Origin of the sequence: Microcoleus sp. S36a_B3 (assembly GCF_036700745.1) — a bacterium.
In the GTDB taxonomy this organism is placed as follows: Bacteria; Cyanobacteriota; Cyanobacteriia; order Cyanobacteriales; family Microcoleaceae; genus Microcoleus.
Genome location: NZ_JAUBPN010000006.1, coordinates 100,343 through 158,013, shown reverse-complemented (window position 1 = coordinate 158,013; position 57,671 = coordinate 100,343). Strand labels below are relative to the sequence as shown.

37 protein-coding genes (2 of these 37 running past the window's edge) are annotated in these 57,671 nt (G+C 46.1%); 19 read left to right on the top strand and 18 right to left on the bottom strand.

What is annotated here, in order from left to right; genetic code table 11:
- On the top strand, nucleotides 1-1,540 hold the 3' portion of the coding sequence (locus QUA01_RS09335) for a B12-binding domain-containing radical SAM protein (protein ID WP_333089388.1). 53 nt of this gene lie to the left of the window's left edge; the window shows 1,540 of its 1,593 coding nt (coding positions 54-1,593); its start codon lies beyond the left edge, outside the window; it ends in the stop codon at nucleotides 1,538-1,540.
- A gap of 210 nt (nucleotides 1,541-1,750) precedes the next feature.
- Here the strand turns inward: QUA01_RS09335 and QUA01_RS09330 are convergent, their stop codons facing one another.
- On the bottom strand, nucleotides 1,751-2,056 hold the full coding sequence (locus tag QUA01_RS09330; protein WP_333089390.1) for a type II toxin-antitoxin system VapC family toxin: 306 nt from the start codon (nucleotides 2,054-2,056) through the stop codon (nucleotides 1,751-1,753).
- 1 nt (nucleotide 2,057) lies between these two features.
- Entirely contained in the window at nucleotides 2,058-2,279 is a 222-nt protein-coding gene (gene vapB / locus QUA01_RS09325; RefSeq protein WP_333089392.1) for a type II toxin-antitoxin system VapB family antitoxin, read from the bottom strand.
- 278 nt (nucleotides 2,280-2,557) lie between these two features.
- Here vapB and QUA01_RS09320 point away from each other — a divergent pair, with 278 nt between their 5' ends.
- The 4 genes from QUA01_RS09320 to QUA01_RS09305 all read left to right on the top strand — a co-directional run bounded on the left by QUA01_RS09320 (nucleotide 2,558) and on the right by QUA01_RS09305 (nucleotide 4,732).
- Nucleotides 2,558-3,454: a M48 family metalloprotease gene (locus QUA01_RS09320; RefSeq protein WP_333089393.1), complete on the top strand. Its 897-nt coding sequence runs from the start codon at nucleotides 2,558-2,560 to the stop codon at nucleotides 3,452-3,454.
- Between the two features lie 214 nt (nucleotides 3,455-3,668).
- A complete protein-coding gene (locus tag QUA01_RS09315) occupies nucleotides 3,669-3,914 on the top strand; it encodes a type II toxin-antitoxin system Phd/YefM family antitoxin (protein WP_333089394.1) in 246 nt (81 codons plus the stop codon).
- Nucleotides 3,911-4,300, top strand: coding sequence for a type II toxin-antitoxin system VapC family toxin (locus QUA01_RS09310; protein WP_333089396.1), 390 nt, complete (start codon nucleotides 3,911-3,913; stop codon nucleotides 4,298-4,300). Before QUA01_RS09315 ends, QUA01_RS09310 begins: the two co-directional genes overlap by 4 nt.
- 345 nt (nucleotides 4,301-4,645) lie before the next feature.
- Complete coding sequence (locus QUA01_RS09305; RefSeq protein WP_333089521.1) at nucleotides 4,646-4,732, top strand: DUF4160 domain-containing protein; 87 nt, start codon at nucleotides 4,646-4,648, stop codon at nucleotides 4,730-4,732.
- 513 nt (nucleotides 4,733-5,245) lie between these two features.
- On the opposite strand, the gene QUA01_RS09300 is transcribed toward QUA01_RS09305, so the two are convergent.
- The 4 genes from QUA01_RS09300 to QUA01_RS09285 all read right to left on the bottom strand — a co-directional run bounded on the left by QUA01_RS09300 (nucleotide 5,246) and on the right by QUA01_RS09285 (nucleotide 13,030).
- Nucleotides 5,246-6,667 carry a DUF7017 domain-containing protein gene (locus tag QUA01_RS09300; RefSeq protein ID WP_333089397.1) on the bottom strand — a complete coding sequence of 474 codons (1,422 nt, stop codon included), beginning with the start codon at nucleotides 6,665-6,667 and terminating at the stop codon, nucleotides 5,246-5,248.
- Nucleotides 6,668-6,669: 2 nt separating this feature from the next.
- Complete coding sequence (locus QUA01_RS09295; RefSeq protein ID WP_333089398.1) at nucleotides 6,670-9,336, bottom strand: NERD domain-containing protein; 2,667 nt, start codon at nucleotides 9,334-9,336, stop codon at nucleotides 6,670-6,672.
- Nucleotides 9,337-9,824: 488 nt separating this feature from the next.
- Complete coding sequence (ftsH4, locus tag QUA01_RS09290; RefSeq protein ID WP_333089399.1) at nucleotides 9,825-11,699, bottom strand: ATP-dependent zinc metalloprotease FtsH4; 1,875 nt, start codon at nucleotides 11,697-11,699, stop codon at nucleotides 9,825-9,827.
- A 485-nt stretch (nucleotides 11,700-12,184) separates the two neighbouring features.
- Entirely contained in the window at nucleotides 12,185-13,030 is an 846-nt protein-coding gene (locus tag QUA01_RS09285; protein ID WP_194066649.1) for a M48 family metalloprotease, read from the bottom strand.
- A 545-nt stretch (nucleotides 13,031-13,575) separates the two neighbouring features.
- Here QUA01_RS09285 and QUA01_RS09280 point away from each other — a divergent pair.
- Both QUA01_RS09280 and QUA01_RS09275 read left to right on the top strand, forming a co-directional pair.
- A complete protein-coding gene (locus tag QUA01_RS09280) occupies nucleotides 13,576-14,934 on the top strand; it encodes a sensor histidine kinase (RefSeq protein WP_333089403.1) in 1,359 nt (452 codons plus the stop codon).
- A gap of 193 nt (nucleotides 14,935-15,127) precedes the next feature.
- Complete coding sequence (locus QUA01_RS09275; RefSeq protein WP_194066647.1) at nucleotides 15,128-15,685, top strand: hypothetical protein; 558 nt, start codon at nucleotides 15,128-15,130, stop codon at nucleotides 15,683-15,685.
- Between the two features lie 261 nt (nucleotides 15,686-15,946).
- On the opposite strand, the gene QUA01_RS09270 is transcribed toward QUA01_RS09275, so the two are convergent.
- From QUA01_RS09270 to QUA01_RS09255, 4 genes are all read right to left on the bottom strand, one after another.
- A complete protein-coding gene (locus QUA01_RS09270) occupies nucleotides 15,947-17,119 on the bottom strand; it encodes a GNAT family N-acetyltransferase (RefSeq protein ID WP_194011491.1) in 1,173 nt (390 codons plus the stop codon).
- A 155-nt stretch (nucleotides 17,120-17,274) separates the two neighbouring features.
- Nucleotides 17,275-18,174, bottom strand: coding sequence for a RibD family protein (locus QUA01_RS09265; protein WP_333089405.1), 900 nt, complete (start codon nucleotides 18,172-18,174; stop codon nucleotides 17,275-17,277).
- A gap of 456 nt (nucleotides 18,175-18,630) precedes the next feature.
- Nucleotides 18,631-18,768, bottom strand: a complete 138-nt coding sequence (locus QUA01_RS09260; protein ID WP_333089406.1) for a hypothetical protein — start codon at nucleotides 18,766-18,768, stop codon at nucleotides 18,631-18,633.
- A complete protein-coding gene (locus tag QUA01_RS09255; protein WP_333089408.1) occupies nucleotides 18,769-23,910 on the bottom strand; it encodes a CHAT domain-containing protein in 5,142 nt (1,713 codons plus the stop codon). It abuts the gene before it with no gap.
- A 210-nt stretch (nucleotides 23,911-24,120) separates the two neighbouring features.
- Between QUA01_RS09255 and coaE the strand changes: the two genes are divergently transcribed.
- Both coaE and patX read left to right on the top strand, forming a co-directional pair.
- Complete coding sequence (coaE, locus tag QUA01_RS09250) at nucleotides 24,121-24,756, top strand: dephospho-CoA kinase (RefSeq protein ID WP_333089409.1); 636 nt, start codon at nucleotides 24,121-24,123, stop codon at nucleotides 24,754-24,756.
- 572 nt (nucleotides 24,757-25,328) lie between these two features.
- Nucleotides 25,329-25,571 carry a heterocyst-inhibiting protein PatX gene (gene patX, locus QUA01_RS09245; RefSeq protein ID WP_333133067.1) on the top strand — a complete coding sequence of 81 codons (243 nt, stop codon included), beginning with the start codon at nucleotides 25,329-25,331 and terminating at the stop codon, nucleotides 25,569-25,571.
- Nucleotides 25,572-25,685: 114 nt separating this feature from the next.
- Here the strand turns inward: patX and QUA01_RS09240 are convergent, their stop codons facing one another.
- A complete protein-coding gene (locus QUA01_RS09240; protein ID WP_333089523.1) occupies nucleotides 25,686-27,089 on the bottom strand; it encodes a TldD/PmbA family protein in 1,404 nt (467 codons plus the stop codon).
- Nucleotides 27,090-27,360: 271 nt separating this feature from the next.
- Here QUA01_RS09240 and QUA01_RS09235 point away from each other — a divergent pair, with 271 nt between their 5' ends.
- Nucleotides 27,361-28,929, top strand: coding sequence for a sensor histidine kinase (locus tag QUA01_RS09235; RefSeq protein WP_333089413.1), 1,569 nt, complete (start codon nucleotides 27,361-27,363; stop codon nucleotides 28,927-28,929).
- Between the two features lie 211 nt (nucleotides 28,930-29,140).
- On the opposite strand, the gene QUA01_RS09230 is transcribed toward QUA01_RS09235, so the two are convergent.
- The 5 genes from QUA01_RS09230 to QUA01_RS09210 form a co-directional block, all read right to left on the bottom strand.
- On the bottom strand, nucleotides 29,141-30,424 hold the full coding sequence (locus QUA01_RS09230; RefSeq protein WP_333089414.1) for a hybrid sensor histidine kinase/response regulator: 1,284 nt from the start codon (nucleotides 30,422-30,424) through the stop codon (nucleotides 29,141-29,143).
- A gap of 18 nt (nucleotides 30,425-30,442) precedes the next feature.
- Nucleotides 30,443-33,190 (bottom strand): hybrid sensor histidine kinase/response regulator, encoded by a 2,748-nt coding sequence (locus QUA01_RS09225; protein WP_333089415.1) that lies wholly within the window; start codon nucleotides 33,188-33,190, stop codon nucleotides 30,443-30,445.
- A gap of 614 nt (nucleotides 33,191-33,804) precedes the next feature.
- Nucleotides 33,805-39,288 (bottom strand): trifunctional serine/threonine-protein kinase/ATP-binding protein/sensor histidine kinase, encoded by a 5,484-nt coding sequence (locus QUA01_RS09220; RefSeq protein ID WP_333089416.1) that lies wholly within the window; start codon nucleotides 39,286-39,288, stop codon nucleotides 33,805-33,807.
- A gap of 259 nt (nucleotides 39,289-39,547) precedes the next feature.
- Entirely contained in the window at nucleotides 39,548-41,041 is a 1,494-nt protein-coding gene (locus tag QUA01_RS09215; protein WP_333089417.1) for a UDP-N-acetylmuramoyl-L-alanyl-D-glutamate--2,6-diaminopimelate ligase, read from the bottom strand.
- A 276-nt stretch (nucleotides 41,042-41,317) separates the two neighbouring features.
- The gene (locus QUA01_RS09210; protein ID WP_333089525.1) at nucleotides 41,318-41,623 is read right to left on the bottom strand and encodes a glutaredoxin family protein; all 306 of its coding nucleotides are present in this window, start codon (nucleotides 41,621-41,623) and stop codon (nucleotides 41,318-41,320) included.
- 355 nt (nucleotides 41,624-41,978) lie between these two features.
- Between QUA01_RS09210 and QUA01_RS09205 the strand changes: the two genes are divergently transcribed.
- The 3 genes from QUA01_RS09205 (at nucleotide 41,979) to sbcD (ending at nucleotide 45,595) form a co-directional block, all read left to right on the top strand.
- The gene (locus QUA01_RS09205) at nucleotides 41,979-43,253 is read left to right on the top strand and encodes an ATP-dependent DNA ligase (RefSeq protein WP_333133065.1); all 1,275 of its coding nucleotides are present in this window, start codon (nucleotides 41,979-41,981) and stop codon (nucleotides 43,251-43,253) included.
- Between the two features lie 377 nt (nucleotides 43,254-43,630).
- Nucleotides 43,631-44,275: an SMI1/KNR4 family protein gene (locus QUA01_RS09200; protein ID WP_333089421.1), complete on the top strand. Its 645-nt coding sequence runs from the start codon at nucleotides 43,631-43,633 to the stop codon at nucleotides 44,273-44,275.
- Nucleotides 44,276-44,341: 66 nt separating this feature from the next.
- A complete protein-coding gene (gene sbcD / locus QUA01_RS09195) occupies nucleotides 44,342-45,595 on the top strand; it encodes an exonuclease subunit SbcD (RefSeq protein WP_333089422.1) in 1,254 nt (417 codons plus the stop codon).
- 89 nt (nucleotides 45,596-45,684) lie between these two features.
- Here sbcD and fmt read toward each other — a convergent pair whose 3' ends face one another.
- Together fmt and QUA01_RS09185 are read right to left on the bottom strand one after the other, a co-directional pair.
- The gene (gene fmt, locus QUA01_RS09190) at nucleotides 45,685-46,695 is read right to left on the bottom strand and encodes a methionyl-tRNA formyltransferase (protein WP_333089424.1); all 1,011 of its coding nucleotides are present in this window, start codon (nucleotides 46,693-46,695) and stop codon (nucleotides 45,685-45,687) included.
- Between the two features lie 37 nt (nucleotides 46,696-46,732).
- Nucleotides 46,733-47,311, bottom strand: a complete 579-nt coding sequence (locus QUA01_RS09185) for a Uma2 family endonuclease (protein ID WP_333089426.1) — start codon at nucleotides 47,309-47,311, stop codon at nucleotides 46,733-46,735.
- A 398-nt stretch (nucleotides 47,312-47,709) separates the two neighbouring features.
- On the opposite strand from QUA01_RS09185, the gene QUA01_RS09180 reads away from it, so the two are divergent.
- The 6 genes from QUA01_RS09180 to QUA01_RS09155 all read left to right on the top strand — a co-directional run.
- Nucleotides 47,710-49,026 (top strand): ABC transporter substrate-binding protein, encoded by a 1,317-nt coding sequence (locus QUA01_RS09180; protein ID WP_333089427.1) that lies wholly within the window; start codon nucleotides 47,710-47,712, stop codon nucleotides 49,024-49,026.
- 583 nt (nucleotides 49,027-49,609) lie between these two features.
- Nucleotides 49,610-52,123, top strand: coding sequence for an MASE1 domain-containing protein (locus QUA01_RS09175; RefSeq protein WP_333089428.1), 2,514 nt, complete (start codon nucleotides 49,610-49,612; stop codon nucleotides 52,121-52,123).
- Nucleotides 52,124-52,204: 81 nt separating this feature from the next.
- Nucleotides 52,205-52,681, top strand: coding sequence for a transposase (locus QUA01_RS09170; protein ID WP_333089430.1), 477 nt, complete (start codon nucleotides 52,205-52,207; stop codon nucleotides 52,679-52,681).
- Nucleotides 52,682-52,770: 89 nt separating this feature from the next.
- Nucleotides 52,771-56,451 carry a response regulator gene (locus tag QUA01_RS09165; RefSeq protein ID WP_333089431.1) on the top strand — a complete coding sequence of 1,227 codons (3,681 nt, stop codon included), beginning with the start codon at nucleotides 52,771-52,773 and terminating at the stop codon, nucleotides 56,449-56,451.
- Complete coding sequence (locus QUA01_RS09160) at nucleotides 56,444-56,818, top strand: response regulator (protein ID WP_333089432.1); 375 nt, start codon at nucleotides 56,444-56,446, stop codon at nucleotides 56,816-56,818. The genes QUA01_RS09165 and QUA01_RS09160 overlap by 8 nt, the downstream gene beginning before the upstream one ends.
- Nucleotides 56,815-57,671, top strand: partial view of an adenylate/guanylate cyclase domain-containing protein gene (locus tag QUA01_RS09155; protein WP_333089433.1) — the 5' portion only. 202 nt of this gene lie beyond the right edge of the window; 857 of the gene's 1,059 nt are visible here — the first part of the coding sequence; the start codon lies at nucleotides 56,815-56,817; its stop codon lies beyond the right edge, outside the window. The genes QUA01_RS09160 and QUA01_RS09155 overlap by 4 nt, the downstream gene beginning before the upstream one ends.

Sequence of the window (57,671 nt, the reverse complement as noted above, 5' to 3'; positions counted from 1 at the left end):
GAAAATCCTAGAATTAGTCGATCGTAAAGTGCTGCTGCCACCGCTGGGTTTGGTAACTGTAGCAGCTATTTTACCCCAAGAATGGGAATTTAAGTTAGTCGATCGCAACATCAGACAAATCACCGAAGCAGAATGGGAATGGGCAGAGCTCGTTATTCTGTCCGCCATGATTGTCCAAAAAGAAGATTTGCTAGACATCATTCGCGAAGCAAAACGGCGCGGTAAATCCGTAGCTTGCGGCGGCCCTTACCCGACTTCCGTACCCGAAGAACCCCAAGCAGCGGGCATCGATTACCTGATTCTCGACGAAGGCGAAATCACCTTGCCGATGTTCGTCGAAGCAATAGGGCGCGGCGAAAAAAGTGGAATGTATCGATCGGACGGCGTAAAACCCGATGTTACCACAACCCCAGTTCCCCGCTTCGATTTGCTGGAATTAGATGCCTACGATTCGATGTCAATTCAATTTTCGCGAGGCTGTCCCTTCCAGTGCGAATTTTGCGACATCATCGTCCTCTACGGCCGCAAACCCCGCACCAAAGATCCCCAACAATTGATCGCAGAACTAGACTGTCTGTACAACCTAGGTTGGCGACGCGGCGTGTTCATGGTAGACGACAACTTTATCGGCAACAAACGCAACGTCAAACTGTTGCTAAAAGAATTAGAAGTTTGGCAAATAGAACACAAATTCCCCTTCAACTTCAACACAGAAGCATCCATCGACTTAGCCCAAGACCAAGAATTGATGGACATGATGGTGAAATGTCATTTCAATGCAGTATTCCTAGGAATTGAAACCCCCGACGAAGAAAGCTTGCAAATGACCAAAAAATTTCAAAACACCCGCAATTCCCTAATCGAATCAGTTGAACTAATTGCCAAATCCGGCTTGCGAGTAATGGCCGGATTCATCATCGGATTCGACGGCGAAAAACCAGGCGCAGGTCAGCGGATTGTAGACTTTGCCGAAGCAGCCGCAATTCCGAGCACAACCTTTGGAATGCTGCAAGCTTTACCGCACACAGCATTGTCCCACCGACTAGCAAAAGAAGGCAGATTGCGCGAAAAATCTGGCAACCTCAACCAGACTACTTTGATGAACTTCATTCCGACGCGGCCGCTAGAAGACATCGCGCGGGAATATGTTCAAGCATTTTCTGATGTCTACGATGCTGAAAAATATTTAGACCGCACCTACCGCCACTTTTTGATGTTAGGTGCACCTACAGCAGATATACCATCAAGAATCCCCAGTTGGATAGACTTGCGAGCATTGCTAACCGTAGTGTGGCGACAAGGAGTCAAACGCAAAACTCGGTGGAAATTCTGGCATCATTTATTCAGCATTATCAGAAACAATCCGGCGGTTTGGGATCATTACTTAACTGTGTGCGCTCACAACGAGCATTTCCTAGAATACCGTCAAATTGTGCGGGATGAAATCGAAGAACAATTAGCTGACTTTTTGGCTAATGAGTCTCAAACAGTATATCAAGAACCTGTTGCTGTTGAGGAAAAGGAAGTGCAAGCGGTTTAGGGTTGGAGACTTCAACCGAATACCCAGATATCCGACTTATTTAAGAAGTCGGATATCTGGGTATTCTCTTTTTTTTAGGTGGGCTTACGTATAAAATTTTTGCCTTTTTCATCACCACACCCGCTGAATGGGATAAGCATCAAAAGCCTCATCGCGACTAATCAAAACAAGCGAATGATTCATAGTCTGTGCTACCAGAATTCGATTGCGCTAAGCGCACGCTACGCTAACGAACGGATCTCGATGATGCAGGGGAAGATTTGTGTAAATCTCAGTATCTTCAAATGTAATTGGTAGAATTTGAGCGTTAATGTATTGCAATTCATTAGGCAGGTCTTCAAATGGCCGATTCAGTTGAAGCTTACCTACATTAATTTTAATGGAGATTTCCCACAGGCTGGCAATACTAAAATACAAACCTGTTTTAGTATCGATCGTTTCTTTGGCTTTACTACCTAGATTGGAATCACCAAGCAAATACCACAGAAAGGTATGAGTATCTAAAAGGGATTCCATGTTACATATATTCCTTTAAATCTTCCAGCGGTGCATCGAAATCATCAGACATAACGATCAGACCAGCCCAACTACCATAACCATGAGGTTGTTCAATTTGTTCTGGAGATGATTCAGTTTTTGCGTGTTTCTCAAGTAAATATTTTGCATAATGCAATATCTCTTGTTTGAGAGATTCTGGCATCTTGACGACAGTTTGAAAAATTTGTAGATCGATAGTCATGATTTATGTGGAATTTTTACTATGTCATATTCACCAATTATACCGTAATTGCAGTCACAAGGTATTTAGAATGGTTATCTCGTTTAATCTCGTTTCCAGGAAGAGCCTGGAAATATCATATCCTGCGGTCCGGCCACCTTTTTTTTATGACTGAGGAGGCAAAATACTACTATTGGCGGCAGCAGTTATTTCGGCGGATAGAGGCGCGATCGCCCGAAACTATGAAAATCTAATAACAAGCTCAAAAATATCAAAATTCGCGATCGCCCCAACCCGCCATGCAAGGAACAAATCACATCAGAACAGCAGCTCTATTAGGGCTCCTCAGCGGCCTTCTAGTTTTAGGAAGCTATTATTTAATCGGCAACGAGCAAGGACTTTACATCGGTTTAGCATTAGCCGCCTTCACCAGTTTTAGCTCTTGGTACTATTCCGATACGGCAGCTTTGATGGCTTACCGCGCTCGCCCGATCGCCCGCAGCGAAGCTCCCGAAATCTACGATATAGTAGCATCGCTGAGCGCCAAAGCCGAAATTCCCGTGCCGAAAATCTTTGTAGTTCCCACCCAATCTCCCAACGCATTCGCCACAGGAAGAGACCCGGAACACGCCACAATAGCAGTTACTGAAGGCATCATCAAACTGCTTTCCCGCGAAGAATTGGAAGGCGTTTTAGCCCACGAACTGACGCACATCCGCAACCGCGACACTCTGACTCAAGCAGTTGCAGGGACGATCGCCGGCGCAATTACATTTATCGGGCGAATTCTGACTTTTGGAGCGCTTTACGGCCCGGTAACGCGGGACAGCAGACAAGGCCCGAATCCCTTTGGTTTGCTGTTTTTAATCATTTTAGCACCGCTATCAGCAACCGTAATTCAAATGGCGATTTCTCGAACCAGGGAATTTGCAGCCGACAGCGGTGCGGTGGAAATTACCAATAACCCGATCGGTTTAGCAAACGCGCTGCAGAAATTGGAGAAACTGGGTCATGAAATTCCCATGCACGGCAATCCGGCGATGTCGCCGCTGCTGATTGTGAATCCTTTTTCGACTAAAGGTTTGCAGTCACTTTTCCGCACTCACCCCTCTACAGAAGAACGGATTCAGCGGCTTTTGACACTCGCGCAGCAGCAGCAAAGTGCTCCTGTGATGGCTTACGTGCCTGGAATTTGAGCAGTTGAAAATGCAGCAAGAATATTTAGAAACCCGGTGTTTTGAAGCAGTCGGGTTTTTTTTGTTTGTAATGGTAACTCTGGTGCGATGGAAAGCGGTATAGCGGTTATCAAGCGTTGTGAGCTATGCCCGGTTTGGCCGATGCCCGACAGCACCTCATATGAGAGCTCAAAATGCTATAACTATTTATACATAGTAGAAATAGAATAAAATTGTGAGCGGTCAACAAAGGGCACAAATTACCACCACTGAATTACCCCAAACCGTCCAAACTCTATTGATAGAAGTGGAACGTACTAAAACCCCTCTCACTGTCATCCACGAAGGAAAAGCATTAGTAATTATTTATCCTGCGACTACCGAAACTCTACGGCGCAGCTTTGGCGCTATGAAAGGAAGCGGTGAAATATTAGGAGATTTAATTGCTCCTGTCGCCGAACCGTGGGAAGTTTTAGAATGAAACTTTTACTCGATACTCACATTTGGCTGTGGTATTTACTCGGCGACCAGCGCCTATCGCGATCGCTTCAAATGGCGATAGGGGATTCTAATACCGAACTTTGGCTGAGTCCAATTACTATTTTGGAGACACTCATGCTTGCAGAAAAAGGACGGATATCTTTACAGCCAGATCCCGTTACATGGGTTAATTTAGCTTTAAAAACCTTGGAAACTCGTGAAGCCCAAATGAATCACTCCATTGCAATTTTAAGTCGCGAAATTGCACTTCCTCATCAAGACCCCGCAGACAGATTCATTAGTGCCACAGCTATTTACTATGGCTTAACATTAGCCACACTTGATGCCAACCTTACAGGAAATACGGCACTACAAACACTCAATTAGGCAATGAAGTGCATTAAATTTCAAGGTACTGACTTGATACGATCTAGTGCAGTAAAATTAATAATTTCAAGAAGGTTTTTTAAGTTATTTAGGGCTTACTGAAAAAGTCCACAAATCGAATCTAGATGCCAAACAGCTTGAAAAATGGGAGATTCGGAGATTGGTTCCCAAATTTACTCTACAATTTTCCACCGAAATCCAAGGATTTTGAGCCGACAAAGGCCATAACCTTGCATTTTTTTGTTTGTTAAAAGCTTGAAACCCTTGGCAGTCATAGCTTCGAGTTCTATTCAGCAAGCCCTATTTAGTAATGCAAAAATTTATGTTTTCGTCTAATTGATTTAGATTCGCTTACAAGATGATTGCCGACTTTACTTTTACAGCCATGAGCGGAATCAACCACCTCATGTTCATATTGACAGAGATAAATAAATCATCGGTTAACTTTTTGTTGGAGCCAGTTATTTTGGAAAAAAACCTTATATTTAATGCTAAAAAGCTTCGTAAAACACAGTCGGTAGTACAATAAAATCCACAAACGTTATTGGATGCTGGGTATGGGTATTTTGGCGATTAGAGCGGACGAGAAAGTTAAGGAAATTTATTTTACATAAAAAACAATTAGCGTTGATTTGATGGATGGATGAATCATTGCCGCGCACTTAATTTGGTATTCCAAATTGTTTAATGCAGCGCCCGATCAAAGGATAAATGGAAACAATGTGGAGGAGGTTATGGCATTCACTGAAAAGAAATCGATGAAGACATCAGTACAGAGAGAATGCTGCGCGGGCACCGGCTCCGAAACCTACCTAAAATCACTGATTAATTTCGATTTTGCTATAGTCTGAGAAATCGGCATCAACGTTGCGACAATCGAGTTCCCCAGCCTTTTTTTTCTACTGCTGTCGATCGTGTAGGTTAATTAAAATTTCATTAATATCACTAATTAAGTATGGCGATCGCACTCAAACCCCATTGATTTTTCTTTTTGTCAAACTTTTTGACAACAGCAAGATTAACTGTGCGATCGTTTTGCAACTGACAAGCTAATTCATGAGGAACATAAACATCTTCTACAAACCCAAAACCATTTTGATTCAAACGAAACCGACCAGTTTTACAAGGCATAATATCAAAGAGTTTGCCCGATTCGCGTTTCTCAACCGCAACCACCGTTAGCCGATCGCCATTTCGATCGACAGTCACCGTCACGGGCGCGCCCACTAGCAGATTTAGACTGTTCAGCATTCCCCGATCGGGAGTAACAACTTCTTCAGATCCACTATGAGAATGCAATCCAAATCTGAGCATAATCTTGCCAGTTTTGGCTGTAAAGTTGCCGAGGTAGTTAGCATGAAATCGCGGGCAATTTTGCCAAATCACCTTTTCGGCATCAGCAGCTATATTTTTTAACACTTCCTCTGCGTTAGAGAGATTTCCTGTAGCAGCATACCAACTAGCAGTCAAGAGATTGCGAAGCGATTGGGGGACTTTCCATCCGTTATTGTTACGAATAGCAAAAGCTCGATCGGCAGCCCATTTAGCGACTTTCTCTTGGCCTCTATTTGCTGCGAGTCGGCTGAGATCCTCAAAAACGCTAACACCAAAATTTTCATCCCTGCAAGTCAAACACGCTTTTGCACAAAGTGCCAGCGCTAGTTGAGTATCGGAAGTTTCCACGACTTTCGCTAAAGCGTGCCACGCCCAATAATCGCTACGCTTCTGCTTCACAAAAGAAACCAGCAGTTTTTGAGATTCTGCCGATCGCCCCAAACGATTTAGCAATAAAGCCTTGCGATAATTTAGCCATTCCGGTTTTTGAACTTGGGCGCGATCGAGTGCAACATCTATCAATTTAATTGCAAAATCTTGTAATTCTCGTACATCAGAGTAATCTCGAACAGTCAATTCACAAGCAATCTTCCCCACTTCCCTTGCTGTTTTCTCAACCAATGACTCAAAAAAATTACCGTCATTAGCAGCAGAAGCCTGAAAATCTTCCGCTCTAAAACTGTCAATACCAGCCCATTTTATGAACTTCGGTAAAAACTTGATTTCCTTTTTTAATCTAACAATTTGGGACAGCAAACGACTAAACAGCAAATCTGGTCGAGTCAGCTTGAGTTTGTAATATTCTGCCAAGATTTCCCTAAGTTGGCTGACAGATATTTCTGGATCTATGGATTGAGATTGATTAGCCGTATCTATTAGTTTTTTTACTTTGTCATAGAGAACCCAACCCACACTGCTAGCCAAAAATTTGTCGTTTGGATGCTGTTTTAGCAGTTCGTACCCTCTCGAATAAGCTTCGTCTATGCGTCCAGATTTTCTCAAATTTTTGATTTCTTCCGTTAGATTTGACATTTTTATAACTCCAGTGCAAGGCGAACTAATTCGGCGATTTTTAGATTCGTGTAGGCGATCGGAAAAACTTGCGTCACAAAACCATCTCCATCGTAGAAAATTTGCATTTTGACATTGCCTACGTCTGATTTGAGATAGTAAAATTGGTGGTAATCGTGGTGTTCAATTCCCCAAATCGCTATTTTGTGTGAGTCTAATTTTGCTTTTATGATATCTCGAATAGTTTGCTGAAATTCATTTCCCGATCGCAGTTTTGATGTAATAAAATCGCGCACTAAATCTGCAAATTCAATCGGATCCGATTTTACTTTTTCAATTCGCGTTACCTGAAATTTTCCATTATAATGCAAGCGAAGAGAACAGGAAGCTTTACCATCTTCCGAACCAAATTCGTAGACTTCCTGATAACTATTATGCTTGTATGAATTTACTTGAATCCGATGGAATCTGAGAATTTCCACGAGATACAAGTAAAGATTTTTTAAAGATTTTTCGGGGATCGGAAAACCCGAAATATTTGTATTCCCTGCTGCGGAATCCGGATCGAATGCAATTAAATCCTTAAACACTACTGAATTGAGCTGGCATTTACTGTCGTTCCAAGTTGTTTTAAGAAATGGTGTAATCGAGGGGAAATTCAACAAAAAAAGTTTATTTTTAGTTACAAAAAACAAGGTATAAACCCATCGAAAATAAGCGGCATTTGTTTGTCCCTGGCCGGTATCCATATTCGCGATCGCCGTCTTAAACTGCTGTCCCTGGGCGCGATGCAGAGTCAGCGCGTAGCCAAACCTCAGACGGGCTGCGTTTAAGTGCGGATCGCTGCGTAGAAACTTTGCTAATTCGTTAGATTTATCCGATCCCTCTGATTCTATTACCTGTTTCTGTTGTTGTCTAAATCTGCTGATTGCTGAAACCTGCAGAGCGATAAGTGTGTCCTTATCAAGTTCTGGCTTTTCTGCATACAAATAATCTCTCAGACAGTAAAATTCGACCTCTTTCCCATTCTCAATTAACCGCACTCGAAGACGCATAAAAATCACCTTAATTGGCTGTTCGCGTCCTTTCAGCGGTTGGCTTAAGGGTGAAGTATTGGGATAAACTTCCAGGACTTCAGCAAAAGAGTTGTTTGATATATAAGTTGGCTCTTGCTGTTGTCTATCTAGTGCGACAGGGCTGTTGTGGATATGTACGATATCACCTGCAACAATGTCTTTACCTAAACCCAAATACTCTTGTCTAACCTGATTGTTGATGCGGTTAACCGATTCGTTGGTGAAAACTATAAATTTGGTGAACCGACAATCTTCCTGAAATACAGCCTTCGATACTTCCTGTTCGCGATCGCGATCGACTATTTGGATGCAATTCGAGTCATCGGCGATAGTTGCGAGCTGATTAAATCGGGCACAGTGTATACTTTGAGCAATTTGTTGACAATTTCTGACAAACAAATTTTGCTCTTGTCCTGGAAGTATAAAATCAAGATTGATTTGCTCTATCTCACCGCCGATCGCAGCCTGCAAACGCTCGTAAGACAGTGCAGATTCATCAATTTTACCTCTCGTTAGCTGGAACATATCGCCCATAAAAATCACCTGTCTTTTCGTCTTTTCGATCTCCGTATATTCCAAAAAATCTGTAAGGAGTTGTCCGCTACCGTAACGAAAAACATCATTTTCAAACGGTGAATTAGATATCAAATGGGCATCACCGACAATGTAGACTTGTTGCTCTGTATCCTGATTTTTGTTCAATCCATAGATCAGCAGATCCTTCTCTACTTTATAGTTTTTCGTGAAGATATGCGAGTAAATACTCTTTGATTCAACTGAATAAAGCGATGCAATCTTACTGTTAGGCGCAAGTACCGAGCAATTTCGCCTTAAGGATCTAGATTTATCTGCAATCGCTTTTTGCAGAAGATGCAAACCTGTTCCCATCATCCCAGTAATGATTAAAATCTTCTTTGAAGAACCTAAAAATTGCTCGATCCTAGAAACTACAGATTCTAAAGAATTAGGCAACTCAAATTTAGCAGTATCAACTGCTGATAAAGAGTCAGTAATTGCTTTATTACCCCATCCGGGAGGAACATAATCAGGAATAGAAAAATGTTGAACTATCTTTGCTAAATCTTGATAAGAAAGATTGATTTCTCGGCTAGTAATTTGAGATAACCGCTGTATAGTACCAGCGAAGTCAACAACATGAAACCACCTTTCAATATTAGGCGGTAGCTGTTCTTCGTCACAGGTAATAGGTTTGTGAAAAAGCACCAACCCAGATATATATCCTAAATTTGGTTGTCTATCTGACGAAAAGCTAATTCTTTTTAAACTGTTGAGTAGCGCAAATTTGTTATCTCTGACTTGAATAAATGGATTTGGCTTGCTTCCCCCTCTAACCTGAACTTCCCCCGCAAGCCACAGTCCATTTTCTGAAAAAGTAATATTTCCCCCATAGTCTTTGAACTCGATGACAGTAATGCTGTTTCTTTTCATAACTGCTGCATCAATTTCGCTTCCATCACAGTAGAAATTTCCTAACAGAATTATTAAATCATCCGAATCGGCCCATACCCGTTTCAATTCGTTTGCTAAAGCATCAAAAATCCGATTTTCATGGGTTGTCCCGTAAGCGTGCGTTCTATATACCTGAACAGTCATAGCTCGATCGCGATTAACTTTACTAGCCGAATATTCTCACAGGTTGAACACCGTTAGCAAGAGTTTTCAGGAAAAAGCAATTTTTCTCAGTAATTTCAGTAAGTAGCTCATTTATTTTGTAGCTTATGTTACTATTTAACAGCCGATTGCTTACAGATTCCAGGAGTGCAGAGACGATCGCAATCCTGGAATCTGTGAACCTTTGCCACAAGGCTAATCCGGGGTTTGGACTAGAATCGGCACGCCGGCAGACACGGGAGTCACCTCGGCGCGTGCAGTGCCTGTTGATACTGGTCGATCGGGCTAACAGCTTAACTCATCCGTACCACTAAAAAACGCAGATGATATGGCAATCACCTGCGTTAACCTGCGGTTGAATTAAACAGGATTTACGCACTCCGACAAAGAAGCCGAGTTTTTTCTGAATCTATCGCATACAGCAAAGTATTCTCGTAAAAACCCGGTTTCTAGGCCCCGTGCAAACCCTTTTAAACTGAAGCTGCAGCCTTCTCTAAAGGCAGCACTTGACTGAGGAATTTGTGCAGTTGCTCACCTTCCACCACCTCAGTTTCCAACAGTTTCTGCGTAATTGTTTCCAACAATTCCCGATTAGCTTTCAGAATATCCAAAGCTTGCTGATGTGCAGTTTCGACAATTTCCTTCACTTCTTGGTCGATCGCCTCCGCAGTTTGAGCACTTACCGCACGGCGGGCATTTCCCATACCATCATTGAGGAACATTGCTTGTTGACCTCGATCGTAAGCAAGAGGCCCCAAAACCTTACTCATCCCGTAAGTTGTCACCATCCGTTCAGCTAAATCCGTCGCCCTTTGCAAGTCGTTGGAAGCGCCAGTAGTAATGCTACCAAACACCACTTCCTCAGCCGATCGCCCGCCCAGCAAAGTTGCAATTTGACCCCGCAACTCCGATTCATCTAACAAGAAACGGTCTTCAGTCGGTACTTGCAACGTGTAACCCAATGCAGCCATACCGCGCGGGACGATCGAGATTTTTGACACTTCGCCGCCGCCCGTCATCGCAGCACCAACCATCGCGTGCCCGACTTCGTGGTAAGCTACAATCTTTTTCTCTTTTTCATTGAGCACCCGGCTCTTCTTTTCCAAGCCCGCCACAACGCGCTCAAATGCCTCTAAAAAGTCTTCCTGTGCCACAGCGAGGCGCTTGTTACGCGCCGCTAGCAAGGCAGCTTCATTGACCAAATTTGCCAAATCTGCGCCCGAAAAACCGGGGGTGCGAGTGGCGATCGCCTTCAAATCAATATCCGGGCCCAACTTCACTGTTTGAGAGTGAATGTTCAAAATTGCTTCGCGGCCAGATAAATCCGGGCGATCCACTAAAACTTGGCGATCGAAACGGCCAGGGCGTAACAAAGCAGCATCCAAACTTTCCGGGCGGTTAGTTGCAGCGAGAACAATTACCGTAGTATTGCCCGCCGCAAAACCGTCCATTTCAGTTAACAATTGATTGAGAGTTTGTTCGCGTTCATCATTCCCCCCGAAGCTAGCGTTACTGCTACGAGATTTGCCGATCGCGTCCAACTCATCAATGAAAATAATACAAGGAGCCTGCTTCTTAGCCTGCTCGAATAAATCTCTAACCCTTGCAGAACCAACACCAACAAACAGTTCCACAAACTCCGAACCCGAGATGCTAAAAAACGGCACTCCCGCTTCACCAGCCACTGCTTTTGCTAACAAAGTTTTGCCAGTTCCCGGAGGCCCGACTAACAGCACACCCTTCGGAATTCTCGCGCCAATTGCGGTATATTTGTCGGGAGTTTTCAGGAATTCCACAACTTCGACTAATTCAGTTTTAGCCTCTTCTACGCCGGCTACGTCAGCAAAAGTAATCTTCGCAGATTCACCTTCCACGTAGACCTTAGCTTTACTTTTGCCGATCGACAGCGCACCCTGTGGCCCACCACCGCCCCGGTTCATAAAAAATTGAAAAATCGCCACAAAAATCAGCGGCGGAATCACCCAGCTCAAAACACTGCCAATCCAGCCATTTTTAGAAGGAGGAGTTGCCGCAAATTCAACGCCTTTTTCTTGCAAAAGTTTAGGCAGATCCAAGTCAAAAATGGGCGTAGTTGACAACACTTGACCTGGTTTGTCGTTTTCGCCTTTGAGTTGGTAGCGAATTTCATTTTGTCCTACCGAAGCTCGCACTACATCTTGTTCTTGGACTTGATGCACGAACAAGCTGTAAGGAACTCGCGGAATTTGCTCCCCAAACAAGTTGGGCAAAAAGATATTTGCCAGCAGAAACACACTTGAGAGCAATAACAAAATATTGCTAATTAATCGAAAACGAGGTAGTTTGGGCTGGTCTTTAATTGCCATTGATAACGGTTATCCTTTTTTGATTGAAACCTGTTTTATTCATTTATTTTCTCATCAAATACGTACACAGTGCGTTGGCGGATTTCCTCACTCGATCGGGTGGGTTAACCGGACATCAGTGATTTAAGATTGAAAACGAACCGTGAAGACGCGAAGACACAAAGGAATAGAAAAAGAAAACAGACTTGTTATTGCCAATTATTAATAGTTAGGGTGATTGATTAGTTCACAATCCCTTGAACATTCTCTCTCTTTTCTTGCTTCGCGAGCTTTGCGTCTTCGCGGTTCGACCTAGCAGTGATTTAGGATTAAAAACAAATCGTGAAGACGCGAAGACACAAAGGAATAGAAGAAGAAAACAGACTTGTTATTGTCAATTATTAATAGTTATGGTGGTTTATTAGTTCACAAGCCCTTGAACATTCTATCTCTTTTCTTACTTCGCGAGCTTTGCGTCTTCGCCGTTCAATTTAGTAGAATTCTAGCTAACCGCCAGACACATTCTTAGCAAACTCTTCGCGTCCAGAAACCAAATTAGCCGGAACGCCGTTAGGGTAATTTTGGGCGATTAAAGCTTGCAACTTTTGAACTCGGTTTTCAGGGTTGGGGTGAGAACTTAAAAACTCTGGTGCTGCTTCGCCATTCCTAGCAGCACCGAGAATTTGCATCAACTCAACAATACCTCTAGGATCGTAACCCGCCTCGGTCATAAACCGAAAACCGAGCTGATCGCTCTCAAGTTCATCCGATCTACCGTAGCGCAAACTCACAACTTGATTGACAGCTTGAGCAATTAATGCCGCCTGCTGGCCGCCACCGCGTTCGTCGCTAGCAGCCACCCCAACCGCCGTTACCAAAGACCTGCCCAACTGCTGTTTTGCCAAGTGTTCCGCAGCGTGTCGCCCGATAACGTGACCGGCCTCGTGTCCCAGTACACCAGCCAACTGAGCCTCGGAATTCAGCCGCCGCAGGAGTCCGGCGGTAATGAAAACTTGTCCCCCCGGAAGAGCAAAAGCATTGACAGTTTTGGGGTCTCGCAGCAGGTAGAATTGAAACGGATAACCTGCTTTTTTGGCCTCCGAACCGTTGACAACTTTTTTTCCTACTCGATCGACATACTGCTGAATACTCTGGCTGGGATAAAGCCCCCCGTATTGAGCCGCCATTTTGTCTCGCGCCTGCAATCCCAAAACTACCTCTTGGCGCTGTGAAAGCTGCACCCGTTGTTTCTCTCCGGTAACAGGATTTTCTACGTTGCTGCTAAAATAGGTAATTGCGCCAAAAAATGCCATTAACAGCCCGATCGCAGCGCGGAATAAAAATTTGTTCACAGGCGTTTACCTAAAAAGTTTCGCCAGTAAGTTACCATACTGACAGCTACTTTTACATCTATCTGAAGTATTAATCATCGAAAGTTGTTAGATTTTTTTTTGATGATTTGCGAACAAGGCTTTTTTGAACGAACTAGACGCAGTACGCAAAGTGGCGCGTAAGCGCTAGGACATTAAGAAAGAGAAGAAGAGAAAAAGAGCAGAAGATAAGAACGTTATAGTTGTGAATAGTTAGTTAATAGTTACTTAATGGTTATTAGTTCAACATCGCTTGAAGATAATCTCGCTCTTTTTTCCCCTCTTCCCTCTTCCCTCTTCCCTCTTCCGACGGACTTACATCCGTTACATCCGTTACATCCGTTACATCCCGTACATTGCTCGTTGCCGAACTTCCCTCTTCCTTCTTCCGACGGACTTACATCCGTTATATCCGTTACATCTGTTACATCCGTTACATCCCATACATTGCTCGTTGCTGAACTTCCCTCTTCCTTCTTCCTTCTTCCCTCTTCCTTCTTCCTTCTTCCTTCGCAATGTAATGCAATATGTTTCAAGCTACTCGCCGCCGCCTTGCTATTTGGTACACTGCCGTTACTGCGGTGTTATTACTATTGTTCGCCACGGGTTTCTATTTCTACGTCCGCAATACTTTGATCGATCGCATTGACGATACTCTAAATCATGTTGTGGAAGTAGTAGAACGCACACTTGTGATCGAACCAATAATTTTTGGTACTGCTCCAACTAAGTCTCAAGTGAATATTCAAGCCAGTTTTCGAGACAGCAGCGATTCTGTAGAAGATGACCACATCGATTTAGAATGGTTCAGTCCTACGGGCGATTTGCTGTGGTCTACTTTGTCGGAACCGCTGAATATTCCGATTAACGCTAACCGCACCGGCGAAACAGTTTGGGTAATTAATAATAAGTTGAACTCAGAGCAAAACTATTCCCTCAGACAAGTCACGCAGCGAGTGGAAATCGGCCGCCAAGTTTTGGGATATTTGCGAGTCAGCCATCCTTGGTTTGAAGTGACAAAACCGATCCGCCAATTAATTTTTGATTTGATTTTGGGGACTGGTTTAACTTTAATTGGCGTGGCGGCTATTGGCTGGTTGCTGTCGGGATTGGCGATCGCACCGGTGCGGGAATCTTACGGCCGTCTCAAACAGTTTACCGCCGATGCTTCCCACGAACTCAGAAATCCGATCGCCACTATTCAAACTAACGTACAAGTAGCTTTGGCGGAACCGGATATCGAACCGCAGCAACACCAACAGCTACAGGTAATCGAACGCCTGACGCGCCGTTTGGGGCGGTTGGTTGACGATTTGCTGTTTTTAGCCAGACAAGACAGCGGTATCCTGCAGCAGCAGTGGGTTGAGGTTCCCCTCGACGCTTTGTTGATAGAAGTAATTGAGGAACAACAGGCCATCGCCCGACACCAAAATCTCTCTCTTTCCCTCGAAATTATCGATTCCCCCAAGCTTGAAGATAACTTTACAGTTGTGGGCGACTGGGATCAGCTAGCGCGAGTATTTACCAATCTCGTCAGTAACGCAGTGCAGTACACAGCCTTTGGTGGCGAAATTGAAGTAGAATTGCAGGTTCCAGTCAAAAACAAAAGAAATTCGTCCGCGCTCAATTCTGTACTGCAAATCAAAGTAACAGACACCGGCATCGGTATTTCCCCGGAAGCGCTACCGCATTTGTTCGATCGATTTTACCGCGCCGATCCCGCCCGCACCCACAGCAGCGCCGCCGGTTCCGGTTTGGGATTAGCCATCACCAAAGCAATTGTCGAAAACCACCGCGGCCAAATCCGCATAGACAGCCAAGTCGATCGAGGAACCGCTGTCACCGTCACCCTCCCCGCCCACCAATCAGCAGAAATCAGCCTCTAACAATCCTCTCTTACCCTCTTCCCATCTTCCCCTTCTGGGCGCCCTCAGCGCCCTCTGCAGTTAAAAAAAATCTACCCCTCAAACCTTGATTCTTCCTAACTCACACCCAAACACAACTATTAAAATTCATTTCCGGCATAGATTACCATGCTATTTGTTAGAAAATCTCGATCGAACTTGTGAGGAGTTACTTATGTTTCGCCACAATCTACCGTTCAAAAAAATCAGCCTGGTAGCAGCCACCTGCGGCGGTTTACTCGTCAGTCTCGCGACACTTACCCAAGCAGGCGGCCCCCCGCCCCAACAAGGAAAACCCGTTTCCGAACCAGAACCCGCGACTGGAAAGCCCGTCAGCGAACCGATGCGCGGTATGAATCCCGACCAGAGCCCGATGCCCTCAGCGCCAGCAGACGCGCCTCCCCGCTTCCCGATGCCCGCCGCGCGACTTACGCCAGCCGAAGGCATGGTAGTAATTAAACTCGTGAATACCACCAATGCCCTGATCAATTATCAAGTCCTAGGAGTCACCCAACCGCGCACTCTAGGCGAACAATCGGAAATTTTGCTTCAAAACCTCAAAGTACCGATCACCCTCACATACCAGCGCCCAGACGGTGGATTGTTGTTAGTTCGCCCCAAAGCCACCGCAATGCCGGGAATGTTGCAAGTAAGTTTTGGCGCTACAACAGACTTGAGCTCCGACACAAAATCGTTAGAAATTCAAGAAGACGGGAGAGTATTTTTGAATTAGTCATTGGTCAGTAGTCATTAGTCATTGGTCAGTAGTCATTAGTCATTAGTCAGTAGTCATTGGTCATTGGTCATTAGTTTAGGACTTACGCCAGCGCTGTCAGAAACCGGGGTTTTTACGATCGTCTTTTGTTGCAGCCCGCAAATTAGATAAAAAACCCGGTTTCTTGGGTTTCGATGCGTCCAGGACTGTAGTTATTGGATGGCAATTACCAATTACCAATGACCCCAGCTCAAATGCCCGCTGACTGCTGACTAATGACTACTTATTAAAAGGCAAACCCTCATTAACTAAATCAATTTCCTCCTGTTCCCTTTCATTAATTTGACCAATGTAAGACTTAAGAATTTGTGCCAGACGGTTGTTGTAAAATCTGTGCAAACTATAATTAGGCATCGCTGGAAAACCGCGCCGTTTTTTGTGCCGCCCGCCCGCACCCGGATCGAAGGTTTCGATACCCCGCTCGATCGCCCATTCGATCGGTGTATAGTAACAAGCATCGAAGTGCAAACAGTCAATTTCCTGCAAACTGCCCCAATAACGCCCGTAAAGTCGATCGCCCTTATACAAACAAAAAGACATACCCACCGGCACTCTGTCATCTTCCTTATCGTAAGCGGCGACAAATAAAACTCGATCGCGATAATTGTGGTGCAACTGTTCAAAAAATCGCTTAGTCAGATACTTGCTACCCCACCAACCAAACTTATCGCAAGTGTTCTCATAAAAAGCATACATTTGAGAAAACATCGGCTGGGGAATGTCATCACCAGTCAGAGTTTTCACCAACAAACCAGCTTGGTCAACAGCTTTGCGTTCGCGCTTGATATTGCGGCGCTGGTTGGCATTAAAAGCGCCTAAATAACCGTCAAAATTTTGATAGCCTTGATTTTGCCAAATATAGCTGTGGTGCAGCCAAGTGCTGAAACCGTGGTTTTCCATGCGCTGCCGCCATACTGGATCGACATAAAGGAAATTGCAGCCAGAGATATTGTGGCGATCACAAAAATGGTCGATCGCGCTTACCATCACTCCCGTTAACTCATCTTCATCTTCCCCTTCAGCAATCAAAAACCGATAGCCTTCAGCGGGAGTAAACGGCGTCATTCCCATCAACTTCGGATAGTATTGTACACCCAAACGCTGAGCTAAATCAGCCCACTGATTGTCAAACACAAATTCGCCGTAGCTGTGGCTTTTGACATAAAGCGGCGCGCAAGCAATCAACTGTTTGTTGCGCCACACAGTCAAGTGATGCGGCAGCCAACCGGTTTTACCTGACGCGCTACCGGAGATTTCGAGATTGTTCAGCCAATCCCATTCTAGAAATGGAGTTTTGAGGGGCATAGCCAAGGCATCCCACGAGGCTTGGGGGATTTCGCCTATTTTGCTAATCCAGGCTACAGAATATTGAGCTTTTGGCTGTTCCAGCATAGGGAGATTTCTGTGTAGAGCGATCGAACTTCATTTAAGTTAATACAATTATTCGATCGCTGGGAATCGCGATTCGTCAGAAACCGGGTTTTTGGCAACATCTTTGATCGCAGCCACCAGATTCAGCAAAAAACCCGGTTTCTTGGGCCTTGATGTTATACGTGCGGCGATCGATCGACCTTATAATGCAAAAACACCTCTTGTCCCACCTGTTTAACCGCCAAAAGTTCCAATTTCAAAGCCAAATCCGCCAAAAAACCCTTTCCCTCAACAGGAGTCGGTGCATCCGCGCCGCCCAAAATTAATGGGCACACCGTCAACCAAAGTTCGTCTACCAAGCCCGCAGCCAACACAGACGCCACCAATTTTCCCCCGCCCAGAATCGCCAACCGTTTGATACCCAAGCTTGCTAGCTGTTGAAACCCATCAATCCAATCAATCTCTCCACCGGCGGTTTTAGCATAGATAGTGCGATCGAAAATCGAAGGAAGAAGGAAGGAGGAAGGAGGAAGAAGGAAGGAGGAAGAAGGAAGAGGCGAATTACTTGGAGTTTCAATTGCAAATCCTCCCTCTCCCCCTCTTCCTCTCTCCCCCTCTCCCCCTCTTCCTCTCTCCCCCTCTCCCCCTCTTCCTCTCTCCCCCTCTCTCCCCATCTCCCCCTCTCCCCCTCTCCCTCTCTCCCCCAATCTCCCCCTCTCCCCATCTTCCCCTTCCGCAGTCAGCAGCCATCGCGGCACCGGTTGCTGGAAAAAGCGCAAATTCGGGTCAAATTTCGACGATCGCGAACATACGATTTGCGCCGGTTGTGGGGGCTTCCCGTGCAGTTCTCTCTGTTTGAGCAATTCCGGCGAAATCACTCTCATCGTTGTTCCATAGGCCTGTAAAGTGCCGTTGCCGAACAAAACCGCGTCACTGTCAGCGACTTGTTGTTCGAGGTGGGCTTTGTCGTTGGCAGAACCGAATCTCGCGGGCGATCGGGCTGCATCTGCAATTTTACCGTCAGCACTAATCGCCAGTATTACTGTAGTGTAAGGTCGATCGATTGTATCTATCATTAATTTGTCAAACTTTCCACGGGTGGTCAGAAACCGAGTTTAACGGACGAAAATCCTTCGCAGGCCGCCTGCAGTAAAGGTACAAAACCCAGTTAATGTGGGCTGAGGCATCCAGAACTGTTTATCAAACTTTCGCACCACATCATAACGGCAAAATAGGACACCGCCCCGTTTGCTATTAATCAGTTACAAATTATATTTGTATTATGATGATTTACACCTTAAACGCGCGGATTTTTTGGCTCTAACTGTTGCCTGCAGACTCCTCCGATAGCATTGGAATTATATATTTTAATCATTGATAGTGCGAGCGGATTTGATATCATTAGTCATATCAAATCCTCTCTTAATCGGAATAGTAAATTCACTGTTGACTGTGGACTGTGGACTGTTGACTGTTAACTGTTGACTGTTGACTGTTGACATCATGTATGAGTGCAACCGGAATTGGTATCATTAGTCAGTTTGCGCGATCGCACCATTTTCCTTTCTTCCCTCTTCCCTCTTCCCTCTTCCGACGGACTTACATCCGTTACATCCCGTACATTGCTCGTTGCCGAACTTCCTTCTTCCTTCTTCCCTCTTGCTTCGCAATTACCAAGGCGAACCGATCATGGTAAAAGCAGCCCAATAATAGGGATGCGACAAATTACGATCGCCCCTGGCAGCCAACTCCGCCGGCAAAGGCAGAGCTTGATTGTTGCCCGATCGCACCAAATAACCATCCTGCAGGCGCACTTCTCCCCGCAGCATCGCCAACTGCGCTTGACGCAAAGCCTCAGCCTTAATCGGCGCGGTACGCAACTGCTGGTAAAACTCAGTCATCAGCCCCAAAGTACCCGCATCGCTGACATACCACAAACTCGCCAGAGCCGATTTTACCCCAGCGTGCACCGCCAACCCCGCAAACCCCAACTCAGCCTGTTCGTCACCCACCGCCGTAGTACACGCACTCAAAACCAACAACTCCACCTGCGGGTTGGATAACTTCAACTGATTCAACTGATTCAACCGCAACTTAGTATCCCAAAACTGAATGTAAGAATTTTCGGCCCCCCCTGGCTGAAAATCGCCGTGAGTCGCTAAATGAATAATTTTGTATTGCGGTTGATTGCGCTTTTCCTTCAAATTTGCCAGAGTAAAAGCTTCATTCAGAAAAGACGAACCAGGCCAAATCTTACCCACAATTGTCGATATTTCCAACGGCACAGCCGGCAGAGGATTTTGATCGTATTTAGCCGGAAATTTCGACGCACCCATCGCCAAAACTTCCGAACCCCTAACATCGGCATAGCGAGTATCAGTCAAACTCAAACTGGGAATCAGCCCCAAACTGTACTTTTCTACCAAAAACTGTTTGCCGTCAAAAAGAGCAGCCAAAGGCAAAGTTCGCAAACCGGCATCCATAGAAAACACCAAGGTGTCAATTTTGTTAGCCTCCAATTCCGGTTGCAGCGGTGCAATTAACCACTGATAAAGTTCCTGGGCTGGTGCTTTATAATCAGCAGTATTCAATCTCCGAGGAGTTCTCACAGCATTAGTGAATTCTTTGGCCACTTCCAACACAGTCTCGCGGCTTACAGACACGGTTTTAAAAACACTTTTGCCATCGGGCAAAAATAACATAAGTTCTAAATATTCCTGTTGCGCCCACACATAAACAATCGCCGGCTTAACCCCTGTCAAGCGATCGACACTGCTGAGAGTCTCTCGAATACTTTGCGGCGTGACCGACTTTTGAGCGATATTGCCACCAAAATAACGCTCAAATTCCTGGCCCTGAATTCTATCCCTTTGCTGCACAGCGTCGATCGGACTTATTTGCATCGCACTCGATCGAGAAATCTCAGGAACCCTCACATTTCCGATACTTTCTATATTTCCACCACTCGCGGGCTTCTGTGCTGTCGCCGCGCTGCCGTTTGCTGTTGCCGCAGGCGCGGCCCCATCGGCATTTAACACCCGCGACGACAGCAGTACAGGGGAGGATGAGGAGGGGGAGTCAGTTTCGTTCGGCAGCACCTCAATAGACCCAGCAGCAGGTTCTGGCGAGACATTTGCGGTACTGCTCTTGGGCCCAGACGCGGAGGGGGGCTGAACGACAATTTGTTGAGAAGTGCCTGTAGTTTTCAGTTCCACAGTGGTAGTTTCTGCCGGACTCGGCACGATCGCCAGCGGTGTCCCAGTTGACAATTCCCCAGTCGTCGGCTTCGAGTTTCCCGCCGCCACAGTCGTCGCCTTGCAGTTTCCTGAGCGGCAAGCACTTTGCAGCAACGTCAGCGAACCCGATCGCACCTGCCCGTCTGTAGAAATGCTAACGCTCGATGGGCGATCGGCAGTCGTTCCAGTTCCCGCCGCCCGAAACACTCCTCCCGCATCGATTGCGACATCGCCGCCGGTATTGCCGCGAGCTTTGATCGAAGCAACTTCAACATCTTTGAGCCCGTTAATCTCGATCGAACCGGCACTTCCCGACTCCGAACTCGAATTGACAGCCCCCGTCACGATCTGGCCGGGTGCGGCGATCGAGATATTGCCGCCGTTTTTGGCACCGAAAGCATTGACATTGCCCGCTGCTACCCCACCGGCGCTGCGGATGTTGATATCGCCCCCCGCCCCGTTCGCCGATCGAGATGAAACAACACCAGCAGTTAAGCTACCCTGACTGCTAGTGATGTTAATCCCCCCATTCGAGGTAACGTCTCCGACAGCGACAGTACCTGCGATCAGAGAAATTGTGGCGTTATCAGTACCGGCGATCGCACCCGTTCCCGCGATCGCGCCCTGGCCAAAAGGCGATCGGATCGTCGTCGAGTCTTGAAATGTCACCGCCGGGACTGATGTAGAATTTGTTGAATTTGGTGCTGTTGTGGGCGGAACAATAGTTATCATGCCGCTACCGTCAGCACGGCCAATCGCTACGGAAGTAAACCCGTTCCGCAGCGAGTTCAATTTTGCAGCAGTCAAGTCCAAAGCCTCAGTCTCAGCAGCACCGGCAATAGTAATATTCTGAGCCGGATCGGACGGTTGCAGCACCAAATTGCCGTTGCTGGCGATCGAATTCTTACCGCCCGTCAAATCAATTTCATTACCTGTCAGAGTAATATTTCCCCCTGTTTGCGAACCGCCAGCTTCGATCGCCCCTGCTGTCACTCCCGCACCGCCAGTCAGCGTCACGTTACCCCCGCGATCGCCCTTAGTGTCGATCGAGCCTGCAGTCACCCTACCCTCTGCCGTAACGCTCACATCACCAGCCGACGTGCGCGGCAGCTTGGAAGAATTGACAGAAGTGCTGATGCTGGGGGGAGTTCCCGTGCGTAGCTGACCGGTTGTCACATTCCCCGTCGTGCTATTGATGCGAATTTCTTGATTGTTGGTAGTGATATTTCCGATGCGAATATTGCCGTCAGCTTTCAGAGTAATTGAGGCATCGTCAGCCCCAGTCAAAGAATTTGTAGTAGCAATTGTTCCCAAACCCGCCGGCGATTGAATAATTAGCGGGTCATAAAATGTGAAATCATTAGCAATCAAAATCGCACCGGTACCGTTGCTGCGACCGATCGTAATTCCAGCAAACCCATTTTGCAAACTTCGGAGGTCGTTTGCTGTCAGATTCAAATAAATATTAGTACCGACATCTCCTAAACCGCCCACCGCAATATTTTGACCCGGGTTCCAAGGCTGCATTACCAAAAAGCCAGTACCGCCGATCGAATTATTGCCACCAGTCAAATTAATTTCATTACCAGTCAAAGTAATGTTTCCAGAACCCCCTGCGATCGAGCTCACTCCCAGAATGTTCCTAGCCGTCAAAGTTACATTTGCCGCAGATTTAGAGCCGCTAGCATCAATTTTTTGGACTGTGACGTTTTGGCCTTCCAGCAAAATATTTCCGCTAGTACCGCTGCTAGAATTAGATGCCGAAATATTGTTAGCAACCGTTGTTCCCGGACTTATTAAACTAATATTTCCGCCGTTGCTCGACAAATTGCCCGCCGTAATTTGACTTCCCTCCAGGGCGATCGTGCCGCCAGCCGTGCTAATTGTATCTCTAGGATTCATCGAAAAAGCACCCGCACCGCTGCGATCTGCATCTGCCGTGAATGTCACCGAACCAGTAGTGGCCGCAAAGCTCAACTTACCGTCCGCCAAATCAGCAATTTTAATATCGTTGAGCGCTTCCAGAACCACATTTGTCGTCCCAGAAAGACTTTCCAAAGCTTTAGTAGAAATTGTCAGCGAAGCATCGGAATTGTTTTGCCCTTCCGATGGAGTTCCTGCCAAAATATTATTGTTAGCAATAATTTCCGCATCACCCGCCGCTGCTTCGGAATCTGTAATTAAAATATTCTCCGGGTCAAGCAGCAAAGTCCCCAAACCGTTTGTGCCGGAAGTATCGACATTACCGTTAAAAATCAATCTTTGCTTGCCCGAAACTTCCACAAACCCGCCAATACCACCGCTGCCGCCAGTTGCAGAAACGCCCATCGCGCTGATGCTGCCCAAAAATGCTGCCGTGTTGTCCGCCCAGACAAAAACTCTGCCGCCGTTACCGGACTCTGTGGCGTTGGCGGCGATCGAACTTTTGCCATCCACATAAGTCATCGTCGCATTCGGCACAGTTCCCTCGCCCCGGTAATCTCCGCCGATCCGCACCGTTCCGCCGCCGTCTGCCCCCGAAGCATCAATCTTCGCTCCTAATAGCCCTACCTTGTCGCCCAACACGTTGATACTGCCTCCCGCGCCCCCCCTGGCAGACACGTCTGCAGCACCCGATATCAGCGCAGTTCCTGCCATTGCAGGCACTGTTTGGCCGGCCGTCAGTACGACTTCACCGCGATCGTTCACAGTTACACCCGTAGCCTCAGCAACGCCTTGCCCCGAAAGCAGTCGAGGCAAACTCAGGGGAGAAAAAGGCAGAGTTGTCGAACCCGACACTCCCGCACCCGGAGTAAATTCTAAACTCAGCAAAAGTCCGTTTTGACTCAACCGCACCCGATTTTCGCCGGGGACGGCCGCCACAGTAATTTGACCGCCTGGGGCTGAAAGTTTACCGGTACTGATGACAGTACCGCCCAGCAAAGTCAAATTTTGCCTGCTTCCCACAGCTAAATCGCCGGCATTGACAATACTCCCCGACTGCGCGCCAAAAGCAAAAGTATTAGGCTCTCCGACGAGGGCCGCGTAGTCGTTCGCCCCGGTGCCGTTGAACCAGCCGCTGTCAAAACCGATACCGCTAGCGGTGGTAGCAAAAAAAGACCCGGACACGTCGAGTCGGGCATTGGTTCCGAAAATAATCCCTGCGGGGTTCATCAGGTACAAGTTAGAATTGCCGCCACTAACTTGAATTAAACCGTTAATTAACGAAGCGTCGCCGCCGACAACGCGGCCGAGGATATTTTTAATGGTTGGATTGGAGATAAAATTGGCTGTTTCCCCAGAATTCAAACCGAATCGAGTAAAACTGTGGAACAGATTTGCTCCGTCTCGCGAGGCTGTCCCGCCTGTAATGTCGTAGCGAGCTCCCGGTTTTGGGGCGATGGCGGTGCCTGTGCCCTCTGGTGCTGGAACGATCGATTGTGCTGCGGCAATTTGAGATTGGGGATAAATTGCCACAATTACCCATCCGCTGCTGTTTTCTTTGAGGAAAACCAGGTTGGGCAAAAAATCTAATATCAAAAATCCAGCAAGGGGAATTGCTGCCAGAATCGATCGCACAGCACGTTGAGCATTCATAGGTTTGCCTCGATCTAGACTTAAATTTGAGTTAAAAATGGAGATTTTAGCTAAAAAAGAGTCGATCGCACCCCAATGCTGACACTTCCTAACGCTAGCTCTCGATCATAAATTTCCAATTTTCAGTCTAATTTTGATTGTGTCACCAACATAGCAAACACATAGACCAAGTGTCGAAACACACAGTTTTGTTTAAACAAAGAGAAAATTATGAGCGATCGAGTTGTCCGCGCGATCGGTTTGACAGGGGGCATCGCCACCGGAAAAACCGCTATATCTAATTATCTGGCAGATGCCTGTGGATTTCCGATTTTAGATGCCGATATTTATGCCCGCGAAGCCGTGCAACCCGGTTCGCCAATACTTGACTCTATTGTAGAACGATACGGCGCTAGTATTTTGTTTTCCGACGGCAATTTAAATCGCCCAGAGTTAGGAAATATTATTTTTTGTAACGCAGCCGAACGGCAGTGGTTGGAACAACAGATTCACCCTTATGTACGCCGCCGATTTGTGGAAGCAACTCAAAACTGCATTGCTTCACATAATCCGGTATCACCAAATACATTGACAGTAGTTTTGGCAGTGCCGCTGTTGTTTGAAGCTAACATGACAGATTTGTGTACCGAAATTTGGGTGGTGTACTGTTCGCCCGAAGTGCAGTTAGAGCGGTTAATGCAGCGAGATGGCTTGAATTGCGATCGGGCGAATGCCCGGATTAAGGCTCAGATGCCGCTAGCTCAAAAGTGCCAACAAGCCGATGTTGTTTTGGATAACTCCTCAACCCTCGACTCGCTATTTTTACAAGTAGACAAACAACTGAGTCGAGTAGAGATTAGAGATTAGAGATTGCTCGTTACCAGGCTCTGCCTGGTAATGCAGATCGGGAGGCTCTGCCTCCTTTGAGGAAAGCAACTTACAGGAGAGAAGACTGTAGGAGCTGTTTAACTTATTAAGTTTTCGATCCTGAGTCGATTTGAGATTAGAGATTTGAGAGTTGAGATTTAGGCATCTGCTACAAAATCAATTTATCTGCGTTTATCTGTATTTATCTGCCTGATATCTGCGGTTTCGCGATCGCAAATTTATGCAATCACCTTTACCGATTATTAATCGTGACCCATTGTTGCCGAAAAATTCCCGATCAATAAATTATGAACTTAATCTGAATTTTAATAAAAAGTTACAATTTGCGGTGTTTGTTTGCTTGTTTTAAGAGGATTTGAAAAAAACACACACGTTGAATAATTTTGCGATCGAGCAATTGGACTAAAACTCGAACTTACGAGTGCATCAGCGAGTTAAATGAGGGGTTTTACCCCCTTTTGAGGAAAACTCAAAAAAATCGCAGGTGCCGTCAATTACGAACTGATAATTTCGCCGCAATTCCAAATTTTACCCTGATATCAGAGTAGAGGGTGCGTATCAAGAAGTGGAAAATACAAACACCCAATTTTATGATCCGCGTTTACTCTTCCATTATGATGTCAAGCCTGTTACTGAGCGCCACTGCAGTTAACGCTCAAAGCTTAGAAGCTCGATCGACCTTTTTCTCTCAAGACAACTCTGCTTCGGAAATTTTAACCGCTCTAGCCGACACTCAGATCTTTTACGCAGATAACGATAAAGATACGCCACCAGAACGAGGAGGCGGGAGATAAATCCGCAAAAATGGATATTTTTGGTCAAAAGAAAATCGGACGGCAGGTAACAAAAATCAAGGTAAAGCGCGAGTAGGAATCTTCGGCTTTACCTTGATTTTTTATTTTGATGCTTTACTCTGGGGCAGCTTCGCCGCCCACAACCACGTCGCGAATCCGCAAACTAGGGCCGCCGCAGCCCACGGGTAAACCGCTTTGTCCTCCCTTGCCGCAGCCGCCGGATTCATCCCAGTAGAAATCGTCCCCGATCGCCTCAATATCGGCTAAAGTGCTGAAAACATTACCCGAAAGAGTCACATCCCGCACCGGATTGTCGAGTTTTCCGTCGCGGATCATCCAAGCTTCCCCAGCACTGAAAGTAAACATTTCGCCGTTAGTCATCCCACCTTGCCAATTGCGCGCATAAACTCCTTCTTCGATCCCAGAAAATAAGTCCGGCACCGGCGTATCGCCTCTTTCGATCCAAGTATTAGTCATGCGGACGATCGGCGGATAATGATAATTCAAACACCGAGCATTACCGGTAGGCGTTTCTCCCAACTTACCCGCTGTTTCCCGCGAGTGCAGCCGCCCGACTAATGCGCCGTCTTTAATTAACTGAGTAGTAGTCGCCGGAGTGCCTTCATCGTCGTAGTAATAGCTGCCTCGGTGTCCCTCCGGGGCGGCACCGTCGAAAATTTGCAAGTTTTTCGGGCCGAACTGGCGGCCGAGGGTCATCACTTCCAAAATGTCGGGGTTTTCGTAGGCCATGTCGGCTTCGGAAAGGTGTCCGAAGGCTTCGTGGACGAATAATCCGGTCAAAATCGGGTCAATGACGACGGTGTAGGTGTTGCCTTGGACGGGGGGTAAGGCTAGAGAGTCTACGGCGCGCTGGGCGGCGCTGCGAACTTGGGTTTCAAGTTCCATTAAATCTTCGTAAGCTTTGCGGGAACCGGTGGTTTCCCGGCCTGTTTGTACGGTTTCCCCGCTGCGGGCTGTGGCGGCAAAGCGCATTTCCATGTCTGCCCAACCTTGTTCGAGCATGGTGCCTTCGGAGGTGGCGAGGATGATGCGCTGAGTGCTGTCGCCGTAGCGCACGGAGATGGTGGCAATGCGGGGGTCTATGCTGCGGAGAATTGCGGCGTAGCGATCGCACAATTGTTTTTTGTCAATTAAGGGCACCAGACGGGGGTCTGTTCCTGTCAGTGGCAGGAAGCAAATGTCCTGTACGGGCGTTACTGGCGCGAGAATTGTTTCTTCTTCGCCGATCAGTTTGGCCGCGGCGATGGCTTCTTCGATTCTTTCGGCGAGGGTGGAAAGTCGGTTAAAACTGGCAAAGCCCCAGCCGCCTTTGTGACAAGCTCGGACTTGGCCTCCTATGGAGATTCCTTCGCTGAGGGTTTCAATTTTTTCGCCCCGCAGCAGGATGTCGGTTCCTTCGGCTTCTTCGAGTCGAATTGCTAGATAATCTACTTGGTTGCAGTAGCGTGCCATTAAGTCTGACAGCAGATTTTTGGAGTCGGCGATCGAGGTGGGCATAAGGAAAGCAGGGTGTTTGACTGCATCCATTTTGCACTTTTGTTAGGGCGATCGTCCAAAATATCGCCGGAAGCGCGGAGATTGCGACTTATTGGTACGGTTCTGCCAATATCGTTAGTTGACAAATATAGATATCCTGTGGGTTAGGGGCAAGACGCAAGAAATTAGGCTGGTTGTTTCCGTCCTACTGCTGCTTAAATTCTCGCTCCTAAACATTCCTATAAATAAATACTTCATTCTTCACGTCTGTGAAGGTGGGCTTATAACTACTGTGAATACTTACTTTCTACCAACAATCAGCGAAATTTTAGTCTCCTCTGGCTCTGAAAATGACCTCAGTCCCGATCCGAGGTCGATCGCCCAAAACGGCCGCCCGAAGTGTCCTGGGAGTCGTGCGGCTGCTAGACAGAAGGCTGAGCGGGAATGGTACGGGGCGATCGCAACTTTGAATCAAATGCTCGCCCAACAACAAAAACACTGTCTCTCCCCAAATCCCAATTCTTGTCAGGGATTGGTTTTGTCCGGGCCGTCTTCGGTTTTGACAGAGCCCGCTGTCATTTCCGGTTTTGCTAATTGGATTTTTACCAGTATTCCCGACAACGATGCAGGTTTGTGGTCTTTTCGTGCTAGACAAACTTTAGCTTTGCTACCGGCGGCGGAGCAGCAAATATCTGTACCGGAGGCGGCCCCGGCTTTAGCTTTGGCGATCGGCGATCCTTTAGCAAACGAGCAGTTTTGTTTGGTTTTAACTGCTACTTTTAGTCTGGTGATGGTTTTGGGTGAAAATTCGGCGGGAATTCCGGCTTTTCTATTTTCTTTCGACCCGCAAATAGCCGCCAAAGCTTGGGAAGTTTTGCGGCGCAGGGTGACTGAAAGCGATTGTTTGCTTGCCAATTCTGACGGCGGTATCAATTTGCCAGTCAGCCAATTAACTCATAATTCTACGAAATTAGACGCGCAGTTCCAGCAGTTTTTGCCTGTAGCTCCAAACTATCAAATAGTCGCGCAGTTCACCCGCTTGCTGCTGCATAATTTGCCCGTTGGGAAAGACGAAGTGGCGAGGGGAAAAAACGAAAGAGTTGATGATAGCTTGAAAAGGCAGCAAAATATCAATTGTAAGTCTCATCTGCCTCATGCTACCAAAGAGGTAGAATTGCTACAGGCGATCGCTCACGAAGTCCGCACTCCTTTGGCCACCATTCGCACCCTGACTCGGCTGCTGCTGAAACGTCCCAAACTCGAACCGGTGGTGGTGAAGCGTTTGGAAATGATTGATGCTGAGTGTACCGCTCAGATCGATCGCTTCGGTTTAATTTTCCGCGCCGTGGAATTGGAAATGTCCCAAGCTAAAAATTCTGGGATGCAGCTAACCGCGATGTCCCTCGGTGAAGTGCTGCAAAACAGCATTCCGCGCTGGCAAAAACAGGCAAGTCAGCGCAATCACACTTTAGATGTGATTATACCGAAAAAATTGCCAGCGGTAGTCAGCGATCCGACGATGTTGGATCAGGTTTTGACTAATTTGATTGAGAATTTTACTCGAACTTTGCCATCGGGGAGTCGCATTCAGGTGGAGGTGACTTTGGCGGGCGATCAGTTAAAGTTGCAGTTAGAATCGGAGCACCTACCTGAAGGTAATAGCGCATCGACTTTTGCAGCTTCAGCGAATGCTCCTTTGCGATCGATCGGGCCTTTGTTAATGGTGCAGCCGGAGACTGGAAGTTTGAGTTTAAATTTGAGCGTCACTAAGAATTTATTTCGAGCAGCAGGCGGGAAATTAGTAATACGCCAGCGGCCGCAAAAAGGCGAGGTGATGACCGTATTTTTGCCACTGCAATAGTCATATTACACCCTCTAGAACAAAATAAAATAGGTTCGTAGTGAGGACTTTAGTCCGCATAAATCATAAGATTAGAGTCTCAAATAGGTTTGTAGTAAGGACTTTAGTCCGCATAAATCATAGGATTAGAGTCCCAAATAGGTTCGTAGTGAAGACTTTAGTCCGCATAAATCATAGGACTAAATTCCTCACTACAAACCTTATTTAAAAATCAAGAGTTGGAATCAATAAAAATCTCAATAACAAACTCAGTTCCTTCTCCAAGTGTCGAAATACAACTCAGTTTACCCCCATGTTTTTCTTCTACAATCTGACGGGCGATCGCCAATCCCAATCCCGTTCCTTTCCCAACCTCTTTTGTAGTAAACAGGTAGTCGAATATCCGCAATTTTACTGAATCGGACATACCCAGGCCGTTATCTTCGATCCGAATTACTACGGTTGAAAGGTCGATCGACATTTCAGTAAAAATCATAATTCGCCTAGGTTCGGTTTCTAATTCGGCAAAGGTTCGTCCAACGCACCCTGCATCCAAAGCATCGATCGCGTTAGCGATAATATTCATAAACACTTGATTTAATTGATCGGAAAAACAATTAATCGCTGGCACATCACCGTAGTTAGTAATCACTTCAATGGCTGGACGCAGATTATTTGCCTTGAGGCGATGGCGCAGAATTAGAATAGTGCTATCAATCCCTTCATGGATGTTGAAAATCTGCTTTTGGTCGCTGTGGGCGCGGGAGAAAGTGCAGAGGCTTTTACTAATAGATACAATGCGATCGCCCCCATCCTTCATGGCTCGGATTAAATTCGGTAAATCTTCCCTCAAATATTCTAGCTCTATCTTCTCTAGTTCTGCAGTAATTTCTGCACCTGGTTGGGGAAATTGACGGCGATACAAATCAATTAAACTAAATAAATCATTGATGCTATCTTCCACAGCATTGACATTACCCACCACACAAGCAATGGGATTGTTGATTTCGTGGGCAACCCCCGCCACCAGTTGTCCCAGAGTGGAGAGTTTTTCTTGCTGCACCAATTGCAATTGAGCATTCTGCAAGTCATGAGTACGTTCTGCCACTCGTTGTTCTAAGGTGCCGGTGAGTTGCTTTAAGCGCCAGTGAATTTTCACCCTTGCTAATACTTCCTGGGCTTCAAAAGGTTTGGTGATGTAGTCTACCGCCCCCAAGGACAAGCCTTCGATTTTATTCTCCGTATCTGTTAAAGCCGTCATGAAAATTACTGGGATACCTTTAGTGGCGGGGTTTGCTTGGAGGCGGCGGCAGGCTTCAAAACCATCCATTTTGGGCATTTGCACATCGAGTAAAATTAGTTCTGGATGAGCATAGGCTACCATAGCTAGGGCATCTTCGCCATCCACTGCCATGCGAACTTTGTAATTTGCTGATTTTAAGGTTTTGGAGAGGACAGACAAGTTAGTTGCATTGTCATCTACAATCAAAATAAAGGGATCGGTTGAGTCAACCATAGTTTATATTCCTTTTAATTAAGCGAGATATTGCTGAATAAATGCCCGCAGTTTTTTGATCTCGAACGCTTCAGTAATCTGGATGACTTCTCGGACAAAAGCGACATTATCCCCATCTGGGATTTGCTGGGCGACTTCTATTACTCCATCTAGATCGCCGGCTTTGGCCAGTTCCGAAAGTTGGGTCAAGATGGCGTGAGAGGGTGGCTTAATTTCTTGAGCGACACCATACTCATTTAGCCGATCGCCTTTTTGATCCTTGTATAGCCAATCCAACTTTAAATATTTTTGTATTTGTTCTAGCAACGTTTCAGCTTGGATGGGTTTGGGCAAGAAATCATTGCCGCCTGCCTTAATACTATTGTGGCGATCGATCTCAAAGACACTGGCGGAAGAAACCAGCACGATGTGATGTTGTAGTTCTGGTTGCGATCGCAACTTCTTCACAAATTCAAACCCATCCATTACGGGCATTGCCAAATCGGTAATAATCAAATCCGGCGCTGTCTGTAAAACTTGTTCTAGTCCTTCGAGTCCGTTGCTAGCTTCAATAATTTTAAAACCAATCGGTTCTAAAAGATTGAGCAACACCGAACGATTTTCCCAGCGGTCATCGATCAATAAAATTTTACGCCGTTCTCCTGCATAGCCGACAATCGCCGCTTGTTGCACCACCAGCAAAGACTCCGCCCAATCCTTAGCTTCGGGCAATTTCAGCTCAAAGGAAAAGGTGCTACCTTCGCCTGCAATGCTCTGTACCTGAATTTCACTATCCATCAAGGAGACAATTTTATGGCTAATTGCTAGTCCTAATCCAGTACCTTCTGATTGTTTATTGATATTACCTACCTGTTCAAATGGTAGGAAGATTTTTTCGACTTGTTTGGGGGTCATGCCTACGCCGGTATCTGCGATCGTAAAGCGAATATGTGTCTTCTTTCCCTCATCTATTATATCGAGTATCTCTACTCTGAATGTCACTTTACCCTGTTCTGTGAATTTAATGGCATTGCCCAACAAGTTAACCAATACCTGACGCAAACGCTTTTCATCGGCAATGACTCCGATAGGCAAGTTGGCATCTGGAAGGAAGTCGAAGCTAATTCCTTTTTGTTCTGCCCGAATAGAGTTGATTTCTACAACGCTTTGGAGAAAGGAAGGGAAGTAGAATGACGCGGGATAGAGTTCTAATTTGCGGGCTTCGATTTTAGATAGGTCAAGGATATCGTTAATCAGGGTGAGAAGGTGGGAGCCGCACTGGTAAATGATGTCAACGCCGTTATTCTCTTTGGAGGTGAGGGATTCGCTGCGTTGCAAGATCTGAGCATAGCCGAGGATGCCGTTGAGGGGGGTGCGGAGTTCGTGGCTCATGTTGGCGAGAAATTCGCTTTTGGCTTGGTTGGCGTTATCGGCAGATTCCTTAGCCATTTGTAACTCAGTTGTGCGCTTTTCTACTCGATATTCGAGTTCTTGATTGGTATTTTCAAGGGCTGTAAATGAATCACGCAACTGTTGAGACATACGATTAAATGACTTAGCTAATATTCTTAATTCTCTTACATTCGAGAGTTGAACTGTTTGTTCTAAGTTGCCTTCTGCAATTGCTTTTGATGCTTGACTAAAACGGAAAATGGGAAGCGAAATCCAGCGAGAAGTGTAAATTCCTAAAGCTATAGCTAATAGTAAGGCGGCAATACACAGCAAGATGGTAGTACGAGTATTGGCATTGATTTGTGCCATGAATTCTGATTCTGGGATTGCCACCACAGTCAGCCAGTCAAGCCCTGGTTTTTCTTGAAATGGAGAAACTTGCACAAACTGCCTAGCACCTTTGAGATCGAAGTCCAAGATTTGAGAGGAGTTGATTTGACTCAGATTACCAAATTTACGAATTAAATACTGGGTGGCAGCTTTTGTAAGCAAGTCATTGCTATCGGCTGCGGCAACTCGTTCTAGTTTGCCTTGCCGATCGCGAAACAGCGATTCATTAGTTGAGGTTGCAAGCAATTTACCAGTTCGTTCAATGATGAAGATTCTCCCCTGTTGACCAACATCGAGCTTTTGCAGAAAATCTCCGACAGTCGATAGGGTTAGTCTAGCGATCAGGATTCCTTGAAATTGTTTAGTTTGATTATATATAGGATGCACATTCAGAAAGATCAGCTTTGGCTGATCTTTATGTTTAATCACATTCGTCCAGTAAGGTTTATCTGTGCTTTTAGCTTGCCGATACCAAGGCTCAGGGCGGAAGTCAACATTTTCGGTGCGCTTCAACAAAGTGATGCGATCGCCTTTTTCGTCCAAGCTATAGGTCGAAAATGCAAAATCAGTCGATCGATCGTAAATAAATAAAGTGGGGCGATCGCCTTCGTGTGGAGATACCGTAATAAATTCTCGTTCCTCGTTGAGAATTCCAATGGAATCAATTGAATCAAATACCTGAGTTTGAGCGAAGAGGTGTCGCTGCCAGTCTTTTAAGGAAGTTGTTTTGAGCCATCCAGCATTAATGGCATCTTGGTTAATTTGGTTTGCCTGCTGTGGAGCTTTTAGATAAGTTTGTAAATTTTGATTAACACGTAACGTAATTTCGTTGCGTAACTGCGTTGCTACGTCATTAACCGCCCGTTGTCCATTTCGCAGCGACAGATAGCCAGTCAGTCCCACTGCGCCAAAGATTTGCAACACGAACGGAACTATTAGTAACGCTTGTAGGGGTAAACGATGGATAAAGGCGCGATCGTTATGTGTTTTTGCGTCGGCGGACATATCGGCATTCCTTCCCAAAAGTTAAATTAGATAAAAATATAGTCTATTTAATATTTTTTAAGACAGATTTTGATGGCAACGCTGTAATTTAGGTCACAAGCCAACCTGTGCGATCGTCTATTTCCAGATTCTTGACACTTTTGCTAGGAGAGAACTACCCAGAATAGGGCTAACGCCTAGGTTTGACTCTTAGGCGGTTTCAACCCTAGTCTTATCTAGGGCTTACTGAAAAAGTCCACAAATCGAATCTAGGTGCCAAACAGCTTGAAAAATGGGAGATTCGGAGATGGGTTCCCAAATTTACTCCACAATTTTCCACCGAAATCCAAGGATTTTGAGCCGACAAAGGTCATAACCTTACACTTTTTTATCTTTAAAAATCTTGAAATCCTTGGCAGTCATAGCTTCTAATTCTATTCATCAAGCCCTCAAGTAGGAATACGAATGATGACTGCGGACTAAAGTCCGCACTACGAACCTGAATTAAATCGGTCAATCGACCGGACACGAACTCAAAAGTAACCGTACAAAAATCCAGAATTTTTGTAAATAATAGTTTTGGGCTTTGTATATTTAGCTGTTCATATTCTAACTCAGCAACGCCAAATTATTTACTAACTTTTTTTATAAATAGGAATGACGATCGTAAATTCTGTTCCTTCTCCAAGCGTTGAATTAACTTCGATCTTACCTCCATGCTTCTCGACAATAATCGCATAGCTGACTGAGAGCCCTAAGCCCGTACCCTTGCCCACAGGTTTTGTGGTAAAAAACGGTTCAAATATCTTATTGAGCGCCGACGGTTCTATCCCTATACCATTGTCTACGATACGAATCACTGCATTGCGATCGCGATCGACCGAAGTCTGAAGCATCAGAGTCAGTTTTTTCTGATTTTTCTTAAAATTAGCTCCGTTCTCCTGTTGTCGCAAAGCGTCTATGCTATTACTGAGAATATTCATAAACACCTGATTGAGGGCCGATGCGTAACAGTTGATTAAAGGCATTTTACCATAGTCTTTAATCAGTTGGATTTCCTGATGTTTTTCACTAACTTTGAGTCGATGCTGCAAAATCAGTAAAGTGCTATCAATTCCTGAATGAATGTCGATCGGTTTAATTTCAGATTCATCAAGGCGAGAAAAGTTTCGCAGAGATTCGACTATTTGGCGAATGCGCTCGGTTCCTGTCGTCATCGAAACTAGGATCATCGGTAAATCTTCAATGATAAACTCTAGGTCGATTTCGTCGATTTTTGCTTGAATTTTTGGTTGGGCTTGTGGATAGAGTTCTTGATATAAGTCAATTAACTCAATTAAAGATGTAGTATATTCATGGGCATGGTTAAGATTGCCGTGAATGAAGTTAACTGGATTGTTGATTTCGTGAGCAATTCCGGCAACCAACTGTCCTAAACTTGACATCTTTTCTGTTTGAATGAGTTGGGATTGAGTCGCGTAAAGTTTTTGGAGGCTGGCTTCGAGTTGAGTGGCTTTTTCTTGTAACTGCTGGGTGCGTTCTTCCACCTTTTGTTCTAGGGTGTAGGAATAATCCTCTAATTGGCTGTAGAGTTGAGCGTTTTCTAAGGCGATCGCCGCTTGGGCCATCAGCAGTTCGATCACTTGCAGGCGATCGCGAGTAAATACCGCTTGGGTTAAGCGATTTTCTAAATAGAGAATTCCAATTAATTGACCTTTGTTGACGATCGGAGTACACAATAAACTTTTGGGCTTTTGCTTTTGAATATAAGCATCCGAGGCTAGATAACTCTGAGCAGCATCATCAATGACTACAGTCTCCTGAGTGCGAGAAACATAGTTAATGAGAGAATGAGGGATATTTTTACTTGATTGAACAGGAATTTCTCGCCTTACACAAAAATTATTATCTGTGGTTCGATCGCCTAAATCAGCCGTGGCTTCTATAACTAAATTCTCATCCTTTAGTAAAATTAAATCGCATTTATCTGCTCCGGCATTTTCCATGACGATTTTCACTAAGGTGGAAATCAATTGCTCCAGTTGAATTTCACGAGATAAAGCTTGGGAAGCTTTGAGGATGCTGGCAAAATCTAGACACTCAGAAATGCTACTGCTGCTAGAATGAGTGCTGGGGATAGTTTGATGAGAAATAGACGAGCGATTGCTGTTTGAAATCAGAGTTTCCTGGAGGATCAATTGATTTTGTGGGTTCTGCAAGATAGCAGTCAAAAGCTGGGGATAGCGTTTTTTTAAGTCATCTGTTTTGGATTTTGCTCCCCAATGGGCATAGCAATAGTAGGCTTCTTGTAGATAGCCTGTTGCAAATTTTTCTTTACCCCAGCCGAGGTAGAACTCGGCCGCTAGTTCGTTGGCGAGGGCTTCTTCTTGAAGATATCCCGTATCTTTTGCACCTTGAATTGCTTGGTCATAATACTCTATTGCCTCAAGCACATTCCCAAATACTCGTGCTTGTTCTGCCTTAATCAACAAATACTTATGCAGAAAATTATGGGGAGCACAATCAGACCATTCTCGGAGGTTTGCTTGATTCTGTTCGATCGCCAGCATATATTGTTTCTGCTGGCTCGGTTCAGCTTGAGGGTAGACGGCGAGCAGAATCAATGAGTGATAAAAATTATAAACACCGCTCGCGAGCGATCCGATCGCAGCTTGTATGTATTTGCCAGCCAGCACAGTACAATCTAAAGCACTCGCATATTCCTTAAATAAATATAAAATATTTGCTTTGGCAACACATAGCGCAAATAAGGACATATAATTGTTCGTATTTTGCCAAAGTGGCAGGAAGTGCAATTCATCAAAATGCTCTCCAATCAATAGCAGCTTGTCAGCCGATTTGCCTTGTAAGTTCAAGGTAGCTTGCGCCCAGATTTTCGCGTAAGACAAGGCAAAATCATGCTTGTTTTTGAGTAGTAATTCGAGGTAAGGAGCTTGTTTAGACTCGACTATTTCTAGTCTCTCTCCAGTTAAAAAGAGATTCTTACAATAGTGCATGGAGTTATAACTAGCCCACTCCAAATCCCCAGTCTCTAAACCACTTTGGCATCCTTCTATATAAGCGGGTAGTGTAGCTTGGGCTGGTTCTTTCCACGATCGAATCAGAGCATTAAATAAATTATAAACTCTAGCTTTAAGTGCGGTTTCCTGAAATTTTTCTAACAACTTCAATGCTAATTTTCCGGCATGATATCCTTGATCGATGCCTCCAGGTTCGACGCAGAGAATCGTGCCATAGAGCACATAAGCATAAGCTGATAATGCAGAATGTCCACCTTCAATGGTAAAATTTACTATCGTTAAGATCAGGGGACGAGTCATATCGGGTCTGGCGATATAAATGGAAGGAAAAAGTGCCATGAGAATCCGCAACGTGGCGAGTTGCTGCGGATCGGTCATTTCTGGAATCTTGTCTAAATCTTCAAATCGTGGTAATTCTGGCATCGCGCGATCGCCGATGCTGGGATCGATGTTAATTCCCAACTTTTCCAATACTTCTAAACCCGTATCAATCGCTTTTATCATCATGCTTTGCGACTGATAAGATTGAATTTGTAGCTCATAGATACTGCTCCGAGCGAGCAAATCTTGAGCATGAGTTAAAATATTTTTAGCTAGGATGTCTAGCCGATAAAAATGGCCATTCAGGTATTCTGCTTCTGCTGTTTCGAGACAAACAGCCAGGGTCAAATCGTACTGAGTTTGCCAACTATCAGATTCTAGTAATGCCCAACTAATATTTAAATATCTGGCAGCATCTGCATAGGCTGTAGCAGCTTTGGCTTTCTTTCCTGCCAGTAGATTTAGTGAGACGAGATGATTTAATTGCTCTGAATCTGTTATTATTTCAACACCCATATTGAGTTGATTAACAATATCAAAAATATTGTCTTTCTGGGTTGATTGAGGTGTTTTTGTCAACAAAAGCTGACCAATTTTTAAATGTGTGGCTTTTTTATGTGATTCTGGAATCAGGGAATAGGCAGCTTGCTGAATCCGATCGTGTAAAAATCGATATACTACGGATTCATGAGTAGTATCGGTTGTCTGAACTGTTCCTAAATAAAACTTATAAACTTCATTTTGGGGTAGAATCAGCCCTTCTTGCAAGGCTTTCCATAGGTGAGTGGCAGCCTCGGCTTCTGTTTGCTCTGAAACGATCGCCAAAGTAGACAAATCAAAAGAGTTGCCAATACAAGCTGCTAGTTGGAGGATAGTTTGGGTCGCTGTTGGTAGTTTCTGTAACTGCAACGCCATGAATTCCACGACATCATTGGTCAATGCGGCCGATCGCACTTTGGCGATATCGCATTGCCAATGCCCTAATTGAGCATCAAAGTTAATGAGGCAATCTTGATGCAGAGCTTTCAGAAATTGGGTAGCAAAAAAGGGATTACCTTGGGTTTTTTGAAATACCAAATCCGTGAGTGGTTGCGCTAATGCAGTCGAGCAATTCAGCGTATTAGCTACCAACTGATTCAGGCTGGCATGACTCAGGGGTTGTAAGGTAATTATATTAACTATCGAGTCGCTTTGGGCGATCGCTTCCAAAGTCAGCATCAACGGGTGCGCTGCAAACACTTCGTTATCCCGATAAGCACCTATCACTAACAAGTAGCCTGCTGTAGATTCAACCATCAAAAGTTGCAGCAACTTAAGAGATGCCGCATCAGCCCATTGCAAATCGTCCAAAAATATTACCAGAGGATGCTCTTGGGTTGTAAAAACTTGGATAAACTTTTGAAATAGTAAGTTGAAGCGATTCTGAGCAGATGTTCCCGACAGTTCCACCGCTGGGGGCTGAGGACTAATAATCCGTTCTAATTCGGGAATCACTTCAATAATTACTTGTCCATTTTCCCCAACAGCTTCCAGAATCTGCGTTTTCCAAACCTGCAACTGAGCATCACTTTCGCTCAGCAATTGTCCCATTAAATCTCGAAATGCTTGGACAAAAGCCGAGAAGGGAATATTGCGGTTAAATTGGTCGAATTTGCCTTTGATGAAATAGCCGCGCGCTCCGACAATGGGTTTGTGGACTTCGTTAACAACGGCGGTTTTTCCAATGCCGGAAAATCCAGCGACTAGCATCATTTCGCCACCCCTGTGTCCCCCCTTGGTAAGGGGGGATGAAAGGGGGTTCGCTACGCGGTCAAAGGCCTTGAGTAGGGTTTCTACTTCCGTTTGGCGACCGTATAATTTTTCAGGAATGGTAAAGCGATCGCTCAGATCTCGTTCTCCCAATTCAAACAAAACGATCTTTCCTGTTTTTTGCCACTGAGACAGACATTTTTCTAGGTCATGCTTTAATCCTAATGCGCTCTGATAGCGGTCTTCAGCATTCTTTGCCATCAATTTGCTGACAATTGCCGAGAGTACCGCCGGAATTTCTGGATTAATTTCAGACAGTGATGGCGGTTGTTTGGCAAGATGGGAGTGTACCAATTCCATCGGATCGTGAGATTGAAATGGCAATTGTCCTGCTAGCAATTCGTAAAAAGTCACGCCCAAAGAGTAGAAATCTGTGCGGTAGTCAACGCCGCGATTCATCCTGCCTGTTTGTTCGGGAGACAAATAGCCTAGTGTGCCTTCCAATAAGTTGGGACTCATCAGAGTTTGAGTATCTCGCGGGAGCAAAGATGCGATGCTAAAGTCAATGAGTTTGACTTGTTTTGTGTGGGAATTAATTAAAATATTGGCTGGTTTAATATCTTTGTGAATTATCCGGTGGCAGTAAAGTAAATTCAATGTATTGCTAATGTCGATCGCCACTTGCAAAAACTCGATCAATGTCGGCGCATTTTCCCCTTGTTCCATCCATTTCTTCAGAGAAATTCCACCGAAGTCTTCCATTACTAGCGCATAGCTGTTTTGGTAGGATTCTAAGCTGTAGGTGTCGATGATTCCGGGCAAGTGGAGGTTTTTGGCAATGGTATACTGATTGCGAAATTGCAATAGTTCGCTGAAGCTGGGATACTGGTTCCGCAAGACTTTGATGATGACTTTTTTTTTGTCCCGGAGGCGAGTTCCGCGATCGACTAGAGTGCGAGTCCCTGAGTAAATGCGATCGAGAATTTGATACCCTGTTAGTTCGATCATAGCGATAGTTATTTTTTTGGTAAAATATTTACCGTTACTATTATAATAGTGCAAATCTGATTTGAGTATAGTATAAATACTCAAAAATAGAAGAATTTTCACAACTAGCCAGCAGCTAACGGTTAACGGTTAACGGTTAATCGTTAATCGTTAACCTAATATCAATTTCATAAAGTAGCGCTAGATATTATCCAAACCCCCCCAAAGCATCGGAGGGGCTAAGACTTCATCTATAGCGTATCTTTAGGAAATGGTATAATTAATTCATTCGGGCTTTTAAGGCATCTCGCGCTTGTTCTCGATCGTCAAAATGGACTTTTTCGGTGCCCAAAATCTGATAATCTTCGTGTCCTTTTCCGGCAATTAGCACGCCATCTCCCGGTTTAGCGTCCATAATAGCAGTGCGAATTGCTGCGGCGCGATCGCCCATGACGACCGGCTTTACGGTGGCGGGGATACCTGCGAGAACATCTTCCAAAATGCGATCGGGATTTTCGGTACGCGGATTGTCGGAAGTAACAACGGCTAAATCGGCCAATTCTGCCACGATTTTACCCATGATCGGGCGTTTTGTGCGATCGCGATCGCCACCGCAACCAAACACACAAATCATTTTACCGGGAATAAACGGCCGCGAAGCCTTCAACAAGTTCTCCAAACTGTCAGGAGTGTGCGCGTAATCAACAATAACGCTAATATCTTGATCGGGACTAATTTGCACCCGTTCCATCCGTCCCGGAACTCCCGAAAACTGAGATAATTTCTCCACAATTGCGGACAAATCTAAACCCAATTCTAAAACAGCGCCGACAGCAGCCAACATATTTGATAAATTGAACTGACCGACTAAAGGCAAAACAAAAGGAGTTTTGCCCTTGGGAGTGTGCAGCATTCCCTTAACTCCGTCGGGCTGATATTGTAAATCTGAAGCATACAAATCAGCCGTTTTGTCGGTAGTGCTGTAACTCCAAATTTTCTCCGATTTTAAACTTTCCACAATCCGCCGTCCGTAGGCATCGTCAATATTAATTACGGCGCGATTTTTGAGATAATCGGAACCGAACAACAGAGATTTTGCCTCAAAATAATCCTCCATATCGCGGTGATAATCGAGATGGTCTTGAGTCAAGTTTGTAAACACAGCAACTTCAAAAGTACAGCCCAAAACCCGCTGCTGTGCCAAAGCGTGGGAACTGACTTCCATCACGCCGTATTTGCATCCGGCGGCTACAGCTTCTGCTAGTTGTTTTTGCAGGTCAACCGCAAAAGGTGTGGTGTAAAGTGCAGTTTGTTGGAAACCGGGCCAGCGAGTGTAAAGCGTGCCAAAAATCGCGGTTGGCAACTGCATTTGATTGAGCAAAAATTCGATTAAATGAGTTGTGGTAGTTTTGCCGTTGGTACCGGTAACGCCGACAAGTTTTAATTTGTTAGCTGGATTGCCATAAAATGCGGTTGCTATTTGACCGCAAACTTGAGACATATCGGCTGCTGCGATGACGCAGGTACTCCCGTCTTTGGGTGGTGTTTTATCGGCTGCTTGGGTGGAAATTATGGCGGCAATTGCACCGCTGGCGATCGCGCTTTGCCAAAAATCTCCCCCATCGACGCGAGTTCCCGGCATTCCCAAAAACAAATCTCCCGCCCCACAAGCGTGGGAATTAGTCGATAAACCCTTGACTTCTGCATCGAGGGCTAGATGTTGGGTGTCAAAGGAAATGCCGGGAAGTGCTGCTAATAATTCTCTCAATTTCATCGAAAAAACTCCTCACTTGGATGTTTTGAATATGACTTATACCAATTTCATAAAGTAGCGCTAGACATTACCCCCCCCAACCTCCCCCTTACTAAGGGGGGGGGCTAAGACTTCATCTATACCACATCTTTAGAAAAATGGTATTACGCAATTATTTTAGCCAGTCTGGGTGCGGCTTTGCAGTGCTTGGCGGTGCGCGCCCCACACAGCTATTCTGTGCGCGGCGCGCACGCCGAGGCCAGGATTAAAACCTGAATTTTTGCGTAAATCGTATTATTATTGTGACGGATCTATTGGCCAATATTTCTGTAACATTTGCTCCAATTGGGCGACACTGCAGCGGGGAGAAGGACGGGGTAACAGTTGTTCGGAGGAAAATGCAGGTTCGACAGCAGGATTTATTGGCTGGGGCTGCACTTTAAACAAAACTGGAACTTCGTACTGATAAGCTTCAAACCAATCATCGCGTTGGGTAATATCTCGGACTTCGAGTTGAAATTTGAGGTTTTCAATCTGTTCGAGTTTTTCTTGCAACCCTTCGCATAAATGGCATCCGGGCTTGCTGTACAAAATCAATCGCATCATTAGAGTAAGATTAAATTCGATCTTAAATTATCGAAGGTGCGATCGCAAGTTGGCGAACCCAACGCGAGCAAGACACAACTCGCGACTTTATTGGTCGCAATGTGCGATCGAAGTTATCTTAGCATTGGCGGCGAACAGATTACCGCCATTGACAATCAAAACACTACTACAAGCCTATCGTTTTCTTTCTTCTCTTTCTCTGTGCCCTCTGCGCCTCTGCGGTTAAAAAATAAATCTACTTCACAAATGAAAGAGTTAAATTTATTCACACATCCTAATTATCAACTTAACCTTGACTAATAAATCAAGCTTTAGTATAGTATATGAAGTAGCCCTACAAAAAGGAGGCAGTATGGACTGCACCGAATACGCAGAAGCAAAGCGCAAAGCAGCTAAAAAAATTAGCGCCGATATTCGAGAACGTTGGAACAATCGCATCGTCACGCGGGAATTGCACTTGATCGGTGAAGCGGGGGCGGTGCAGTATTTGGCTGATTACGGGCGCGGCATCGGTACGGCAAAAGTTATTGGTTTTGCACTGTGTGCGGAGTCGGAAGGATACCCGGAAATGGCGGTGGGATTTTGGAAAAGAGCGTTTGAGTTGGAAACTGGAGAAAAGCCGACTAACAACACTCAAAGCAAGTCTACCACCAATGCTGCTCCTGCGGCAAAATCAAAGGCTGCTGCCAAAATAGAGACTGCAAACAATCCGATTGTTCCCGAATTACCTGCGAATTTGCAGCCGGGAAGGATTGTCACCATGCAGCCGGTTGATGCGCCGGTGGAACGTTCTTATTACATCGAAAATCCCGATTATTGGGGACAGCCAAAGCGGGACGGCAACCGAGTTGTGGTTGTGGCGACGCCAGATAGAGTATACTATCAATCGCGATCGACTAACCTGCGACAACAAGCATCAATGGCGATCGATCGCGCATTAACAGACACAGCCGCTCAAATAGGCATCTTTGTTTTAGACGGCGAACTGTATTACAAAAGCTGTATCGGCAGCGAACACCGCACGGGCGCACAAGCTGCTACAGTTAATATTGAAAGCGGTTTTCCAACCGTTCAACCAACCGCCGTTTATGCCATTTTCAAATGTTTGTTTTCCCACGGCAAAGACTTGACTGGGTTGGCAGAATCGGAACGAATTGCCGCCGGAGTTGCAGTTGGTGAATTGCTGGTAAGTTTATCTTCAGAATTTGAAATTGTACCGACTTATCGCACCGCCGCAGAAAAACTTTTATTAGCAAATCAGCAGGAATCTGAAAACAGAGAAGGCGAAGTTTGGATTTTGCACAACTGCTGTTATGTGGGCGGGAAAGATGTTAAGAAGTTCCCGATGGTGCGGACTAAATACTGTCAGGAATACGATTTGTTGATTGTCGGGTTGACACCGACTAAAGTTGCGGGGCGGCCCTTTAGTGCGATCGAAGTCGCGCAAGAAGTTGGGGGCAAATTAGTGCCGATCGGAACAGTGGGAACGGGCTTTAGCAGCGGCGAAATGCAGGAAATTGCCCGACTCTACGAGGCTAACCCTCGCGGAGTTAAAATTAAAGTGCGATCGCAGGGATTGACGGAAAGTGGCAAATTGTGGCACGCGCGATTTCTAGAAATTTGTTAAAATAGGACGGCGGTTGAAACCGCGTCTACATAAACGATGTCTGCCTCCGCAGACTGAAGAAAATAAGACGAATCAATGTTTTTCAGCAAAAACAATTTCTACATCCTTATCAATCAATCTGAAATCAAAATTGAATGTTTTCGACTCAATGCTGAGGGAACTTGGGCAAATCGGATTTACAGACAAGGAGATGGGTTATATCGTTTCCGGTTGCATCGGAATCATTTAACCACAGAGAACACAGAGAACACAGAGAGGTCAGAGAGAAATGAATAATTCCGATGCTAACGGAATTGATATTAGAGTTGACAAGTATAGATTTTCGCTGCCCGATCGCCCAAATTTATCAAAAAGTCCCCGGCATGATATTATGATGTATGAAACAACTTTTTCAGCCCCGCAATCCTCTGGTTCGTACCTTCGCCCAAACCTTAAAGCGCTACTGTCCAGACGCGCAAAATTTGCTAAATTCTGGTGCAATTGAAACGGAAATCGACTTATTTAAAAATCGTTACCAACAATCGCTTCCCGAAACTTTTTATGATTTTTATCGCTGGTATAACGGTTCGGCTTATGAGAGTTCAGAAAATAAGTGGCTGTTGCCCTTTGAACACGGCAGGAGTATTTTATCTTTGGCATCTATTGTGAAGGAGAAAAAATTTTGGGACACCCAGAGTCAAGTTTATTTTCAAGAATGGCAGCCCGGAGAATATTGGAACAAAGCATGGATTCCGTTTATGAAAGTAGATGATTTGTGGCTGCGGGTTGTGGATACAAAAGGCTGTTTTGACGGCACTCCGGGACAAATTATCAGTTTTGAGTGCAAAAACGAACCTTTGAGAAGCATTGAATGCGATTCCTTTGATAAGTGGCTGGAAACTGTTATTGCAAAAATTGAGTTAGAATGTTTGTTTAAAGAGTTTCACGAAATCGGTTTGGAGGAAGAAAAGGCAATTTTTGCGATCGATAAACGCATCAATCCCAATCGACACAGCGTCGAATTAGCACCTAGAAATACATAAAATACTTGGCAAAGTAAGGACTTCAGTTCTCACTACAAACCTCAATTACAATTCACAAAGAAAACAATGATTAAAATCTTACACCTTTCAGATATCCACATGGGAAGTGGCTTTTCTCACGGCCGCGTCAACCCAGAAACAGGCTTAAATACGCGGCTGGAAGACTTCGCAGCTACCTTGAGTAAATGTATGGACAGGGCAATTTCTGAACCCGTAGATTTAGTTATATTCGGCGGCGATGCTTTCCCCGATTCAACGCCGCCACCATTTGTAAAAGAGGCTTTTGCGCGGCAGTTCAGTCGCTTGGTTGACGCACAAATTCCCACGGTTTTGCTAGTAGGAAATCACGACCAACATTCCCAGGGACAGGGCGGCGCGAGTTTGGGGATTTACCGGACTTTGGGGATACCTAAGTTTATTGTAGGCGATCGCCTGGAAACTCACCTCATACACACCCGCAACGGCGCAGTACAGGTGGTTACACTGCCTTGGTTGACGCGATCGACCTTAATGACGCGATCGGAGACTGAAAGCCTTTCTATGGGCGATGTTAACCAATTATTAACCGAAAAACTGACGATCGCCCTAGAAGGCGAAATCCGCCGTCTCAACCCCGAAATTCCCACCGTACTATTAGCGCACTTAATGGCAGATAAAGCAAGCTTGGGCGCGGAACGTTTTTTAGCAGTTGGTAAAGGTTTTAACATACCCGTTTCCATGCTAACACGCCCTTGTTTCGACTACGTAGCCCTCGGTCACGTTCACAAACACCAAAATCTGAATTTATCCAACAATCCGCCCGTAATTTATCCGGGAAGCATCGAACGAGTTGATTTTAGCGAAGAGAAAGAAGACAAAGGTTTTGTGTTAGTTAATTTAGAACGAGGGAAAGCTGAGTGGGAATTTTGCGCGTTACCCGTGCGAGTGTTTCTGACGATTAAGGTAAAGGTGTCTGAATCGGAAAACCCGCAAGCTGACTTGGTTAAAGCCATTGGGAAGAAGCAAATCCAAGATGCTGTGGTGAGATTAGTTTACCAATTGCGATCGGAACAATTAGACTTAATTGATAACGTTGAATTGCACGCACTTCTGGGCGAAGCCCACAGCTACACAATCCAACCGGAATTAGTCAGTCAGCTAGCGAGGCCGAGGTTGCCAGAATTGAATGCTAATAATAGTATAGAACCTTTAGAAGCTTTGAAAACTTATTTAGCAAGTCGGGAAGATTTGAAAGATTTTTCTGAGAGTATGTTAGAGGCCGCGCAGGGTTTGTTAGGCGGAAAAGAGGAAGTTTTGGAGGAAGTTTTGGTTGGATTTTAGGTGACAATCTCAGAAACCGGGTTTCTTCCTATATTTTTCGTACTCAATCCAAATGATTCGCAGAAACCCGGTTTCTCCCTACCACTCATTTACTTAACTTCAACCATCCCAAAAACCTCGCCCGCCACCAACCGAGTTCCATTGGCAAAATCCACCCCAGACTGCACCTTTTTCCCCGCCAATTGTACCTCTCGCAATAATAGCAAACCATCGCCAGTTTGGACGATCGCCCCCAAGCCCTTCACAACCCTGACAACCTCCCCATTTACGCCCGATAACTGATCCAAAACAGGCCAATCGCGTTCCAAAACCCTCAACTCCGGCGGCATTTGCAGCCAATATTCCGGCCCTAGTGGCACAGTAGCAATCACCTTCAAAGAATTACCGCGAAAAGTCGTAGTACAATCCGGGTAAAAGCCCCTAACTTGATTATGAAGCGCGATCGCACTTTGCGACCAATCCAGCACAAAATCCGCCGTTTTAATCATCGGCGCATAAGTCGCCTCAGCATCATCTTGAACAACAGCATCAACCTTCCCATCCCTCAATAATATCAAAGTTTCCACCAACAAATCCGCCCCAACATCCGCCAACCTATCCCCCAAAGAATCAGCATTATCCAACAGCGAAATCCCAGCAAAACTCTTCAACAACATCGCCCCAGTATCCATCCCAGCATCCATCAGCATAGTAGTAATCCCAGTCTCCTTTTCCCCATCAAAAAGACAGCGCTGAATCGGTGCCGCCCCGCGATACTTCGGCAAAATTGAACCGTGAACATTAACGCAAGCCAAACTAGGAATATCCAGAATTTCTTGAGAAAGAATCTGCCCGTAAGCCACCACCACAAAAACATCAGCCTCCGCTTCCCGCAACATAGCAATAGTTTCCGCATCCTTCTTAATTCGGCGCGGCCCGAAAACTGGGAGACTGTGATTTAAAGCCACATCTTTAATAGGTGAAGGCATCAATTTATTGCCTCTTCCCCGGCGCTTATCCGGCTGAGTCACCACAGCCACCACCTCAAATTCTGGATGACTCAGCAAACCGGACAAAGTAGGAACAGCAAAATCGGGAGTACCAAAAAAAACAATTTTCATAGATTTTTAGTTAGTTTTTATAATAATACCAACAAAACTACGCCATCAACTCATTCACCGCCACGCTAAAACCTGGCAACACAACCTGAGTTTTCGCCCCCTCACCGGGCTTAAATAAAACTGTCGCACCTTGAGTAATTACTAACACCCAACTACTCTTAGGAAACAGCAGCCAAACTTCCAGACAACCAGACTGCAAATACTCCTGCGCCTTGGCAAAAACATCATCAGCAAAATCGCTAGGCGAAACAATCTCAGCTAGCAGCGGAAAACTCTGGGGCAAAACTGAAAACTCCCCAACTTGCGCCAACAGTTCAGGAGTAATATAAGATACATCTGGTATCCGCCCTTTTTTCAGAGTTTGACAAGTAACTTCCACATAAACCTCGCCCCCTTGGGCGCTTGAGTCCATGTAAATGCCCCAATATCGTACTAATCTAGCTTGAATGCGGCGAGTTTTTGCAGTCATTCCCGGTTTCCCCACTACTTCTCCATTGACAAATTCTACAGGATGTTTGACTATAACTTTACCGTCCGCCCACTCCGTCCCGTCTGGAGGATTTTGCATCCATTCTTCCAAAGTTAAATTTAACTGTTCTACACTAGGAATTATCATGTTATTTACCTTGTTTACTGCTAAACTAAATCTTATCATATCTCCCAAAAAATGGAAAATATGTCGAATTTTTTGCTGAAATTCAGCCGCAGCTTATTTGCAGATATCCCAGAACTATAAAACTTTATTCACGCTGTCATCAATCCCTGTTTTTCAATCCTGGCATTTTGTGGCTACAACCAAAACCAAGCCAAAATTCATAAGCAAAATTGCGATCGCACCTGACAACAATATAGACTAGGAACCGGAGATTTCACCGTTTTGTTCCAAAATCCTTCTGAAGGAGAGACAAATCAACTCCTCCCAGACTTCTTAGATTCAACCAGTTTCACCAACCTCTAACCATCCGCGTCCACCTGCGGTTAAAAAATTTTTTCTTCACTGAAGGCTACTAAAAAATGATTTCATCCAAATTATTCAAAACAATTAAAATCCAATTTAAACTAATTTTATGCCTTTTGGTTGCCTTAAATTTACTAATATTAAGCGGCTGCCAAAACACTTCAAAAAACAGCGATACAATCGAAATAACCCTGTGGCACGGTATCAATCCCCCGCCTAATCGCGACGTATTTCAAACCCTCACGGACAAATTCAACCAAACACATCCTCACATCCAAGTAAAACCAATTTACATCGGACAGCCAGACCAACAAATGCCAAAAATCCTCACAGCAATAGTAGGAAATGCACCGCCGGATTTGCTGTGGAACGTTCCCACAATTGGCGGAAAATTAGCTGAACTAAACGCAATTCAACCCTTAGAAGAATGGCTGGACAAATCGCCCCGGAAATCCGAAATCTATCCGGCATTGTTCGAGTCAATGGAACTCGACGGACACATTTGGTCAGTTCCCCTAGCCACAAACAACGCGGCCATATTTTACCGTCCCAGCTTATTTAAAGCAGCAGGAATCGAACAAGTGCCACAGAATTGGGCGCAATTAAAGCAAGTAGCCCGATCGCTCACGAAGGACACCAACGGAGACGGCCGCCCAGACCAACACGGCATAGTGCTCTCCCTAGGCAAAGGAGAATGGACAGTATTTACCTGGCTGCCATTCATGTTCAGCGCCGGCGGCGAACTCTTGGCAGCCTCACCTCAAACTTCCGTACCGCAAATCGACAATCCCGGTGCTCTGGCAGCCTTAGAATTGTGGAGCGACTTATTAACAGAAGGTTCAGCAATACTGTCAGCACCCGAACGCGGTTACGAACTCGACAACTTCATCGCCGGCAAAGTTGCAATGCAAATCACCGGGCCTTGGACTCTAGCACAATTGCAGCAAAGCGCGATCGACTACGCAGTGATGCCCATACCCGCCCTCAAACGCCCCGCAGCAGTTGTTGGGGGTGAAAACCTATTTTTAATGAAAACCTCCCCAGAACGCGAGAAAGCGGCCCTAGAATTCTTAGAATACGTGCTCGGCGAAGAATTCCAAACAGCCTGGGCTTTGGGAACAGGTTACTTGCCAATTAACTTAAAATCGAGACAGAGTAAAGCTTATCAAAGCTTTGTGGAAAAAAACCCTGTTTTGCGAGTATTTTTAGAACAAATGAACTCGGCCCGATCGCGCCCCATCATCTCAGGTTACTCCCGCCTGTCAGAAAATGCAGGCCGCGCCATAGAAGCAACCCTTCTGGGCCAAAACCCCCAAGACGCTCTCAAAGAAGCTCAAGAGCGTTTGACACTAACCTTAGATATGACCAAGTAAAATACAGATTGATAATTGGGAAAAAAGTAATTGGTCAAACAACTGGCGATCGCTCCACTTAGTTGAGAATCGCTATGATTAATAGATCAATACGGTTTACTTAAGACGATCTCCCTGGCACACCCCTTAAAAAGGGGGGATCAGAATGCCCTCAAAGTCAACCCCTACTCCCCTTCTTAAGGGGGATTTAGGGGGATCTCCGGGGCATAAATATGTTAAGTGAACCGTATTGATTAATAGATGAGCAACAACACTCAATCGCTTTCCTCCATTAAATCTGCGTAGATATGCCTAGATATGTCCAACACCTGCAATTGACCTAATAAAAAATATCTGCAAAAAGTCTAGTCTGTGCGTTTATATTGGCAAAAAAGGATATTTCCAACACCTCTTGATGTTAATTACACCGCACAGAAAAAAACCACACCCTCAACGACTCCACAAAAAATTATCTTAAAAGGTTCTCTCCTTACCTACCATCCATAACCTACCATCACTTAATAGAAACATTTTTGCTACCCAGTACCAATCCCGTGCCGCCTACTGAGACCCGAACAACCGTCCACCTTTTCCCCAAATGACAATGCAGAAAAAGTTCCTTAACGCAATCAAAGGACATTCCTGGCGGTACTTCCTCACAGTAGGCGCGATCGCCTCGATCTACTATGTGACATCGCAATTGGCAGTTTCCACCCTCACCCTGAGTACAGAAATCTACCCCATGTGGCCGGCTGCAGGAATTGCCCAAGTCGCCCTGCTGCTGTTTGGCCCCAAAATGTGGCCGGGAATTGCGATCGGAGGCTTCCTGTTCAGCATGAGCATACCGTCGGCCAACATCGCCGTCGCCTCGATCTCTGCCTGCGCCAGAACCCTGCAAGCGTGGACGGGAACCTATCTGCTGCAGGGCATGAACTTTAACGCCAGACTCGATCGGCTCAAAGACATTTTAGGAATAGTCGGACTCTCAGCCTTCGCATCTACCCTAATCAACTCCACCATCGGCAGCATCGTCGTCTGCCTGACCGGCTTATCTAGCTGGAGCAATTTTGGCACGATGTGGGGGACTTGGTGGGTAGGAGACGCAATGGGAATTTTGCTCGTCGCCCCGCTGCTGCTGACATGGCACAAATTGCCCAAAGTCCCCATAAATCGCAAACAGATGATAGAACGAGCGATTTGGCTGCTGCTGCTAGTAGCCGTCGGCTGGCTCGTCTTCTGCTCCCGCACCCGCGCCGCCTACGCGCGCTATCCCCTCGAATACCTACCATTTCCCCTAGTAGTTTGGGCAGCCTTTCGATTCGGCCAGCGCTACACGGCCATTTCCAACTTCCTCCTCTGCGGCTTCGCCATCTGGGGCATAGCCCGAGGCAGCGGCCCCTTTCTCAAACACTCCAGCAGCATCCCCCAAGCACTCCTCTCCCTGCAAGCCTTCATCGCCGTCATCGCCGTCACAGGCTTAGTTTTAGCAGCCACCGTCTCCGAACGCCGCCAAGCAGAAATCTCCCTCCGCGCCAGCGAAGCCAGCCTCGCCAACGCCCAACGCATCGCCCAGCTAGGCAACTGGGACTTACACCGCAACACCCAGCAATTGCGGTGGTCAGAGGAAATGTACCGCATCCTGGGAGAGGTGCCGGGAACTCTGGAACCCAGCCTCGAAGCCTTCTTGGCATACGTGCACCCCGAAGACAGAGAATTAGTCAAAAGCTCGATCGAAGCGGCGTTATTTCAACAACAGTCCTACAGCATCGACTACAGGATAGTGCTCCCCGACGGCAGCCTACGCACAGTCTGCGAACAAGCCGCCGTCAACTCCCTGTACATCACCAGCACCGTCCAAGACATCACAGACAGAAAGCGCGCCGAAGCAGCCCTGCGTTCTTCAGAAGAAAGATTTTCCAAAGCCTTTCACGCCTCCCCAGTCGGCATCAGCATCTGCACTGTCACAGACGGATGCTTCCTCGATGCCAACGAAAGCTTTTTGAGATCCTTGGGCTGGGAACAGCAGGAACTTATCGGCCGCACCGTCAGCGACATAGGAATGTTGGTCAATTCAGAAGACAACGATCGCATCACGAAGATGTTACAAGCACAAAAGTCGATCGGCAACCAAGAAATCAAAATTCGCACCAAAGCCGGGGAAGTGCGCGACTGGCTGCTGTCAGCGGAACTCATCGACCTCGGCAGCACTCAGTGCGTTTTAATCATGACCAGCGACATCACCGAACGCTTGCGTTCCGAAGAATTCCGTCGGGGAAAAGAAGCCGCCGAAGCCGCAAATCAATCGAAAAGCATCTTTCTCGCCAACATGAGCCACGAATTGCGTACACCCCTCAACGCTATCATCGGCTACAGCGAGCTCCTGCAAGAAGATGCCCGAGAGATTCCTGTAGACGAAGAGTTCATCGACGACCTCCAGAAAATTAACACCGCCGGCCAGCACTTGCTAGCGCTGATCAAAGATATTCTGGACTTCTCTAAAATTGAAGCAGGCCGCACCGACTTACACCTCGAAACCTTCAGCATTTTAAATCTAGTTAAGGAAGCGATCGCCACGATCGCCCCGATGGCCGACAAAAATAGCAATATATTAGAAATACAATGCCCTGAAGATATTGGCTCCATGCAGAGCGACTTAACAAAACTGCGGCAATCCCTGCTCAACCTGCTCAGCAACGCCTCAAAATTTACTTGCTCCGGCACCATTACTTTCGCCGTTATTCGCTCCCCCGAAACCCCCGCCGAAGCTGCCAAGAGACGCAAAAAACTTGCAGCCTATAGAGGAGACAAAACTGAAAATAGCTCGTCTCTATTGTCTTCCTCTCAAGATTGGATCGTTTTTACAGTCAAAGATACCGGCATTGGCATGAATTCCGAACAGTTAGCCAAAATCTTCGATCCTTTCACCCAAGCCGATTCCTCAACTACTAAGAAGTACGGCGGCACTGGTTTAGGTTTGACGATTACTCAGAAATTCTGCGAAATGATGGGCGGAGACATTAGTGCCTGCAGCGAGTTAGATAAAGGTTCTACTTTTACAATTCGGCTGCCAGCTATTATAAACGAAACTTCGTTATCCCTCGAAAATTATGATAAATAGAGTCTTTTGTCAAGATGATTTTTTTCTGCTATTTATCGATTATTTCGTTTCCCGGCAAAAAACAGTCTAAAAATTTGATATATGCGTGATGCGGTAAATAAGGTGGCTAAAATAGTTATTAATCACTACCTAAAAAACCAAATTGGTACTGTTGTTTTTGGTTGGAACAAGGGTCAGAAAAATGGCGTAAATATGGGAGCAAAAACTAATCAAAAATTCGTACAAATTCCTACTGGTAGATTGAAAACTAGAATCTCTCAGCTCTGCGAAAAGTATGGAATTAGATTCATCGAAACAGAGGAAAGCTACACATCAAAAGCTTCATTTGTTGACAGTGACTTCCTGCCTGCAATCGGTGCAAAACCCGATGGGTGGAAAGAGTCTGGTAGACGAATTAAGCGTGGACTGTATCGAACTAATTTACAAAATTGGTACATTAATGCAGACTGTAACGCAGCGGGCAACATCATACGAAAAGTAGCAACAATGCTAGGTCTTGACCTTAGCGGAGTTGGTAGAGGTGCCTTGACAGCGCCCTTAAGAATTGCCGTTTGGTAGTTTTTTAAGAATCCCTGTCGCTTTAGCGCGGGGAGTGTCAATAATTAAAAAGATATACTAGAACAAATTGCTACAAAGCGCCAGAAATTATGCACCCCCACCTCCAGCGCCAACTCGAACAACTCGGTTTAGCCGGCGAGTCCCCTCCCAACGCACAGCAGTGGCAGCTATTTTTAGAACAGGTAAGTTGTAGCTATGACGAAACTCAGAGTCAGCAAGAACAGGTGGCTTTGCAGGATGCGACCCCCTCGCCCCAGCCTCCTCCAGACTCTCCAACAGCTTCAGAATTTGATCGGCTGCGATCGACTTTTAACAGTTTGGGGGCGGGATTGTGTATCCTCGATCGAAACGGGTTTGTCCTCTCCTGGAATCCCGAAGCCGAACGCTTGCTGGGGTGGCGGGAGTCAGAACTTTGGCGTGTTTCCCTGCTGTCTCGCATCAACAGCAACCAAAACAAAGGCCAAAAATCCCAAGTTTTGACGGCCGGGAAACAGTCAGCAAGCAAAAGCGAACATCGACCGATCGCACCTACACTATCTTTACAACAGGCGATCGCCCACCGTCAACCTTGCAGCAATTGGGACGACGAATTTCTGTGCAGCGACGGCAAAAAATTACCAGTTTCCTATTTTTTCAATCCAGCAATTGACGGGAGCGAAATATCAGTCTTGGTGTTTTTTGACATGACAGAACACAAGCGATCGCTCTCGATGCTGGAAGCAGTTATAGAATCTACAGATGCCGGAATTCTCGCTGTTGACAGCAACGGCAATATATGCAATTTTAATCATAAAATTATTGAAATGTGGGGCTTGTCTCAAGTAGCAGAAAAGTTGAGACAGTCGGCGCTAGGCAAGGTCAAAAGCTCTGTCGCAACATGGTTTACCTTCGCAGCACGCCAATTAAAAAAATCCCCAAATATTCTTCAAGACTTAATAGAACTGTCGGCAAATCCAGAGGCTCAAATCAGCCAATTATTAGAACTTAAAGACGGAAAAATTCTCGAATTAAATTCGCTACCCTCAAAAGTCGGAGCAAACACAGCCGCCAGAGTCTGGAGCTTTCGAGACGTTACCGATCGCCAAAAAGTAGAACGCTTTTTGCAGGATAGAGTAGAATTAAATCAGTTGATTGCGAGTTTGTCAATCAATTTCATCAGCCAGCCCAGCTTGGAAACAGGCAAATTTATCGATCGCACTTTGGAAACAATCGCTACCTTCACCGGATTTGACCGCAGTTACATCTACCTGTTATCAGCAGACAAAACCAGCGCCAAAAAAACCTACGAATGGTGTAGCGACGGCATTTTGGAAAGAGAAGAAGACAGCAGCCACAAACAAATAGACATCGCCAGAATTCCTTGGATTGCCGAAAAGCTCGATCGCGCCGAAGACCTCCACATCACAGAAATCGATGGACTCCCTCCCCCCGTACAAACTGAAATTGCCTATTTTCAAGGCAAGAAGTTACCAGAAGTCCTGACCGAGTTCCCATCCCAAACCACGGAAAAAGTAGCAACTTCCTCAACAAATGCGATCGCACATTCCCCAGAAACACAATTAAATATACCTCAAAACAATCTGCAATCGCTGATAATTATTCCCCTAACTTGTAGTGAAAACCTAATAGGATTTCTCGGATTCGAGAGCTTCCAACCCGCAACAGGTCGATCCACCGAAATATTAACTCCTCTAAAAATGGTAGGGGAAATGCTCGCCAATGCCCTCGAACGCCAGCGGGCAGAACTAGCCTTGCAGCAAGAGAAATCAAGCTACCGCAGCATCTTTGAAAACGCAGTCGAAGGCATATTTCAAACCACCCCACAGGGGCGATTCCTCAAGGCAAACCCCGCACTAGCCGAGATTTACGGCTACGAAACAGTTGAGCAAATGTTAGCCGAACTCGCAAACCTCAACCGCCACATTTACCTAAACCCCAACCAGCACGCCGAATTTCTGGCGCAATTGAACTCCGGCCGCCAAGTCTCAAAATTTGAATCGCAAATATACCGCCGAGACGGCACCACAATCTGGATTTCGGAAAACGCCCGCAGCATCTGCGACGAAAGCGGCCGGGTTTTGTACTACGAAGGCACAGTCGAAGACATTACCGATCGCAAACAGGCAGAATCCGCCATGCAGTCGGCCCTAGAAGCAGCAGAATCGGCCAACCGGGCAAAAAGCACATTTCTCGCTAACATGAGCCACGAACTGCGAACGCCCCTCAATGCCATCATCGGCTACAGCGAAATGCTCAAAGAAGAAGCCGAAGAATTGGGCGCCGGCGAATCCGTCTCTGATCTCGAAAAAATCCGCAGCGCCGGCAAACACCTGCTTTCCCTGATCGACGACATCCTAGATATATCTAAAATAGAAGCAGGTCGAATGGATCTCTACTTAGAAACCTTCGACATCCATACCTTAATTGAAAGCGCTGTCGCCACGGCCAAGCCGCTAATCGAGAAAAATGGCAACATCCTAGAAGTGTACTGTCGGGACAATCTCCACACGATGCACGCCGACATGACCAAAGTCCGGCAGGTGCTGCTGAACCTGCTGAGCAACGCTGCCAAGTTTACTAAAAATGGGAAAATTGCGATCGCAGTCGAAAGCATTAAAAATGAACAATTAAGAATGCAAAATCAAGAGGAATCTTCCCAAATTTTAATTGCCAACTCTGAATTTATCAGTTTCCGCGTCACCGACACCGGCATCGGCATGACAACAGACCAATTGCAGCGAGTTTTCCAACCTTTCACCCAAGCAGATGCCTCAACTACCCGCAAGTATGGCGGCACGGGTTTGGGACTAGCTATCAGCCAGCGCTTCTGTCAGATGATGGGCGGCAGCATTGAGGCCTGCAGCACCTTGGGCGCAGGCACGACTTTCACCGTACTTTTGCCCAGCGCCATCCAACAGCCGTCCGTTCCCAGCCCAACCCGCGACAGCACGAGAACGGAGGACGCACCCGCTGTCGGCACGGTGCTGGTAGTTGACGATGACCCCATCTCCCAGGATTTGATCCAGCGCGCCCTGGCCCGCCAAGGACTGCACATAGAAGTCGCCGGCGGTGGCGAGGAAGCTCTCAGGCTGGCCGAGAAACTGCGGCCAGATGCGATTACCCTGGATGTGATGATGCCGGGAATGGACGGCTGGGCGGTGCTTTCGGCGCTGAAGGCAGATCCAGAGCTTGCCGAGATTCCCGTAATCCTGCTATCCTTTGTGGGCAACAAAAGCCTCGGCTTTGCGTTGGGCGCTTCGGACTACCTCACAAAACCCGTGGACGGCAAACGGCTGGCTGCTTTGTTGAATAAGTACCGACGCGACCGAGACGGCGTTGTGGCTAAAAGTTTGCCCTGTCAAATATTGATTGTGGAAGATGACGGTGCCACTCGCAACATACTGCGGCGCATACTAGAAAAACAAGGTTGGGCAGTGGCGGAAGCTGACAGCGGACAGGCGGCTCTCGAACAGCTAGAACTTGCTCGCCCGCACCTGATTTTGCTGGATTTGATGCTGCCAGAAATGGATGGTTTTGAATTGATCGCCGAACTTCGCAAGTCGCATTCTGAAGATCCTATACCGATCGTCGTTATTACTGCTAAAGACCTGACTACCGCCGAAAGGGAGCAGCTAAACGGCTATGTCGATCGGGTTTTACAAAAGGGAGTCTACAGTTGCGATACTTTGCTGCGCGATGTTCGCTCTATAGTAAATGAAAGGCTCGATCGCAGGTACGACTCGAAAGGCAAGGAGAACACCAATGGCTAAAATCCTGTTGGTCGAAGACAACGAAATGAATAGAGATATGCTTTCTAGGCGTCTGGCCCGCAAGGGACACGAGGTCTTTATTGCTGTGGACGGTGCCGAGGGAGTGTCGATGGCGATGGCGAAAGTACCGGATTTGATTCTAATGGATATGAGTCTGCCAGTGCTCGACGGGTGGCAAGCAACCCAGCAAATTAAGGCGGCCCCAGAAACTAAGACGATTCCGGTGATTGCGCTGACGGCTCACGCAATGGCGGGCGACCGCGAAAAGTGTCTCGCGGCCGGCTGCGACGACTACGACACCAAACCAGTGGAGTTTCCCCGGCTCTTGAGCAAGATTGAAACGCTTCTGAAAGAGGCCATGAAATGAAAGGTGATGAGGGCAATGTACTGGTTGTTGACGACAATGAGGTGAACCGCGATTTGCTGGCTCGCCGACTTCAGCGTCAAGGCCACGCAGTGACTGTTGCTGAGGATGGTCTCCAAGCTCTGGAAATGATGCGTAGCGAGCCTTTTGATTTAGTTTTGCTAGACATTATGATGCCGCAAATGAACGGCTATCAGGTGCTGGAAAATCTCAAGGCTGACGAGAATTTGCGCCACATCCCGGTGATTATGATTTCGGCGGTGGACGATATCGACAGTATTGTGCGCTGTATTGAGTTGGGGGCGGAGGATTATCTTTCTAAACCTTTCAATCCGGTATTGCTCAAGGCTCGGATTAGTGCTTGTCTGGAAAAGAAGCGGCTGCGCGATAAGGAGCAAACTTATTTGCGGGAGTTGGCACAGGAAAAGGAAAAGTCGGAACGTTTGCTGTTAAATATTTTACCAGCTCCGATCGCCCAGCGCCTCAAAGAAGGGGAGAGTACGATCGCCGACAGTTTTGCTGAGGTAACAGTCATGTTTGCCGATTTGGTCGGTTTTACGAAGCTTTCGGCTCATTTGTCGCCGGCCCAGTTGGTAGAGTTGCTCAACGAGATTTTTTCAGCTTTTGACGAGTTGGCCGATCGCTACGGACTTGAGAAAATTAAGACGATCGGGGATGCTTATATGGTGGTTGGCGGTTTACCTAAACCGAGCGACAACCACGCCGAAAGCATTGCCGAAATGGCGATCGACATTCAAACAGCCATCGCTAAGATGCACGCCAAGGGTGGTCAACCGCTCAGCATCCGCATCGGCATCAACACGGGCCCGGTGGAAGCTGGGGTAATCGGTACTAA

Excerpts from the sequence above, each read along its gene's own strand:
- QUA01_RS09330 (WP_333089390.1), bottom strand. The coding sequence starts at position 2,056 with ATGGAATCCCTTTTAGATACTCATACCTTTCTGTGGTATTTGCTTGGT.
- vapB (WP_333089392.1), bottom strand. The coding sequence starts at position 2,279 with ATGACTATCGATCTACAAATTTTTCAAACTGTCGTCAAGATGCCAGAA.
- QUA01_RS09320 (WP_333089393.1), top strand. The coding sequence starts at position 2,558 with ATGCAAGGAACAAATCACATCAGAACAGCAGCTCTATTAGGGCTCCTC.
- QUA01_RS09310 (WP_333089396.1), top strand. The coding sequence starts at position 3,911 with ATGAAACTTTTACTCGATACTCACATTTGGCTGTGGTATTTACTCGGC.
- QUA01_RS09300 (WP_333089397.1), bottom strand. The coding sequence starts at position 6,667 with ATGTCAAATCTAACGGAAGAAATCAAAAATTTGAGAAAATCTGGACGC.
- QUA01_RS09295 (WP_333089398.1), bottom strand. The coding sequence starts at position 9,336 with ATGACTGTTCAGGTATATAGAACGCACGCTTACGGGACAACCCATGAA.
- ftsH4 (WP_333089399.1), bottom strand. The coding sequence starts at position 11,699 with ATGGCAATTAAAGACCAGCCCAAACTACCTCGTTTTCGATTAATTAGC.
- QUA01_RS09280 (WP_333089403.1), top strand. The coding sequence starts at position 13,576 with ATGTTTCAAGCTACTCGCCGCCGCCTTGCTATTTGGTACACTGCCGTT.
- QUA01_RS09275 (WP_194066647.1), top strand. The coding sequence starts at position 15,128 with ATGTTTCGCCACAATCTACCGTTCAAAAAAATCAGCCTGGTAGCAGCC.
- QUA01_RS09270 (WP_194011491.1), bottom strand. The coding sequence starts at position 17,119 with ATGCTGGAACAGCCAAAAGCTCAATATTCTGTAGCCTGGATTAGCAAA.
- QUA01_RS09265 (WP_333089405.1), bottom strand. The coding sequence starts at position 18,174 with ATGATAGATACAATCGATCGACCTTACACTACAGTAATACTGGCGATT.
- QUA01_RS09255 (WP_333089408.1), bottom strand. The coding sequence starts at position 23,910 with ATGAATGCTCAACGTGCTGTGCGATCGATTCTGGCAGCAATTCCCCTT.
- coaE (WP_333089409.1), top strand. The coding sequence starts at position 24,121 with ATGAGCGATCGAGTTGTCCGCGCGATCGGTTTGACAGGGGGCATCGCC.
- QUA01_RS09240 (WP_333089523.1), bottom strand. The coding sequence starts at position 27,089 with ATGCCCACCTCGATCGCCGACTCCAAAAATCTGCTGTCAGACTTAATG.
- QUA01_RS09230 (WP_333089414.1), bottom strand. The coding sequence starts at position 30,424 with ATGGTTGACTCAACCGATCCCTTTATTTTGATTGTAGATGACAATGCA.
- QUA01_RS09225 (WP_333089415.1), bottom strand. The coding sequence starts at position 33,190 with ATGTCCGCCGACGCAAAAACACATAACGATCGCGCCTTTATCCATCGT.
- QUA01_RS09220 (WP_333089416.1), bottom strand. The coding sequence starts at position 39,288 with ATGATCGAACTAACAGGGTATCAAATTCTCGATCGCATTTACTCAGGG.
- QUA01_RS09215 (WP_333089417.1), bottom strand. The coding sequence starts at position 41,041 with ATGAAATTGAGAGAATTATTAGCAGCACTTCCCGGCATTTCCTTTGAC.
- QUA01_RS09210 (WP_333089525.1), bottom strand. The coding sequence starts at position 41,623 with ATGCGATTGATTTTGTACAGCAAGCCCGGATGCCATTTATGCGAAGGG.
- QUA01_RS09205 (WP_333133065.1), top strand. The coding sequence starts at position 41,979 with ATGGACTGCACCGAATACGCAGAAGCAAAGCGCAAAGCAGCTAAAAAA.
- QUA01_RS09200 (WP_333089421.1), top strand. The coding sequence starts at position 43,631 with ATGAAACAACTTTTTCAGCCCCGCAATCCTCTGGTTCGTACCTTCGCC.
- sbcD (WP_333089422.1), top strand. The coding sequence starts at position 44,342 with ATGATTAAAATCTTACACCTTTCAGATATCCACATGGGAAGTGGCTTT.
- fmt (WP_333089424.1), bottom strand. The coding sequence starts at position 46,695 with ATGAAAATTGTTTTTTTTGGTACTCCCGATTTTGCTGTTCCTACTTTG.
- QUA01_RS09185 (WP_333089426.1), bottom strand. The coding sequence starts at position 47,311 with ATGATAATTCCTAGTGTAGAACAGTTAAATTTAACTTTGGAAGAATGG.
- QUA01_RS09180 (WP_333089427.1), top strand. The coding sequence starts at position 47,710 with ATGATTTCATCCAAATTATTCAAAACAATTAAAATCCAATTTAAACTA.
- QUA01_RS09175 (WP_333089428.1), top strand. The coding sequence starts at position 49,610 with ATGCAGAAAAAGTTCCTTAACGCAATCAAAGGACATTCCTGGCGGTAC.
- QUA01_RS09170 (WP_333089430.1), top strand. The coding sequence starts at position 52,205 with ATGCGTGATGCGGTAAATAAGGTGGCTAAAATAGTTATTAATCACTAC.
- QUA01_RS09165 (WP_333089431.1), top strand. The coding sequence starts at position 52,771 with ATGCACCCCCACCTCCAGCGCCAACTCGAACAACTCGGTTTAGCCGGC.
- QUA01_RS09160 (WP_333089432.1), top strand. The coding sequence starts at position 56,444 with ATGGCTAAAATCCTGTTGGTCGAAGACAACGAAATGAATAGAGATATG.